Raw genomic sequence first — 57671 nt, 5'->3', positions numbered from 1 at the left:
GTTTCTCCTACACGACGATGCCATGCTGAAGGGCAAGACTTAACGCTGCATGAAGGACTTGGCGCGTTTTTCAGGAGACCGCAATGCGCAGCAAAAAAGGGGGGAGTCCACCGGCCCTGCCGGCAAACTCCCCCCCTTGGTAAGCGCCCGATCAGATGTGATCAGTCACTTTTCGCTCACACCTTGAACGGAAACAGCTGCTGCTTGATGAAGCCCTGCGGCACGTAGTTGCCCACTACGCCGTATTTCTCCGGGAACTGCTTTTCCGAATCGACCGCGGTACCGAACAGGTAGTCGATGAAGGAGAAATGCGCCGCGTAGTTACGGTCGATGGCTTCATCGTCCGAGGAGTGATGCCAGTGGTGGAAATCCGGCGTGACGAAGATGTAGCGGATCGGGCCCCAGTTCAGGTGCACGTTGGCGTGGTTGAACACCGCCTGGAAGCCCACGACGATGATGTACGCGTCCAGCACCGCCTTCTCGAAGCCCATCACGTACAGCGCACCCAGGATCAGCACGCGGGTCACGATGATCTCCATGAAATGCAGGCGCGAACCGGCCAGCCAGTCCATGACCTCGGAACTATGGTGCACCGAGTGGAATTTCCAGAGGAAAGGCACCTCGTGGTACGAGCGGTGGGTCCAGTACTCGACAAAGTCCGCCACGAACACACACAACAGCAGTTGCGGGACGAACCAGATGCTCTGGATGAAGGCCTGCAGCTCGTTGTGGATCATCCAGCCAAACACCTTGTGGATGGCGAAGTTGACCACCAGCAGCATGAAACCGATCAGGAGATGGTTGAAGCCGAAGTGGATCAGGTCGTTCTGCCAGGCCTTGCGGAACAGCGTCTGGCCCTTGTAGAGCGGGAACAGCTTCTCCAGCACCACGAAGATCAGCGTCGAGCCCAGCAGGTCGAGGATGAACCAATCGAGCCCCAGGTAAGGCGTGTTGTCCGGGAAGTCCCCCACCGGCACGCGCGACCCGCCCAGCAGGATGGTGGCCAGCACCAGCACAAAGGCAGCCATGTTGATATTGCGGGCGCGGTTGAGGATCACATTGCACAGCGACCAGACCCCGGACACCAGCAAGGCCGCGAACATGATCTGGCGGATCACGCCTACATCGTACTTGTGGCGAAGCTCCGGCGTAGTCAGGTACTGCGGGAAATGGAAGGCCAGTACGCCCAGAAAGCACAGCAGGGCCAGGCCCAGCGCGAATACGCCGCTGGCGACGCCGTAGCCGGTCTTGATCTCGCCGCTCTTGTTCATGAGCGCGGCCGTCTCGCCCACCACCTCGGTCGCTACCTTCAGCGGTGCGTTGACCGCCATCTCACCAGCCTCGATCACCGGCGCGCTGACGCGATCCGCCAGGTGCTTGAAGTTGCCTATCGTCTTGGATTTCATGATCCCGCTCCCACCACAGTGATTCTGTTTATTTGTGGGCCGGAGTATACCTAAGCGTCATGCGACGTTCGCACGGTGGGCAGCCAGGGTGAATATTGCCGTACCGCCGGTAGCGATGGACGCTACGTCGACACCCCGATCGCAAACGGCGATGATGCGGCACCACGAACTCCCTGCCGCACACGGCACACCATCATGGCTAGCGACTACTGGGCACTGACCATTGCCATCGACCCCTCGCTCACCCCGCCGCAGGCAGGATCAATCGACGACATCGCCCCGCTCTTTGCCGACGACCGCCCGTACTGCGTGGCGAGTTCATCCCGCACACCGGACCTGATCCGCCTGTTGGGCGGGTTTGCCGACTACGTACAAGGGGACGCGCTGGCTTACCTGCGCCAGTTTGGCGCGGTGCTGGATACGGTACAGGCCGGGAAGGCGGCAACAGCCCTGGCTGCCGCGCTGCGAGGCATTGCCAAAGAACCAACTGATTTCTTTGTCGCGATGGAAGAAAGGCACTGGCACGAAGACGACATCCTGCAGGCGCTACAGCAACCGGTCCTTGCCAGCCCACCGGCCGAGGACCATGGCGCCAGCCTGCCCTATGTATTGCGCTACCTGAATGCCCACCTGCAGGTACTGCAGGCCGCCGAGGCAGCGGGGCTATCTGTCGTGCATGGCCTGACCACGCACTAGCGTGTTAGCGCGGCGTCCGCCGCAAGCGCGAGGCATCGACCACCTGCACCGCCCTTGCCCGCAACTGGCCGCAGCCACCGTCGATATCCTGACCAGCGGAATTACGCACCTTGGTCAGCACGCCACGGTCATGCAGATAGCGGGTCATGTAATGGATGCGCTCGGCATCGGGCCGCTGGAATTCGTCCGATTCCAGGCTGTTGTAGGGGATCAGGTTCAGTACCGCGAACTTGCCTTTGAACAGCCGCAGGATGGCGTCCATTTCTTCCTGGCTGTCGTTGATATCGCGCAGCAGGGTCCACTGGTACTGGATGGGGTAGCCGACGCGGCGGGCGTATTCCTCGCCCAGTTCCATCAGGTCGACCGGGTCGATTCTTGGTGCACGTGGCAAGAGCTGCTGGCGCAGATCCGCCCGGCTGGTGTGCAGCGACAAGGCCAGCGCGGGCTTGACCCGTTGCTGTGGCAGGCGCTCGAACACCCGCATGTCGCCCACGGTCGAGAACACCAGATTCTTGTGGCCGATATTGCCCTCGAGGCCCAGCAGGTCGATGGCTTCCAGCACGTTGTCGAGGTTATGGGCCGGCTCGCCCATGCCCATGAACACCACTTTCTTGACCGCCCGGTAGCGCCGGGCCAGTGCGACCTGGGCGACGATCTCGGCGCTGCCAACCTGCCGCAGGAGGCCGCTCTTGCCGGTCTGGCAGAACACGCAGCCCACCGCGCAGCCCACCTGGGTGGACACACACAAACCGTCACGCGGCAGCAGTACGCTTTCCACCATCTGGCCATCTGCCAGCTCGACCAGCAGGCGGGCCGATCCATCGGCCGCCGGGTGTTCGGACTTCAAACGCACCAGGCCGTCGATCTGTTGTGCCAGGGCCGGCAGCCCTTCGCGCACCGACAAGGGCAGGTAGTCCTCGGTCTTGCGGTACTTGGTGCCGGTATCCAGCGGCTTGCCTTGCAGCCAGGCGCGGCTCACCCGGCCGATATGGCAAGGCTTGGCGCCCAGTTGGGCCAGGGACTGGTGGAAATCTTGAATACGCATGGGGCGCGCATCCTACCATCCACCGCCACCCGCTGCCGAGCCAGCCGCCCTGCGGCGGGTGCGGCAAGAAAGAAACGCCTCCTGCCCGGCCGGAGCGCAAATCATGGACTGCGGCGCAGGGAGCCCGCATAGTTCGGCCTGAGCAGACATGGGGAATGTGGTTTTGAAGGAAGGCATAGCAATCGTATCGACGCCCGGCGATCATGGCGACGAGCTCTCCACGTTCCATCGTAACGCCATGCTGGACGATGCCCCGCGCCGCCGATTTGCCGAGCCCCTGCACTGGGCCATCCTGGCCAGCCTGCTGCTGCACGGCCTGGTGATCGCCCTGCGCTTTGGCGCGCCTGGTGGCGGTACCGCGCCCGCGCTGCCCCTGCCGGAGCCGCTGAGCATCGTCATCAACGATGTCCCCACGCCGCCCGAACCGCTCCCCACCCCGCCCCCACCAGCACCCGATACCTCTACCGACGCGCCGGTGCTCGAGGCCCTGGCCACGCCGCTACCGAGCGGCGAGCTGACTGTCACCCTGTTGCATATGCCCGACCAGAAGGCGGTGGCCGACAAGCCGGCGTCCGACGCGACCTTCGAACGCAAGGCCGGCCGCACCCGTACCCGCAAGCCGGTGCTGACCGCCAAGCAGGGCCAATGGGCGACGGCCGATGCCGAACACCACGACAAGGCACCGGACGAGCTGGCCGATGCCCAGCTTGGCCGCACCAATATCGCCGTACCCAAGGACGAGCAGACCGTTGCCGATGCACAGCCCTCGCTCGGCGTGCCGGACAGCATGAACAACACCCCGCCGGTCGAGAAGGTCGACCTGCAACACGCGCAGGAAGCCGCCCGGGCTGCAGAACAGGCCGAGCAGGCCAGGCTGGCCGCCGAGGCCGCGCCACTCAAACAAGCAGAGGAAGCAGCCAAGGCGGAACAGACCCGGCAGGCCGCCGTGGCCCTGGCCAAGAAGCAGGCTGAAGACAGCGCCCGCCAGGAGCAGGCCCGCAAGGTGGCCGAGCAACAGGCAGCAGACAAGCAGAAGGCCGACGAGCTGGCTCGGCAGGAGCTGGCCAGGCTGGCGGCTGCGGAAGCTGCCGCCCGCAAGCAGGCCGAAGACACGGCCCGCGCCGAACAGGTACGCCGCGCTGCCGAAGCCCAGCTTGCCGCCGACAAGCAGATCGCGCTGGAGAAGCAGTTGGCGGCAGAGAAGCAACTCGCGGCCGAGAAGCAGTTGGCGCAAGAAAAGCAGCTCGCCGCAGAAAAACAGAAGGCCGAGGCACTGGCCAAGGCCGAACAAGCCCGGCAACTGGCCGAGGCCGCCGCCAGGAAAGTGGCGGAAGACACCGCCAGGGCGGAACAGCAACGCCGCCAGGCCGAACAGCAAGCTGCCGCCGAACGACAACGGGCCGAGGAAGTCGCCCGCGCCGAACAGGCGCGGCAGGCCAGCGAAGCGGCCGCCCGGAAACGTGCCGACGAGCTGGCCCGGGCCGACCAGGCCCGCAAGGCGGCCGAGGCTGCCGCCAATGCCGCGGCCAGCGCCGCAGCCGCCGGCACGGGTACCGGCAGCACCGGCCAGGGCGGTACCGGCACCGGTGGGTCCGGTACGGCATCCGGGGCTGGCATCACCATCCCTCTCTCGCCGCCCGCGGGCTTATCGCTGGCGGAGCGCGCACTACAGAACGCACGGCAGGCCGGGTTGATGTCCGACAAGACACCGGCACCGTCACGCGGCCGAACGGCCACTTTCTCGCAAGCCGCTGCTGCGGCCGAGCCAGAGCTGCGTTTCTATGCCGAAAGCTGGGGCATCAAGCTCGACCGCATCGGCGCCACCAACAAACCGCGCCTCTCGCCGGACCGGTTCTACCGTCCGGTCACGCTGACCATCGCCATCAATGGCGACGGCACCTTGGCCGGCATCTCGGTCCGCCATAGCAGTGGCGATCCGAAGCTCGACGACGCCGCCAAGCGTATCGTGCAATCCAGCGCGCCGTTTGCACCCTTCCCGCCCGGCATGCGCAACAAGTACGACCAGGTGGAAATCAACCGGACCTGGGACTTTGGCCTGGGGACCACCAGCTTAGGCAATTGAACCTTCCTCACCTCGTTCAATGTTGTAATGAACATGCCCAGAACGCCGGATCGGCGTGCGCCCATCCGGTGCATGCCTGGCCAGTGCCATCTGACCGTCTTCAAACGCGTAATGATCAACTTCCGTTCTGCAGCGAAACATCGACCACAACTTTCCCCTGCGCTTTGCCACTTTCAAATCGGGCATGCGCCTCTGCTGCGCGTTCAAGCGTAAAGCGCGCTGTATCCAGTCGTGGGCGGACGCGACCTGCATCTGCTAGCTGGGCAATCGAGGTAAGGATTTTGCCCTGCCCGGCCTTGTCATGACCGAACATGATCGGAATCAAGACCAGCACCGTGTGTAGATTGGCGCCGCGCAGATAGAGCGGTGCAAGATTGTGCGTGGCGGCACCGACGATGGTGACAACATCCCCTGCCGGCTTGATCATCTGGAACGCGGCATCGAGCGAAGCACCGCCTACGGTGTCAAAAATGACATCAAACCCTTGCCCCCCGGTATGCGCATCCATGAGCGCCTGCGGGCTTGTCTGCGTCAGATCGACGCAGGCGTTGGCACCGCACTGCTGGGCGTACGCGGCACTCTCGGCCGAGCGGGTTATCGCGACGACGTACGCGCCTGCCGCGCTCGCCAGTTGCACCGCGATGCTACCTACACCGCCAGCCGCCCCGATGATCAGGACCTTGCTGGTCGGCTGCACCCGCGTTTTTTCGAAGAGTGCCTTCCAGGCAGTCACTGCCACCAAAGGCAACGCTGCCGCCTCACGAAAGCTCAGCCGGGCCGGCTTTCTCGCTACCAGTGCGGCGTCTACCAGCGTGTACTCGGCCAGTGCGCCGGGCACATCGGATTGCGGCCCGCGGAAACCGCCCGAAAAGCCGAACACTTCATCGCCGACCAGAAAATCCGCTACGCCCGCGCCAAGAGCATCGACCGTGCCCGCAAAATCAGTTTGCAGCAGGGCCGGAAAATGCGTCGGCGTCATCGGCAGACGGACCTTGCGCACCTTGATATCAATCGGATTGATGCCGGTCGCCATAACCCGGACCCGCAGTTGCCCAGGGCCAGGCACAGGGATAGGCAACTCGCTGAGCGTCAGTACGTCCGGGCCACCTTGTTCAAGCGCAAGCATTGCTTTCATCGGGGAACCTCATTGCTAGTGTGTGGAAGCCGCAGTTTGTTATGATTTCCCAGGTCAATAAATCCAAAGAGAAAGAATAGACTTTTTCCCCCGGGAGAATAATGTGCGCCTGACACAAAAGGTGGCCGGCCTTGAGGAGTTCATCCGGGTCGCAGAAACGCTGAGCTTTACCCGCGCCGCAGAGTCGCTTGGGCTGGCAAACTCGGCCATCTCTAAAGCGATACGCGAGCTGGAGTCCCGACTGGGAACCCGGTTGTTTTATCGCACTACGCGTAGCGTGAGCCTGACGGAAGAAGGCTCTCAGCTCTATGCCCGGGCAACGCGCTGGATGGGCGATCTGGAGGAAATGCAGAGCCTGAATACCGCAGGAAGACTCGTCGGACAGGTTCGTATCGACATGCCGGTCAGCATCGGGCGTTCGGTTGTCATGCCGCACCTCGCCCGCTTTCTGGCACAGCACCCGGGCATCAGCGTAGACGTACGCACCAATGATCAACACATCGACCTGGTGGCCGAGGGGGTCGATCTGGCCCTGCGGATTGGCGATCTCGAAGCATCCGATCTCATTGTGAAGCCGCTGGGGCGCCTGCGCCTGGGGACTTACCTATGTCCGCAATGCCTTGAACGTTACGGCGCTCCGCTCAAACCATCGGATCTCTCAATGCACCGCCTGATTGCCTTCGTACTGCCGTCGGGCCGCTGCAAACCCATGTTTTATCGACGGGACGGCGAAGAGATCAGCATCGACACGAGTCGCCCCGTGGCCAGCTTCAACAACGGTGAAGCCATGAGAGACGCAACCATACATGGCATGGGGATCGCGCAATTCCCCGCGGTTCACGCAGCCGAGGCAGTCCGCCAGGGATTGCTGGTACCGATACTCCAGGGGCAGGACGCCCCCGGCCCCGCCATTCAATTGGTCTACCCGTCAAGGCAATACCAGCCCCGGCGGATACGCGTACTCATCGATTTTCTCGCCGAAGTATTAGATGAAGCACTGCACGACGAGGTCGTCAGCTAAGCAGTGACACCGTATGCATACCATCAAGCACCTGAACCCGGTTTTCAGATCAGCCCGCACAAAAACAAACACCCCCGCGTTCGGCGGGGGTGTTTGCTTCAATCAAGGCGGCACAAACGGCTACCTGATCATCCAGCTTACTGCACGGCGCCGGGCGCGGCAGGCGCGATCTGCTGTTGCAGTGCCTTGGCCTGGGCCTTCTGCTTGTAGGCTTCGTACTGCGGGATGGCGATCGCGGCCAGGATACCGCCCAGGAACACAAACACCGGCACGGTGCAGGCCAGCACGATGACACCGGTGGTGTTGGCGACCGGCTCGGGGCCAAAGCGGTTTCCGCCCTTGGTACCGGGGAAGAACAGCATGTAGATGGCCAGGCCCAGGTTGGCCAGCGGGATCAGGTTGAGCAGCAGCCACCAGCCGCTAGCGTCCAGATCGTTCAGGCGACGGCGACCAAAGCCGAGCTGGACGACGATCATGGGGATGTACAGCACCAACATGCCAATCCCCATCAGGATGGGGCTGCTCGCTACCGTACCGATGATGGCCACCAGCATGATCGCGGCGATGGAAATCAGGCTCAGCGCGCAGCAATAAGCCAGGTAGCGCACCCGGCCGATACGACCGGAAAAGGACAGGAAGGTCGGTTGGTAGGTTTCGTTATCGATCAGCGCCTGGTTGGAGGTCGCGGAACTGGCGTAGACATTGCCGTTAGGTACAGTACTGGTCATCTTGTTTTCTCCCTTGTTGGCCCGTGCAGGCACGGACTTGTTGGACTGGCTCGCACCGGGGCATGGATATCGCGGCGAGAAACCTAGTCCGTCTTATACAGCGCAAGGGAGCATGCCACTCTTGCCGGGGGCATGACAAATGGGCAGGCCGTTATTCCGCCTGCCTGTGATCAATTCCGTCACAGGCAGCAGGGATAGGACGCAATGACGAGGGCTTTAACCCACCTGCCCTCGCCAGTGTGCCTGTTCCCATCGGCCCTGCCAGCACGGGCCGGGCCGGTGAGGCCAGGCTCAGTGCACGCCAAGGATTGCACGGGGCTCCATATAGGCCTCCAGCCCCGCCCGGCCATATTCGCGGCCGATGCCAGACTGCTTGAAGCCACCGAACGGCGCCGCCGGCTCATGGGCCAGGGTATTGATCAGCACCCGGCCGGCCTCGATCCGATCCGCCACCGCGCGGGCCCTGGCTGGATCGGCGGAGAGCACATAGGCCTGCAGGCCATAGGGCGTATCGTTAGCAATCGCGATCGCGTCTTCGGTATCGCGGTAGGGAATGATGGCCAGTACCGGGCCAAAGATCTCCTCCCGGGCGATGGTCATGTCGTTGCGCACGCCGCTGAACACCGTCGGCCGCACAAACCAGCCCTCGGCCAGCTCGGCCGGCAGGTCTGCTGGCCGCCCCTCGCCACCGGCGATCAGCCGTGCGCCCTCCGACTTACCCACCTCGACATAGCGCTGCACCCGCGCCCATTGTTTGCGACTGACCATGGGCCCGATGGCCGTCGTCGGGTCGCGTGGATCACCGGCCGGCGTGCGGGCCACCTCGGCCGAGACCAGGGCCTCGAACGCGGCCAGATGTTGTTCCGGCACCAGGATGCGGGTACCGGCGATGCAAGCCTGCCCGCTGTTCATGAACCCCGCTTGCACCGCCAGGCTCGCGGCCTGCGCAAGATCGGCATCTGCCAGCACCAGCACCGGTGACTTGCCGCCCAGCTCCAGCGTCACGCGCTTCAGGGTCTCCGCCCCGGCCCGCAGGATGGCCTTGCCCACGGCGGTCGAGCCGGTAAAGGAAATCTTGGCGATATCCGCATGCGCGCTGATCTCTGCCCCCACCACCTCACCCCGGCCGGTGACGATATTGAATACGCCAGCGGGCAGGCCTGCCTCGTGCAGGGCCTCGGTCACAATGCGGGTCTGGATCGCACTCATCTCGCTGGGCTTGATCACCGCCGTGCAACCGGCCGCCAGCGCCGTCGCCAGTTTGGCGGTGATAAATCCCGCATTGCTATTCCAGGGGGTGATCAGACCCACCACGCCCATGGGCTGCATCACCACATCGGCCGAGCCTGCCTGCTGGCTGAAGTCGTAATCGGCCAGTACCTTGGCGACCTCGGCAATCACGTTGGCCGCGTGCTTGGCCATCCAGTGCGCGCGGGAGACCGGCGCACCGTATTCCTCGACAATCGCCTCGAACAAGGCTTGTTCGCGCGCCTCGATCGCCGCGTGCATGCGCTGCAGCAGCACCAGCCGCTCAGCCTTGCTGGTCAACGAATAGCTTGCGAAGGCACGCTTGGCAGCGGCAATGGCACGGCGTGCATCCTCCGCATCCGCCAGCCTTACCTTGCCGATGACCTGTGCCTTGGCCGGGTTGTACAGATCGAACCATTCCACGCCATGCGGCGTGACGAATTGACCGTCGATATAGACCTGCTCGATAGATTGCATGGGATGTCCTTTTCACATGTCGCTGGGGTAGCGACAAGATAGGCCCTCCCCATTGGCCCGACTAGCCATACAATTGTGGATGTATCGTTGAGAAATTCAGGACAATGAAAACCACCGGCCTATCCGAATTCGAAGCCGTGCTCGCTGTCGCCCGCCACCGCAGCTTTCGCGCAGCGGCGACCGAGCTGGGTGTTTCCACCTCTGCGCTCAGCCACAGCATCGCCGCGCTGGAGGCACGCATCGGCGTGCGGCTGTTCAACCGCTCCACCCGCAGCGTGTCGCTATCCGAGGCGGGCAGCCAGTTTGTCGACAACATCGCCCCGGCCCTTTCCACCATCAAGTCCGCCATGGACCAGGCCGGCAATTTTCGCGACACGCCGGCCGGTACCCTGCGTATCAACACCTCTGTCGGCGCTGCCCGGCAGATCATGCCGCTCTTTATCGCCTTCCTGCAGCGCCACCCGGACATGAAGCTCGATATCGTCACCGAAGGCCGCTTGATCGATATCGTGGTCGATGGCTTCGACGCCGGCATACGCCTGGCAGAATCCGTACCGCAGGACATGATCGCCGTCCCGTTCGGGCGGCCGCAGCGCTTCTGCGTGGTGGGTAGCCCCGGCTACTTCGCCCACCACCCCAAGCCCACTACCCCGCTGGACCTGCTGCAGCACCAATGCATCCGCACCCGCATGCCCAGCGGCGCGCTCTACCGCTGGGAGTTCGTCCGCAATGGCGAGGCCGTGGAAATCGACATCAAGGGCGCCATCACCCTGGACGAATCCGACCTGATGCTGACCGCCGCCCGCAACGGCCTGGGCCTGAGTTATCTCACCGAATGGAATGTGGCCCGCGACTTGGCCAATGGCACGCTGGTAGAAGTCCTGTCCGACTGGACCCCTACCCTCGACAGTCTCTGCCTCTACTACCCCAGCCGGCGCCACAGCTCAGCCGGCCTACGGGCACTGGTGGAGATGATCCGCGAGCAGGCCGGGTAGGTACACCTAAGGTGGCGCGGACCCGCCGCCACCTTTGAAACCCAGCGCACCTCACGCCGCCAACAGCTCACGCGCATAACGCGCTGGCGGCACCCCTACATGCCGGGCGAAGGCGACGCTGAAGGCACTGGCGGAGCGATAGCCAACACGTTCAGCCACCTCCGCAACGCCGCCTTCTTTGCGCCTTAGCAGGTCCTTGGCCAAGGCCATGCGCCAAGCGAGCAGATAGGTCATGGGCGCCATGCCGACTGCGCGGTTGAATCGCTCAAAGAAGGTCGAGCGGGACAAGGCCGCCTCCTTGGCCAGTTGCGCCACCGTCCAGGGTTGGGTGGGGTCTTCATGCATGTGCCGTATCGCAATGGCGAGGCGTTCGTCGCCCAGCCCGCGCAGGAGGCCTGGCGAAGCTGCCGTGCCTGCCGCCGAGCGAAGTGCTTCGATCAGCAGTACCTCCAGCAGACGCGCCAGGATGACATCGCGCGCGAGCCGTCGCTCAAGGGATTCCTCCGTAACAAGCTGCACCAGCGTGGATAGCCGCGTCTCGCCACGGACATGCACCAGCTGCGGGAGCAGGGAGACCAGCAAGTCTGCATCCGGTGAGCCAAAGACGCAGTAGCCCACCAGGTATCGCACATCGGGCGAGCCGCTTTGCTCGCCCAGCCTGAATTCGCCCTGGGCCAACTGGACCGGCAGGGAATCGATGTCATCCGACGGCGCGGGAGCAAGGCTGGACATCGTAAAGCGATGGGCAGCGGGAACCAGCACAAAGTCACCGGCCAGCAATGTCAGCGGAGCGTGCCCATCCACCGTCAGGCAGCAGGTTCCGTCCAGGATCACGGCGTAGAAGGGCCGCCCGGCCTCTGTACGGCTCACCCGCCAGGCGCCCGCAGCGCTGACGACCTTGGAGAAAGCGGCTCCCGGTTGGAGCAGCGTAACGACCTCTGCAAGCGGATCGATCATGACCGGACTCTTGAACATGAAATGCGGATTTCTGATTGTAGTTAGTCCGACCATGGCGCGCTATCGTCCCGGTACCGTAAAACCCACTGAGGAACCCTGCCATGAAAACCGTCCTGATCACCGGCTGCTCGTCTGGATTCGGCCTTGAGACCGCCCGCTATTTCCTGGCGCGCGACTGGCAGGTCATCGCCACCATGCGTACGCCAAGCGAAGCGATCCTGCCCGCATCCGAGCATCTGCGGCTACTCCAGCTGGATGTCACCGACCCCGCCAGCATCCGCCAGGCTGTGGAGGCGGCTGGCCTCATCGACGTGCTGGTCAACAATGCCGGTATCGGGGTACTGGGTGCCCTGGAAGGCACCAGCATGGCGACCGTGCGCGATGTCTACGAGACCAATACCCTCGGGACGATTGCCATGACTCAGGCCGTGCTGCCCCAGTTCAGACAGCGCCAGGCTGGCGTCATTGTGAATGTCACCTCGAGCGTCACCTTGAAACCCTTGCCACTGCTGGCCGCGTATACCGCCAGCAAGGCTGCCGTGAATGCATTTACCGAATCCCTGGCACTGGAGCTTGAACCCTTCAATGTGCAGACCCGCCTGGTACTGCCGGGGAGAGCGCCTGAGACGCGCTTTGGCGAGAATGCCCAGCCCCGCATGCAGGGCGGCATCCCCGAGGCCTACGCCGATCTGGCGCAACGGGTTTTCGCCGGATGGGCGCAATCCACGGAAGTAACGCGGGCACAGGAGGTAGCGGAAGCCGTATGGCGTGCGGCGACCGACCCATCCTGCCCGGCTCGCCTCGCTGCCGGCGCGGACGCCGTCGCCCTGCTAGCGCCTTGCTAAGGCCGGAGACCCAACCGCCCCAGGCGGGGGCCGGGTCTTGCGATCATCTGCTGGATCGCAGGGCTTGGCCCCGTCCTTTCACCGCGCCCGGCAAGGTGAACTCGGTGACACGGTAGGTAACAGTCGCGATATCAGTCCGCTACCGGGGTCAGCGTATGGGCATCGCGCGCCATCAACCAACGACCGTCAGCTTGCTTGCGGTAGACGGTGATCCGATACCCCGCCAATGCCGAGGCCTCGCCGCCGGCGCGCGGCACCAGGGACAGAGAATCCCGTGCGCGGGTATAGGCAACCGTACCGACGACCACGACCTCCTCCAGCTCGCTGGTACAGCGCAGCAGAAACTCCTGATGGGCCGCCAGGAAACCGGTGGGGAATCCATCCCGGCCGAACGGCGCCTGGCCAGGGCCCAGGAACACGACATCGTCCGCCATCATCGTGAGCAGGCGGGCAAGATCGCCAGCGTTTACGGCATTGATAAAGCGGGTATGTACCTCATGTACGGCGCGTTCATCTGGTTCCATTGGCTATCTCCTTTCTATTGCGTTGCACGCAAAAACGTCCGTGACTACTGCTGACCGAGGTGAGTCAGTTGTACCGGCAGGTATGGATGGCAGCATAGGTGCCCGCTGCCGTGAGAACCAGCGGTGTAGGTGATATGGCCACACAGCGTGGCGGTCTGCTGTCGTGGGGTGTCCGGAAGGATAGGAAGACCATCGGGAGCCTGGTAACAATCCGCCCCGATTTCCTGGCAGGTACAGCGCCAGACAGCAGCAACTCATCCTCCCGGCTTGCCCGAAACTCACCACAAACAATTCAGCATTTCAGAAGTACGAATTCAGCATTTGACCGATGGCGCTCGACCTGCGTCGTCCCTACAGTAAATAGACTGGGGGCGGCCCCATGGTTACAGGGAGACGTTGGATGAAAACCCACGATACCGACACCAACAAGCGGCAACGCCAGCCAATCGCCTCGCCCGATGAGAAGAAACGCGCGCGTGCAGCGCGTGCCGTCACGCCGGCTCAGGACACAGGACGGCAGTCAGCCGTCGATCAGTCACCACGCATGCTGGCTCAGCGGCGGGCCATGCAGGCAACATTTGGCGACGCGTTCCAGCGTCCAGCCGATGGCCCCGAGATCGACGGGCCAGCGCAGGCGAAATCGGCACCTGCCCGCCTGCAGACCCAGAATGACGAGGCGACTGGCTTACCACTACAGCGGCAATTGATGACTCCCGCCCCTTCGGCAGAGGCCAGCGACGCACCGGTCAACGATACGGGCATGCCGGACCAACTGAAGACGGGGATCGAGGCTCTCTCCGGCATGGATATGTCAGGCGTTCGTGTGCATCGCAACTCTCCGGAACCGGCGCAGTTGAATGCCTGGGCTTATGCGCAGGGCAACAACATCCACCTCGGACCGGGACAGGAACATCACCTGCCACATGAGGCTTGGCACCTGGTACAGCAGCGCCAAGGACGTGTAAGGCCGACCATGCAGATGGCCGGGGTGAGCGTGAACGATGACGCGACGCTGGAACGGGAAGCGGATGTCATGGGTGGGAAGGCTACAAAAGGGACCGCACAACTGACGGCGGACAAAAAGCAAGCACTGGCCCCTGGTCCGCTCAGGGTATCCGCAATGCCGGTGCAGCTGGGACGCCGGGAGTTTGGGTACTACAGCCGCGACGGGAAGAAGAAGAACCAGAGAGTGGTCGCGATGGAAGAGTTCGGCGACCAAAACCGGATACACAAGGTCGACCCCAACAAAATACGGGAGACGCTGCCCGGCGAAGACCTGCCCGGCATGCAAATCGAGTCCGGTGACATCGATAAAAAGCTCGGCATCTGGCGGCCTTCCAAGGAAGAAGGTACCGCCCGCCCCGAAGACCCACCTATCTACCAGCCCTTCCGGAAAGCATTCCATGAGGCGCACAACATCAAACTCGCGCTCGAAAGAGACATGAAAGGCTTTCGAAAACTCGACGATCAGCAGGGCTTCACAGCCGATCTGTTCAAGCTCGCCTCGACCGTAAAAAACATCTCAATCTCCTACAAGGCGAGCGTTCGGAATTTCAAAGAACAAAAGGAGGTAACTACGCTGAAAGAAGCGTACTTCCTCCAGTTGAAAGAGGTGACCGCCCAGGTAGAAGAGCTAACGGCACGGATGGTCAAAGTCTCTGCGCAGGAGGACGGATTCGGCGCCGAGATGCTACCGCAGTTCCAGGCAGTCAAGAGCCGGGCTGGCGAGCAAATCTGGCGGGATAGGTGGTGGGCAGCGGTACAGGAGATCAACAGCCGCCTCTTGGGGCTCTGGACCGAATACGAACGCAATATCAAGGAATGGGTCTTAAAGAAAAGAAAAGAGGGACTTTCGTACATGGACCCGGAAAAGGTACGCAGCCTGGACTACATCGGCAGCCTCGCGAAGGGGTACAAGAGCGCACCCAAGCAGTACATCCGCTTTATGCCGGAGAAGTTCGATGTCGATGCCAACCTCGATGCCCCCCCGCTCGCCGTGTACGCGATGAGCAAGGGCGCGAAGGTGGACCGGGGCAGCGTCAAGAGTCAGGGGATCGAACCGCTCCAGGACTTCGAGAAGGCGGTGAACAATGCGCTGTTCGGCTTCGGATCAAAACTGGAACAGCAGTCCGCCCAGGGGCCGGTGCCGGGTTTGGACAAAGACGACCCCTTCGAGGTATTCATTCGAGCGACCAACGTCAGCGACATCATGTTTGGCAGCCACGAACATGTAAACGCAGCGCATACGGAGGTCGCTTTCGGCGCGCGACTTCAGACCATCCAGGACCAGATCTGGTGGCTACGAGGCAGGAACAACCTGTTGTCGCAGGAGCTCGGCATGCGCTTGGGCGAAAAGGGATTCGTCACCGACAGGGGCACGATCAAGGAGCATGTGCGAGAGGGCGAAGCAAAGGATGACTCGAAGCGGACCTATCTCGACAAGGACCTGACCTGGCTGGAAATGCTCCTGCTGGGCTTCGAAACCAGGGCAACACAGGCCGAGAAGGAAGCACAGCGAGAGTCCTCGGACTCGTCCTCGGACGAAGACGAAAAACCAAAGCGCAAAAAGAAGAAGGAACCCAAAAGGGAAAAGAAAGAGAAGAAGATAAAGAAGCAAGCGCCAGAAAAGAAGGAAAAGAAACAGAAGCCTGAGAAGAAGGAAAAGAAAGCGCCAAGGAAGGAAAAACGAAAAAGGGGGAGCTTGCCGGTGGAGAATTCGGAAGAGCTGCTGCGCCAGCAAGTCCCGATATCACTTTCATCGACACTTCAAGGCACATCACAATCCACCGATGACCTGTAGGACGCGAGGTGAACCATGAATGTCGTTACACACTCCCGGCACCTGGCCGGATTCACGACGCTCGACGCACTCCGGGTCTGGTCACCATCGGTTCGCGCCGAGCTGGTCGACCAACTCATGAATGCACCGCCGTCCGAGGCAGCATGGGGAGCCTTCCTCGAACTCCTGTTCCACTGGCCGGCGGAGGAATCCATCGAGCCCATCGTGAAGCGGGCCGCGGCGTCCCTGCGCGGGTGGGACTGGCGTATCCGACAGTTGGAACACATTGACCCCGTACTAAGCCGGGATGGCGGTATCGCCATGACCCTGGTCGGGCAACTGGCGATGCGAGATGTCGAAGACCTGCACGGGCTCAAAATTCTCGCCCTGTGCGCTCATCCTGGCATTGATGGCCTGCAGGGACTTCGGCTCCACAAGATCGAAACTTTCCCCGAGCATGTCGGGGCTATCACACGCTGCGATGCACTCAGCGGGCTCGTATCCCTTGAGCTCTCCAAGGTTCACCTCTCCGGCGGCATCGACACGGTGTTCGGGGCCTCCCAGTTGACCAGGCTGACCACCCTGAGGCTGAGTTCAGCCGATCTGGTACGAGCCGATCTGGAAGCGCTGGTTCGCGCACCCGCCAGCAGCGTAGTCGAGCAGCTAAACCTGTCTGGCAACCTCTTCAACGCCGACGATCTTGGCATCCTCCTCGCCGCCGACACCTACCCACGGCTCAAGGTTCTCGATGTCAGCGACACATGGTTGGACAGCGACGACTTTGAAGTGATCGTCGCTCGCCGACGCCTGCCTGCCCTCAAGAAGATCATCCTGCATGGCACGACAGCCGCGGAGCGCTTCGGCAATGAGATGCTCTTGTAGCAGGGCGGGATCACTGGCCGGGGCCTTGACCCACCAGGGGGTTACTTAACGCAAAATGCCAGACCTGAACTCGATGCCTTTAGGCGGAAAACTCAGTACGGAGCCCCTCTAGCTCCCTGACATGAACAGAACGTGCAAGACCTTCGCCACCAGCAGTGGCGGCGCTCGCACACCAACTGGCACGATCAATGGCGACATCCAGTGCGATAAGGCGCAACGCATCCGAACGGAAGCGAGGTAAGGCGTGCTGTATAAGAAGCGCCGTGAAATCTCTATCAAACAACCATTCGAGCTTGTTCGCTTCCGGTTCTAGCGCCACGAATTGCGACCGCAATTCTTCTGGGCTTGTGGCCTTGGTGACTTGCTCGATCAGCAGCTCAATTTGAATAGTGTCGTAGCCTGCACGTTGCAGCGCTAAACGGTGGTAGGCGAGAGTCGCCATGAACGAGCCCCTTATGTGTTTTACAGATCCAGCTCCCAGGTCTCATTGACCAGGTCCTTGCCAAAGGCGTGCGCCGGCTCCTCTGCCACCAGCACATAGCCTTTGCTAGCGTAGATATGGCGCGCTTCCTTGAGCTGGTCCGTGGTCCACAGGCGCATCTTGCGATAGCCCGCAGCGCGGGCGAAGTTGTGGCATTCGTCTACCAGGCGCGAGCCGAGGCCGTAGCCGCGCGCTTCTTCCTCCACCAGTAGCAGGCGCAACTTGCCCACGCCTTCCTCGCCACTGCGGGCCAGCGCGATGGAGCCGACCGGCTGCCCTGCCATCTCGGCGATCCAGCAGTGTTCCAGCGCCGGATCAAAATTTCGTTCGAAGTCTGCACAGATCTGGGCCACCAGGCCTTCGAAGCTGCTGTCCCAGCCCTGCCGCATATACAGCACAGCGTGGCGATGCGTGATCCAGGCCATGTCGCCGGCGCGGTGGGGGCGCAGGACGAAGGGTTGGGCGTATTTCATGCCGGCCTGCTTGTCGAGCAGCTCGCGGATGGTGTGCATGGCATCGAGCATGCGCAATTGGTCCAGCTCGGCCAGGCGCGACAGCATGTCGCCCACTTCTTCACGCGAGCGGCGGTCCAGCGGCTCGTAGACGGCACGGCCTTGTTCGGTCATGTGCAGGAGTTTGGCGCGGCCATCGGTGGCCGACGGCACCTTGCTCACCAGCCCGGCGCTTTCGAACTTGGCGACGATGCGGCTCAGGTAGCCACGGTCCAGGCCCAGATCACGGCACAACGCGGCCGATGGCTGGTCGCCATGGTGCGCCAGTTCGTACAGCACGCGCATTTCTGTCAGCGTGAATTCGCTATGCAGCAGGCCTTCCCGCAGCACGCCGATCTGGCGGGTGAAGAATCGGTTGAAGGACCGGACCGCTGCAACGCGGTCACTGAAAACAGGGGTAGGCATGGCAAGGCTCGGCAATCTTGGATTGCCGAAAGCTTGCGACATATTGTTGACTCAGTCAACATTTCTCAAGACGCTAATTAGCTGCCTCTTTTGCTTCTGCGCATGCCGCCAGAACGACCACTCGACGCAAAATACAAGACCGGCCGCCAGCACGTGAGCCTCACGGGTAATGTTCCGCCTCGGCCGGCACCACCACCCACTCATGCTTCCGTTCCTCGTAAACCGACACACCCGGCGCCGGAAAGCCAGGATCGGCAAACGCGCCGACCGGGATGATCAGAAACTCCGCCATTCCTAGCGGTTCGTAATAGACCGTGGTGCCACAGGTGGGGCAGAAGTGGAACCTGGCACCCGGGCCCTCGTCCCCTACGCGAATGTATTGGGTGGAGGTCCCGGCGGTGGTGACGTCCTTGCGGTAGTAGCGCGCTTGTTCGGCAAAGGGGCCGCCGGTGCGGCGCTGGCAGGCCAGGCAATGGCAGATGGAGATGCGCACCGGGTCGCCGGTGACTTGGGCGGTGAGTTGGCCGCAGCTACAGGCGGCAAGGCGGTTGGTCATGTGGATTCCGCTCCTGGCGCCGGGTGTTGGATATAGCCGGGCCGCCGTTGTGCAGTGATGACGCCCAAAGCGTAGGCGCGTCGGGTTTGCCTTGCAATCACCCTGCACGTTGCAGTCAGAACAACTGCTCGATGCAAAATTCAAACCCAGACCCCAGCACGTGCGAACCCGCGTGCCAGCTGGCAAGTCCCCTACCCCGTTGCTATGCTGGCTTCGCGATCAGCGCACACCGGGGCGCTGCAGACCGTCACCCGGCAAGGAGTAGGGCAATGGCAGTACGACCCCTTATGGCAATGTGCCTGGCTGCGCTGGTCATGACCAGCCCGGGCCAGGCTGCGCCCGTTGAAACCGCCGGCCGCGTCACCGGTGTAGGCGGTATCTTCTTCAAGGCCAAGGACCCGAAGGCGTTGGCGGCGTGGTACCGCGATGTCATGGGGATTACGCTGGAAAAATGGGGCGGCGCCGCACTGCGCTACGATGCACCCAACCACCCGCCCGCGCTGATCTGGGGCACCTTTCCGGCCAGCACCACCTACTTCGCCCCGTCCACTGCAGAGTTCATGATCAACTATGCCGTTGACGACATGGACGCCTTTATCGCGCGGTTGCGTGCCAAGGATGTCACCATCCTCAAGCGCGACGATAGTGACGGGAATGGGCGCTTTGCCTGGATACTTGACCCGGAAGGCAACAAGATCGAGTTGTGGGAGCCGAAGCGGACTGCGCCACCGTGATGGTGGAGAGGTGGGTACCGCACCTTCAAGAGAAGGCCTTGGTTAACCGCCTCCTCTGCCCTCACTGCGAACGCGATCTCTTGGTGCAAAATACAAGGCCCGACCCCGATACGCCCCGGTAGCCAATGCACAAAGCGATCAGCATCGATCCGAAAAACGGCCACGTGATCTTTGGCTCGCTTGAGATCACTCCAGAGACCACCGTCTCAGACCTCGGCACTGATTTCTCTGTTAGCGAGGAACGGCTGGTTTCTGTGTACGGGAAGGACGTTCCTTGCCGGTTCGCCAATGCAAGCGGGCAGACAGAAGGCCTGGCTTACGAGCTTGGCTTGCGGTTTGAACACTCAGTCCTAGTCAGCCTCAGCATTGGCCTGACTGATCCGTCCCTGCGCATAGAGACGGAAGCGGACTTCTATAACGCGCTCGAGCCGACAAGACGTCATCACGAGCGCTGGCTGAAAAAGCAACTGGGCGATGTTTCAGCAAGTTATGCGAAGCTTGAATGGGGGGTGGTGGGCGTTGCGCAGGACAAGAGCGACAACATCTACATCTACCTGCACAACTGCAACAACACGTGGGCATCGCGTTAAACCCATTCATATCGCCAGGGAATGCTCAACAAGCCAGCCCAGCCAGCCTCATCAGCAACAACGGCCATTTCTACTCGGCCACACTAAAGACGATGGGGTAGATTGCTCTTACTGTTCGCCCAGTGGCCTTGCACTGCAGCATCCCCGCCGCCAGTAACGCGACCTGGCCCAGCTCCTCATCCGCTGCATCCAGCACCTTTACCTGGTTCACAAATCCCGCCGCCGAAACAACCAGTTCCAGCCTCATCTTCGCGCCTTTGAAAGGCTCCTTGCGCTTGTTGACGGCTCGCACGAACTCCGCCGCCAGCGCCTTCCCAACCTCGTTCGTATTAGAACATAGCCCCTTGATACTTGTTTCTGCAGGCAGTGCAGGTACCGGCGCTTCAGCCACGGAGGGTGCATCCACCTCCGCGGCAGCAGCCCATGCACAAAGCAGGAAGATAAGACTCAAACATCCAAGGCTTCTCGAAACACCATTTCGCATCATTACCCTCGCAACAAGCATCAATCAAAAGACCAATAGAGAAACAGGATCAAATCAACGCATCAATAAACAGGCCTTGTATGTTCACCGTACCCGCAGGTCATAGCAAACCACTCAACGCCGCTTGTACTTATTGGACTGCGGGCATAGTGTTCCGCCAGCTGCTGTCACTCAAAGCCTGCATAGCCACCACGCCTGGCCCGCCTCGATGCCCGCGGCACCGGCATTCGTAGGAGGAACTTGATGGGTGGGACGTTTTATATTTCCGATGCCGGACCTGAGATAAATAGACTCAGCGAGGTCGCTGCACCGGATTAACTATCAGGGCACAACCGGGTAAGGGTAGCGCAATCGACTCAAGGGTAAGCTCAGCTTGGGTGCGACTGATATCCGCTTTAATCGCATCTGCGAGTTCTGTGGGAGAAGCATTCGGGAGAGCAAGTCGATGCTTAAGGAAGTGCCCCCAGTCGGACCAGGTGGCTTCTGAACTAGCATTGATGGTTTCCGGCATGAATGCCGAATACCGGGCCAAATTTATGAGTACGATTCGGTCTACTCCAGCCGTCTTAATACCCGCCCGCTTGGTAAGCTCTCCCACACCAAATCGTGCAAGCCACGCATGCACATCGACTACCCACTCATTGCACTGCTTCAGAAAATTCCTCCCATTGCTACGTCGAACTGTCTCATCGCCCATGGCCGGTTGCTGCCATTTCAACTGAAAGAGAGCCAATTGCTTTGTGATGCTGTCATATGCCAAAAAATCAACATCGGTTGCGACCGTTCCATCGGCATTTTTTAGTTTCCTTCCGTTTGAACAGGACCAGCGTGAACCTGGGAAAAGTTGCACCAACTCGGCAACCCACCGCTCTTCACGACGATTAGCCACGGTAAACCAGTCATCTTTATGCCTTACTCTTAACTCCCTTAAGAGAAAAGAAAAAGGGTTGATATCCATGCCAAATGATGGAAGGACACATGCAATCTGGCTAGTTCGAATTACTGGCGCCCATGCTGGCGTTCCGATATCAAAATGATGCACGAAATTATGCTTCGAGAGTATAAGGTGCTGTAGCAAGTACTCAATCTCATGAGATTCGGCATCCAGAAAGGACGTCACACCTTCTATAAGATCCTCCAGGCTCACTACCTGGCTCAACAGAGATCTAATACTTACGTCCGGCCGCCGCGAGTATGCTAACCGTGCGTAGCAGATACGCATTTGGCAGAGAGTAGAAATTGCTGTCAGTACATCAACATAACGGCCATAAGAGCAACAACCAATGACATCATTCAGCCCTAGTAGGTCTTGGTAGGGCATCCGTTTGAGGTAAAGCTGCGCCCACTCACGGAAATAACCATCCAAGCCATCGAAAATCTCCCCGAATTCGCCACCAAATCTGTCGAATTGCCGTTCAAGACTAGGCATGAGCTCGAGATGCATCTGCTCCAACTCTGCTTCCAGGCCCTGGTCGCGCTTCATCGTTTCCGCACTAAGCCACTCCATTCCCGTAAGTCCAATAGCCTCCCAGTAGGTAGAACTATCCTGTGCATCAAGGACAAGAATGCGATTCTCAGCATCACTCCTGGGATCGATATATCCACTAAGTAACCCTTGTGACAGTAGGATCCGCTGACGCTTTGCCATCGCGAGGACGCCTGCATCAAACAAAAATCCATCTACCTGATCGTGAACCTTTGTGCTGGCTACAAACCGTTCAGGAGAGTGTCTCGCCAAAGATTTAGGCAAAACCCGGCGCAATGCCTCATTCACACCGGCTTGCATAATCAAGCGTTCTGCAGATGTCCGCTCCGAGGCATTTCTTAACTCTGGAATAAACTCTTCGAAGAGCACGCAGTCAAGTGCTCTGACCGTTTCAATAGTTAGCGCCTCAGATTCTTTCTCATACCCCTGCATCATGGCTTGTTGTGCAACTATCGATTCGTCCAAGCACTCGAGCAAATCACTAGAATTAAATTTCATATCAATATTCAATCTCTAATATTTTATACAATTTTAAAGGACCTTTTACTCTTGAAGTATTTTAGCCTTACCTCCTACTTTTTAATTCAGAATTACCACCCTAATTATGCAAACAATCCGATAACCACCTTACGCTCACAGATATCTTGTGCTACGAAATTTCCGATCTACGATACCTGCAAGAACTGCTAATCGGACATTCATGACACTTAGGCTTGCTCGGACGACATATCAATGCCGCCAAATCAAGCATCGCCCAATTCAAAATAACGGCATCACCAGAAACCAAGACTGCATAGGCAGTGTCATGAAGTAGCTCATCATCCCGTATGTCTACTCGAACCTGAGGAAGGCCAAAATAACGACGTAGCAACCTGGCCATACTCGCGTCCATCAAAGGCTCTCGCTGCCTATGAACAAACAGAAGTACAGCATTGGCAACGTATTGTCCTACAGCAGGCAACGATTCCAGCTTGGCTCGCTCACCTGGCCACGTGTAAGCCATCGCGACCAAAGAGCGCGCAAGGCCTCTCAGCGATACCCCCCTCCTCCGCCACAAGCCCAGAGGCCGCAGCACTACAGCGAGTTCATCCTCACTTGCTTCAGCGATCTCCCGCCACCCTGGGTAGCTGTGTAGAAAATTCGGCAGGAATCGGGCCACGGTCTCAGCTCGCGTTCTCTGTAGTAAAACTTCTACAACGACCTTTTCGTAGAGCCCAGCATCACTTTGTCGCCATGGGAACTCACGTCCACAGAGCTCAAACCAAGCCAGCAAACGAGTTTGGAACCGACGCACTCGCGCATGAGAGGGTCTCCCTTCAAATCGGCGTATGCTCATCGCTGATACCTCTTCGGCTCGCCCTGGTAATGTGAGAAAATTTTGCCCAAAATTCGTCACACTGAGCTAGTGCAAGGACCGCATAAGAATGACAACAGCAAAGCCCCTACGTTTCATCGACGTGTTCGCGGGCTGTGGAGGACTTTCTCTAGGCCTACTCGAGGCCGGATGTGAGGGCATCTTTGCCGTAGAAAAAAGCCCCCTCGCATTCGAGACGCTGCGATTTAACCTAGTCGACGGGGAGCGACATAAGTTCCAATGGCCAGCTTGGCTACCCAAGCAAGCGATGACTTGCGAGCAACTGCTAGAAAAATTCCCGGAACACGTTGCCTCTCTCCGAGGAAGCGTAGATCTTATCGTCGGAGGGCCACCTTGCCAGGGCTTCTCAACTGCGGGTCGACGTGATCCAGCAGACCCTCGAAACAAAATGACAGAGCAGTACTTGTCATTAGTAGGTCTAGTCCAGCCTCGCTTCTTGGTCATAGAAAATGTAGCGGGCTTCAATATGCGCTTCGAAAGCAATGCTTCACTAGATGAACTAATAGTAAACTCGAAGAAGATTTCATACGCCCAGTACGTTACAGGTCGATTGATAAAGCTTGGATATACCGTTTGGCAAGGTTTGGTCAATTGCGCAGATTTTGGTGTACCACAAACCAGACAGCGGCATATCATCATCTGCGAACAAGAAAGACAAGGGGAAGACTCAGTTGACCTCTTGAGTTACCTGAGAAATAGCAGCACAGAATTTAGACTATCAAAAGGCCTTCCTGCGGACAGGCAGATCACCACGCGCGAGGCCATTTCTGACCTAGAAACAAAGGGGCGAGAATATTGTCAAAGTGATGACTCTGACGCTAAAGGTTTTTTTGAAGCAACCTATTCAAAAAATGCCTCCCTCTCAAGTTATCAAAAAATAATGAGGGGGGATTTCTCTTCGAAACCTAACAGCCTACGACTCGCTCGCCATAAGCCGGAAACTGTAGCATATTTCGAAAATATACAAAGAATTTGCCGCCCAGGGAAATGTTTATCCCAAGCAGAACGACAACTCGTCGGCACAAAAAAACACACCATTACCGTACTCGACCCACAAGGTCCCGCACCTACAATTACAACGCTTCCGGATGACATATTGCACTATGACGAGCCACGAATTTTAACAGCTCGCGAAAACGCCAGGCTCCAATCTTTTCCAGACTGGTTTTCATTCCAAGGAAAGTACACCACCGGCGGGAAGCAACGAAAATTAGAATGTCCTAGATATACACAAATTGGCAACGCTGTACCGCCTTTAGTTGGGGAAGCGATTGGCAGGATGCTGAGGAATATCTGGTCACAAGCCGTTCTTAATCCTCGAGATAGGAAAAATTCTTCTTGGCACCAGAAAATTCAGAATACATAAAAACGAATGCCTATCAAAAGTCATTCGAGGATTAATATTAATTCAAAGAGGAGCCCCTTATGAGCGAAGCACCTTTAGTCCAAGGAAAAAAAGAAGCTCAAGAAATAGAATCTCGGAAATTTGTTGCGGACATACTTATAAAATTAAAAAAAGGAGAAACCTCCGAGACAGAGCTATCGACTGATGAAAAAGTTCTAGCAAGAGTAACAGATGGTATATACAGGCAACCGTCTTCTGCTGTTCGCGAATTAATATCCAATGCATATGATGCTGACGCCACGAATGTAACCATAGAAACCGACGCACCAAGATTTGAAAATATAACCATTAGAGATGATGGTAACGGAATGTCCGTCGAGGCCATAACTAATCTAATTCATCATATCGGCGGAAGCGCCAAAAGAGACTCGACCAGACCTAACTTGGGCATCACTGACACATCAGACCCATCACTCAGCCCCAAAAAGAAACGGAAATTAATTGGAAAGATAGGCATTGGACTTTTCAGTGTCGCTCAACTTACCAGAGAATTCTCCATTATCACCAAAACAGTCGGCTGCGATTATTATATAGCAGCACACATCACTCTGAATAATTATTCAGAAGAACAGCTAGCGGAGCATGAGAAGAGAGGGCAAAGCTTCAAAACTGGCTCGGTAAAAATTAGTACTATCCCAACTGAAAACCTTGATGCCCATGGCACAGATATAATATTAAAAAATATCAAAAAAAGTGCACGCGACCAGCTAAAAAGCGTAGGTACTTGGCTTCAAGAATCAAACAACAGCAGTTCCGGCGACGAAGGTTACGCAAGTGCTCCCGTTGAAACCCCTGAATTCCATATTGGCTGCACCTTTCGGAACAATGATCATTTAATTGAAAAGCAGCCGTCACTGCCGTGGCAACACTCGGACGAACCTGATGAAAAGTTCAAAAAACTACATCAGGCAATGCTCAATCTGGCAGCTATTACCGTCAGCCCAAAGCTAGAGCTAGATTTAGATAACTATCTAAATATGCTTTGGACTCTTGGCCTCTCCGTTCCTGTCCGCTATCTTGATGAACATCCATTTTCATTATCTGGACAAGACTTCCCCCAAATTTACAGAATAAGCAACGCTCCCAAGGGAAAGGCTGAAGCTCTTTCGTTACCAGTCGACTCAACCATAAAAGAGCTATTATCCTTAAAGACAAATACCACACCGTCAGACTTTAATGTAGTCATAGACGGCGTGCAAATATTTCGCCCTATTAGTTTTAACAATCTCCCATCCACCAGCGCCGCAGTTAAAAAGCCAATACTATTCATTGGCGGCGCAAAGCCCGATACCAGCCGTATTGACTCGACCGTATCCGGCGGCAGCTTAGAATTTGAAGCATATATACTATGGTGCCCTAAAGTTATCCCCAAGGAACACAATGGCGTAATTTTAAGAATACATAACTCAACCGGGGTTTTATTTGACCCCACCTTCATGAAATATCAAATAGCTGAGCACGTTATTAAAGGCCAACTTACAATTGAGATTTTTGTAAGTAGCGGACTAGATTCAGCATTAAACATTGACAGAGAATCCTTTAATATAGCCCACCCTCACTATCAAATAATAATGCGGTGGCTACACGAGGCGATTCGACAAGTTGTAGCGAAATACAAAGAAATAAAGCGGGAAAAGCTGCACATCAAAAAATCCGAGCGCGGTCATAGTTTTCTTCAAACACTTAACGCCGAAGTTGAGGAAATCGCCCGAGGTCAAGGCAAGGATCCCGACGAAATTAGGGACATCATTATTAATGACAAGAGCCCTGGCGAATCCAATAATTCTGCCACCGAAGTTGGCTCATATAAAATATCAAAACTAGAGCTTGACGACTGGATCGGAAAAGCCAAAACAGAATTTTCTACAGTATTAGAAGAGCGCGCCAAGGCCATCATTAAAGTACTGGATTCATTTGACTTAGTAGACAGTCTACCTCAAAACAGACAAAAGGAATTATTTCGCGCAATCGTTAAAATCTTGAGCGTGGAGGGCCAATAAAATGGCAAATCTTTTTGGCGAATTTCCTGTCTCTGAAGAAGATTTCGGGACCACCACAAATGATGGCAATCAGAAGAAAGAGAAAACATTCCTGCCTTGGCACAAACCAAGAAAGCAATGGGTTCGTGAAAAGCAATGGTGGGCCCAGATCCGTGAGCACATAATAGAACCTGCTCAAGAAGCAGCTGACACAGGAGCAATAAAATACCTTGGCTTACCCGGCGAAGATTTATTGGATGTTAGATTCTTTCAAAAACAATTAAACCCAATTTCCAAAGAATTACACTTTCTAGGATTCCTCAACAGCCAAGAAGCCTGGGGACGAGCGCAGGACCAGCTAAGTCAGCTTCTAGACAGTCAAGGAATAAGTAAGAAGTCCAAGATAGAAATGCACGACTTCGACCAAATGGAACACGATAATCCACTGATTCTGTCTAAAGTCAGAAAAGATGGGCCATTTGACATTATTAACTTAGACTTTTGCGACAATCTAATATCGCCCGCTCTACAAAAGAGAAGGCTTACTGCACTTCGTAACATGCTAAGCTACCAACTACAGTTAAAGCCAAAATGGTTGCTATTCGTAACAACGCGCTCCTCGAAGGCAACTTCCTGTGAGCTGGCATTTGAAGAATTACTGAATTGCGTAAAAAGCAATCTCGGCAATCACGAATTTTTTGAGAAATTTAAAGCAGAATTCTCCGGCATAACTCTTAATCAAGGAAATGACTCTTCAGAAAATCCACCAACTCTTAAAAATGAAGAACATATTCTTATATATGTAATTGGACTCTTAAAGTGGATATTCTCCTTTGCAGTGAATGAAAAATCCACAGCAAAACTAACGAGCGTAGTTCGCTACAGCATTGATGGAGAGGAGTCCGACAACGATATGATCTCGATGTGCATATATTTCAAAAGAGAACTCACTCCCCCGAGAGACAAGTTTAATCTTACGAGGCCATCCAATGGCACAGCATTGCCTACGGAACCAACCCTCGCAGCAAGGGCCCTCGAAAAGATTGCGCACATGAAAAGCGTTGACTCGATTTTAGAGGAGGATCAGAGCACCTATACCGCAATGACAAGATCAAAGATAGGGCTGTTAAAAGATGCGGGAAGAGATGTGACCACATATGTCGACGAAATGTGCTCAGGAGATCTTTTATCCATGGGAATAGATAAGGAAATTTTTTCCGCGACGGTGCTGCCCAATTAGGTTAAATGAGACATACACCACGACGTCCTTTAGTCTCTTAGACTATTTTGCTGAATCTCACCTACGAAAAAGCCGCCCTTCCAGGCGGCTTTTTTCACATCATAGCAATCAATCCCAGCTCAAAGCCCCACCGCTCTGATACTCAATCACGCGGGTCTCGAAGAAGTTCTTTTCCTTCTTCAGGTCGATCATCTCGCTCATCCACGGGAAGGGGTTGGTCGCCCCCGGGAACATGGGTTCCAGGCCGATCTGCTGCATGCGGCGGTTACAGATGAAGCGCAGGTAATCCTTGAACATGGAGGCGTTCAGGCCCAGCACGCCGCGTGGCATGGTGTCTTCGGCGTAGGCGTATTCCAGGTCCACGGCTTTCTGGAACAGGCCGGTCAGGTCGGCCTTGAAGGCTTCGGTCCAGAGTTGCGGGTTTTCCAGCTTGATGGTGTTGATCAGGTCGATGCCGAAGTTACAGTGCATCGATTCATCGCGCAGGATGTACTGGTACTGCTCGGCGGCGCCGGTCATCTTGTTCTGGCGGCCCAGGGCGAGGATCTGCACGAAGCCCACATAGAAGAACATGCCTTCCATGATGCAGGCGAAGACGATCAGCGACTTCAGGAGTTGCTGGTCGGCTTCGAGCGTGCCGGTCTTGAAGTTGGGGTTGGTCAGCGCGTCGATAAACGGGATCAGGAAGTTGTCCTTGTCGCGGATGGACTTCACTTCGTGATAGGCATTGAAGATTTCGGCTTCGTCCAGGCCCAGGCTTTCCACGATGTACTGGTAGGCGTGGGTGTGGATGGCTTCTTCAAAGGCCTGGCGCAGCAGGAACTGGCGGCATTCCGGGGCGGTGATGTGGCGGTAGGTGCCCAGCACGATGTTGTTGGCGGCCAGGCTGTCGGCCGTGACAAAGAAGCCCAGGTTGCGCTTGACCAGGCGGCGTTCGTCTTCGCTCAGGCCATTGGGGTTCTTCCACAGCTCGATATCGCGCTGCATGTTGATTTCCTGCGGCATCCAGTGGTTGGCGCAGGTGGCCAGGTATTTCTCCCAGGCCCATTTGTATTTGAAGGGGACCAACTGGTTGACGTCGGTACCACCGTTGATGATGCGCTTGTCCACGGCGCTGACGCGGCCGGCGGTGTGCGCCTGCACGCTGGCGGTGTTGTAGTCGGCGACGGCCGGTGCGGATTCGAACGAGTACTGCGGCTGGGCCGGGGCTTGGGGAGCGGCGGGCTTGGCGGCAGGTTGTGCGGGGGTTTCATCCCAAGACAGCATATTCTTAATTCCTTTCAAATCAGCCGGTTGGACAGTTTGAAGCGCTTGTTCGTTCAACGTTGCTTGTTCAACTAATCAGGAGAGACAAACCGCGCTCGGCTGATTGGGTGCTTGCCTGTGCCTGCGGGTTCGCGGTGGCACAGCGGGTGTTGCGGTATGACTATTGGGCGGCGGCCCAGGGCACGAAGGGGACGGCAGTGGCCCTCCCCTTCGGCTTTCAACAACAACCGTCAGGTTGCTACCAGATTTACTGGCAGGCCTCGCATTCGGCAAAGCCTGGATCACCTGGACGCATCATGCAGACCGCGCCTTCGGCTTCCGGCATCACCGGGGCTGCGGCAACCGCAGCGGCCGGGGCAGCAGCGGCCATCTGGCCACCACCGACCGGTACCGAGTTCAGTTCACCACCACGGCCGGTCGACTTCTCGGCGCTCGATGCCGACAGGGTACGGAGGTAGTAGGTGGTCTTGAGGCCACGGACCCAGGCGAGCTTGTACAGGTCGTCCATCTTCTTGCCCGATGCGCCGGCCATGTAGATGTTCAGGCTCTGGGCCTGGTCGATCCACTTCTGGCGACGCGAGGCACATTCGACCAGCCATTGGGCTTCGACTTCAAACGCGGTGGCGTAGATGTCCTTCAGGTCTTGCGGCACGCGGTCGATGCGATGCAGCGAGCCATCGAAGTACTTGATGTCGCCGATCATGACGTCGTCCCACAGGCCGCGTTCCTTCAGATCGTGCACCAGGTGCTCGTTGATCACCGTGAACTCGCCCGACAGGTTGGACTTCACGAAGATGTTCTGGAAGTTCGGCTCGATCGAGGCGGATACGCCGACGATGTTGGCGATGGTCGCGGTCGGGGCGATGGCCAGGCAGTTGGAGTTACGCATGCCGTAGGTGGCGATGCGCTGGCGCAGTTCGCTCCAGTCGAGCTGGGCGGAACGGTCCATTTCCAGGTAGCCGCCGCGGGCTTCGGCCAGGAGGTCGATGCTGTCCTGCGGCAGGATGCCACGGCTCCAGAGGCTGCCGGCGTAGCTGGGGTACTTGCCGCGTTCTTCGGCCAGTTCGGTCGAGGCGTAGTAGGCGTGGTAGGCCACGACTTCCATGGAACGATCGGCGAACTCGATGGCGGCGTCCGATGCGTACGGGGTACGCAGCATGTGCAGGCAATCCTGGAAGCCCATGATGCCCATGCCGACCGGACGGTGACGCAGGTTGGAGTTGCGGGCCTTCTTGACCGGGTAGAAGTTGATGTCCACCACGTTGTCCAGCATGCGCATGGCGGTCTTGACCGTACGCTTGATCTTGTCGCCATCGAGCGAGAACTGGCCGTCGGCACCCTTGATCATGTGGTTCACCAAGTTGACGGAGCCGAGGTTACAGACGGCGATCTCGTTGTCGTTGGTGTTGAGGGTGATCTCGGTACACAGGTTGGACGAGTGCACCACGCCGACGTGCTGCTGCGGGCTGCGGATGTTGCAAGGGTCCTTGAAGGTGAACCAGGGGTGGCCGGTTTCGAACAGCATGGTGAGCATCTTGCGCCACAGCTGCAGGGCCGGGATCTTCTTGTGCACGCGCATTTCGCCGCGCTCGGCCTTGGCTTCGTAGCGGGTATAGGCTTCGGCGAATGCCTTGCCATACAGGTCGTGCAGGTCGGGGACTTCGGACGGGCTGAACAGGGTCCAGTCGGCGCCTTCCATCACGCGTTGCATGAACAGGTCGGGGATCCAGTTGGCGGTGTTCATGTCGTGGGTACGACGACGATCATCACCGGTGTTCTTGCGCAGCTCGAGGAATTCCTCGATGTCGGCGTGCCAGGTTTCCAGGTAGGCGCAGACGGCGCCCTTGCGCTTGCCACCCTGGTTGACGGCGACGGCGGTGTCGTTGACGACCTTGAGGAAGGGAACGATACCTTGCGACTTGCCGTTGGTGCCCTTGATATGGGAGCCGAGGGCACGGACGGGGGTCCAGTCGTTACCCAGGCCGCCGGCGAACTTGGACAGCAGGGCGTTTTCCTTCAGGCCTTCGTAGATGCCGTCGAGGTCATCGGCGATGGTGGTGAGGTAGCAGCTGGAGAGCTGGCTGCGCAGGGTGCCGGAGTTGAACAGCGTGGGGGTCGACGACATGAAGTCGAAGGTCGACAGCACGTTGTAGAACTCGATGGCGCGGGCTTCACGGTCGATCTCGCGCAGGGCCAGGCCCATGGCGACGCGCATGAAGAAGGCCTGCGGCAGTTCGATGCGATGGCCGTGGATGTGCAGGAAGTAGCGGTCGAACAGGGTCTGCAGGCCGAGGTAGTCGAACTGGTAGTCGCGTTCGAACTTCATGGCGGCGCCGAGACGGGCCATGTCGAACTGGGCGAGTTCCGGGTCCAGCAGTTCGGCTTCGATACCTTGCTTGATGAACTTGGGGAAATATTCGGCGTAGCGGGTCGCCATTTCCTCGTGCATGACTTCTTCTTCCAGGACTTCGCGGCGCAGGCTGTGCATCAGCAGGCGGGCGGTAACCTTGGAATAGGCGGGTTCTTTTTCGATCAGCTGGCGGGAGGAGAGGATGGCGGACTTGCGCACTTCCTCGGCCGGGACACCGTCGTACAGGTTCTTGAGGGTTTCGGTGACGATGTGTTCGGCATCGGTCACGGATTCGAAACCGGAGCAGGCCGATTGCACCAGGGCACGCAGTCTGGCGACGTCCAGCGGCTTCATCACGCCTTCGTCGTTGATGTTGATGCTGGAGGCCGGGGCGTGTTCGGTTTCGCCCTTGGAGACGCGCTCCTGATGGCGACGCTCGCGGTACAGCACGTAGGAACGGGCTACGTCATGTTCGCCCGAGCGCATCAGGGCGAGTTCGACCTGGTCCTGGATGTCTTCGATATGGATGGCGCCGCCTTCGGGCTTGCGACGCATCAGGGCGTTCACCACCAGGTCGGTCACCTTCTGCACGGCTTCACGCACCGATGCCGACTGCGCTGCTGCGCCGCCATGCACGGCCAGGAAGGCCTTGGTCACGGCGACCGAGATTTTCATCGGCTCGAACGGTACAACCGCGCCATTACGGCGGATGGTCTTGTACTCGGCAACAGGCTGCGCGCTACCGGACGCCACGCTGTCATTCCCTTGCGGATAGGGGGCGCGTGTGGTGCCGGCGGTTTCGGTGGTGGTGTACATGTCAGGACTTCCCCTTTTGCTGTTGGTTTGCCAGCGCGCGAACCACTGGATAGCGGTGCACGCGCCTTGGGTATTTGAGCTCGTCCAGGTGGTCGAAGGTGGCGTCACTCTAACGCCGCCCCACAGCCAAACCCCTGAACACACACGGAAAATTAGCGTCCCGGCAGGCCCGGAACGACGTGTGTATAAATCTGTGCAGAAAATGTGGAAAACACAATATCTAGTGTTTTTGTACTGCTCTGACCACTAAGTCTAGTAGCGAGACCACGCGCTTGCAACTGGTGTTTTCACTCGCCGCGTCAGTGCTGGCTCTTGTAAATGTCAAGCCCCCAAACAACGCGTCCGGACGGCCTGGAAGCGTCGATTCGAGCGCCTGCTTGGTGATGCAACATCGCAACAGGGCCTGTGGATAACCTTGGGTAAGGACCCTAAGCGCGGGCATATTAGAGATCGCTTAATACAGGCCGATGACGCGGTTTTTTCGACCCGAAATTTGCCCCTGCCGGGGTGATGGACGATGATGATTTTTCATCATCTGAAGGGACACGTTCCATGATGCGGTATCCCCTACCCCTGCTGCTCCTGGCCACTTGCCTGGGTTGTGCCTTGCCGGCAGTCGGCGCCGAGCCCAAAGACAGTACCCAGGAAGCGCTGACGACCTTGCGCCAGACCATCGGCAAGGCCAGTTGCCAGACCGACAGCCAGTGCCGCACCGTGGCGGCCGGTGCCAAGTCCTGCGGTGGCCCGGCTTTCTATCTGCCCTGGTCCACCCAGGATGGCGATGAGCAGAAGATCCTTGCGCAGGCGCAGCAGTACAGCCAGTTGCGTGCGGCGCAGGCCAAGCGGGTGGGCGAGATGTCGACCTGCCAGTTGGTCAGCGACCCTGGTGCGGTCTGCCAGGCCAATGTCTGCGTGCTGCGTCCCCGTTCGGACGCGATGGGCGGCAAGGACCCGACCTAGGCGTCGGTATCTCGCTCGTCGCTCTCTCGCGATGCAGTACCCATATATGTAGAAAGGCCGCGAACCCGAAGGTTCGCGGCCTTTTGTCTTACCAGGCGGCTACTTGCGTGGCCGCCGGGCTATCGATCAGATACGCGGATCGACTGAACCATTGCGGCTGGTCGCGCTGCTGAGTGGCAGCGGATCGTTGGTTTCCACCAGCAGGACGGTGCTGCCCTGGGCAACGTTCTCGGCCACGTAACGCACGGCACCGAGGTAACGCTTGCCTGCGGCCAGACCCTTCCAGCTCATGGCGGCCGATGCGGTACCACCGACATAGGCCTTGGCCGGCAGCAGGACCTTGAAGTCACCGCCGGTATCGCCGTTGTTCACCACGTAGGACGACAGGGTGTAGCCGGTGCTGCCACCTTGCGGTGCGTAGCCAACCACGCAGGCCTTGTAGGTACCGGCCGGCAGGTTGAGCAATTGCACCGATTCATCCGAGGTGCTGGAACCGCTGCTACCTACGACGGCACCTGCGCTGTTGACGACGATGAGGTCGAGGTCGTCAGCGGCGCCATGGGTGGTTTCGGCGTTGTACAGATCCACGCGAGTCACCAGGTTGCCGGCAGGTACGACCAGTTGGTGCGCCTTGACGCCACCGGTCGGATCACCAGCGACGCAGGAGGCAACGCCACCATCGGCATCGTTCGACTTGTTGACCACGCCGTCGAAGGTGACTGCTTCCTTCAGGCCGCCCTTGAGTGCGGTGAGGGCACCGTTGAAGCCAGTACCGACGGTGACGACCTTGCTACCGGACGCTGCTTCGCTGTTCAGCTGGGCAGTGGCGGACAACAGGGAGGCACGAGCGGTGATGGGGCTACGGACGGTGTGCGTGCCATCGCTCCAGACCAGCGAACCGTACTGCCAGACCGATTGGGTGGCGGTGGTACGCGACAGCAGGACGCTGAAGCTCTTCTTCTCGCCCGGGTTGAGGGTGAGGGTGGAAGGCGTGACGGTGGCGGCAAAGCCGGGGATGGAAGCCGTGGCCGTGTAGGTCGCTGGCGTGGCGCCCACGTTGGTGACCGAACGGGTGATCGTGAGCTGGCCGAGTACGTTGGCAGCGGTGATCGACGGCAGGTTGAGGTTGTAAGGCTGGATGGTGCCGTAGATGGAGCAGGTTGCTGGCGACAGCACGTTGATGCCACACATGTAGCGGACATAGTCCAGTGCGTTGGCGTCGTACACCAGGCCAGGATCGGCAGCGGCATTGGGGTTCACATGACCGGCACCCTGGGCCCATGGCAGACGGCCATTGGCGAGGCCAGGCTGGCCGTCATTGAAGGTGCCATAGCCGGTGGTCATCAAGGCGGACTTGATGGCAGCCGGGGACCAGGTCGGGTGTTGCTGGCGCAGCAGCGCGGCGAGGCCGGCCACGTGCGGGCTGGACATCGAGGTGCCTTGCAGGAAGTCCCAGGCGGCAGGCGGCACGACCGAACCGTTGTCCACGGCATCGTGCTGGGCCTGGTCAAGGTTGGGGATGTAGCCGGCGAGGATGTCGACGCCAGGCGCTGTCAGGTCCGGCTTCAGGGTGTTGAGGTCACCCTTGTTCGGGCCGCGCGAGGAGAAGTCTGCCATGACCGGCGCGGTGATCACGCCGGACTTGAGCACACCCTTGCTGATGGTGGCGGTACCACCACCGAGCGCGACGTAGGCCTTGATGGCAGCACCGGTCACGTTGTCCACATGCAGGGTCGGGATGGTGTGCAGGTCGGCATTGAGGGTCTGAGCGGCCGTCGTGTTGGTCTGGATCATACCCACGCCGCCAGCGGCCTTGACCGCAGCGCTCTTGTCGACGCGTGCGACGGTACCGCGATCACACACCACGACCTTGCCGGCGACCTTGATCGGGTCCAGCACGCCAGTGTTCCAGCACTCGCGCACTTGCTGTGCGACGGCACCGGCGACACCGACGTTCTGGGCCAGCACCACGTCGGTCGCGCCGAGCGGGTTCTGGTTGAGGCTCACACCGGTATAGGTGCTGCCATTGCCCAGGGTGCTGGTGCCTTCGTAGTAGCGATCATGCGTCGAGGCGGCAACGGTGGTGAGCCACGGGCTGATGTGGGCGACCTGGTTGGCCGGGCCGCTGTTGCCGGCCGAGGCTGCCACGAACACACCTGCGTTGGCTGCGCCGAAGAAGGCTTGCTCGACCGGATCGGTCACGCTGGTCTGGCTGCCGCTGATGGAGAAGTTGATGACGTCCACGCCATCCGCCACGGCCTTGTCGATGGCCTTGACGCTATCGCCATTGAAGCAGGAGTTCTTGGGCAGCGCAGGGTTGGCCGGGTCCTGATAGCTCCAGCAAACTTTGTACACCGCAACGCGGGCACGCGGTGCGATACCGGAGGCGGAACCGAGCGCAACGCCGCCGACATTGGTGGCTACGTTGAAGTTACCGCCCGAGGTGCTGGCGGTGTGGGTACCGTGGCCGCCGTTGTCGCGGGGCGAGTTGTAGTCGCTCCAGTGCGGGGTGTAGAGGCCTTGTGCGATCAGGCTGTCGTAAGTGTCGCGGAATACCTGCGCACCGATCAGCTTGTTGTTACAGGACGGGAAGCTGGCGCTGGTCTGGCAGGTACCGGACCAACCGGCAGGGGCCGCACCGTAGACCTGCTGGGCAGCAGGGTCGAAGCTCGGGTTGCCTTGGGCATCGAGACGATCGGCGAAGGCGGGGTTCTCCGGCCAGACGCCACTATCGACCACGCCGATGACCACACCCTCGCCCGACAGCGACGGGCCGCCCAGTTGCGCCCACAGGCCGGTACCCGGCTTGTCGAGGCCCAGGAACTTGGGGGTGTAGTTGGTGAGCAGTTCGCGCGGTTCGTCCGGGCTGATGGACGATACGCCGGCGTTTTTCTTCAGGGCGCGGACTTCGGCATCGGTCAGCAGGACCGAGAAGCCGTTGAAGACGAGCTTGAAGTCGTAGATCACCGGGGCATTGCCCACGGTGGCCAGGACGCTGCGTTGCTTGCTGTCGAGGTAGCCGATGTAGGCCTGGACGTCGGCGCTCTGGACATTGAGGCGCTGGCCGGAGGCAGGCTGGGTGGCATTGAGGCCGTTGACGCCACCGGTGTAGGAGGCGACGGGCTTATCGGCAAGCTGGACGATATAGGGGCGCCGAGCATCCTGGGCGGCTGCGGTAGCAGCCAGCCCGGAAACAAGCGCGATGGCGGCCCATTGTGCGGGTCTGCTGATCATGATTGGTTTTCCATTGAGGAGTGAAGGGGCAAGATCAGAACTGCTGCTTGCGCCGGTAGAACGCAGCCAGGGCCAAGAGGCTCAGGCCCAGCAACATCCAGCTAGCGGGTTCCGGCACCACGCTCACGTTATCGAGCGCGAACTGGGCCTGGTTCTGACCATCGGCTACGCACTGGCCGTTTGCGTTGGTCAGGCAGGCAAGGAAGGTGACGTCCCGGAACCAGGCGTCCGGTGCATCGAACAGGAAGCTGCTGAAGTGCCAGTAGCCGTCGGCCTCCTGACCGGGCAGCTCGAAGCTGGTCCAGTACTCGTTGTTCGACATGTCGTGGCCAAAAACCACGATGCGGGCAACCGAGAACGGCAGGTTGAGGATGACCGGGGCGACAAAGCTGGCATCGAAGCTCAGCAGGCGGAAGCCGGTACCGGCCGCGAAACTGATCTTGAGACCACCGTCGTTGAGGCCAAGGAAGTACTGGCTACTGTTGCCGATCGGGCAATCGAGCACGACACAGCTATCGGCGTTGGAAACGACGGCGCCGTTAAGCCCGCCGGCAATACCACCAATCGGGGGGACGACATCGAGGTTATATCCGGCCTCGGTAAAACTCTCGCCACTGCCGTAAATATTGGGCGCGGCTGGGTCAAAGGTTATCTGGCCTGCCAATACTGCCGGCAAAGCCATAGTGGCGGCTAAAGCCAACAAGGCTTTCTTGATGAAGTTATTCATGACGCTCCTTGGATTCTGAGAGGGCTGACCTTGAATCACTTGCAAGGCAAAAGGACGCACGCGGGGTGCGGTTAGCACCCCGATACCTGCCTGCAAGAAACGCTTGGATTTCCAAGGAACCTCTGGACAAGACTTCACCCTGGCCCGCGCCATAAGGTATTGATATACATAGAACTACCCATCTCGCCGGATGGTTAAAGAAGACTTGTTCAGAGGTTCCCTGGACCGATGAACAGCGCTGGGAATCCTACTCCTGAGCGGGCATCAATCTGCAACTGCGATAGACAACTTTTACTTTCAGTACCAATAAAACAACAACCAGAAAAACCCCCGAACAACGCAGTTAGTGACAAATCCCAATAAATTCAAGCAGCAGATTAATAGTATTAAATTAGATTATTAACTTTCCCTTATTTTAAATAGAATGAGTCCCTAATAAACAAGGGGAATCGCTTACACTTCCGCTGCCTCGACCCCTTTCGGCCACCAGCAATATAGGCATTTAATTAATTAGGAATTACCGATTCCCATGAAACTGGCTCGCTACGCTGGCTTTACCCTGCTTGAACTCCTGGTCGTCGTTGCCATCATCGGTTTGCTCGCCGCCTACGTGGGGCCGCGCTATTTCTCACAGATCGGCAAGTCGGAACAGACTGTCGCCCGCGCACAGGTGGAGGCGTTCTCGAAAGCGCTGGATGCGTACCGGGTGGATGTTGGCAGCTACCCCGCCACCGAGCAGGGCCTAGGCGCGCTGGTGACTCGCCCCGCCGAACTGAGCAAGTGGAATGGCCCCTACATGCCCAAGACGATTCCGCTCGACCCCTGGGGCCACGCCTATCTGTACCGCGCGCTCTCGCCGACCGAGTACGACTTGCTGTCCTACGGCAAGGATGGTACGCCCGGCGGCAGCGGCGACGACGCCGACATTGCCAGCCGCTGAGCCATACCCGCCGCCATGCAGTTCCTCCTGCAAGCCCTGTCCGCGCAGAATCTGGTCGAGACGCTGGCTATCGATGCCAGCGACGAGGCCGATGCGCGCCGCCAGGCCGAATCCCGGCAGCTGACTGTCTTGTCGGTGCAGCTGGCGGGCGAGCGGCAGCGGCTGGGCAAGGCGGGACGGTTCTCGCTGGTGTTGTTCAGCCAGGAGCTGCTGGCCTTGCTGGAGGCAGGGCTGAGCCTGGTGGAAAGCATCGAGGCATTGCTCGACAAGGAATCCAGCCCCAATGCCTGCGCCGTGCTGAACGGCCTGCTGCAGCGGCTGCGCGAAGGCGAGCGTTTTTCCAGCGCCCTCGCCCACCAGCCGCAGGTGTTCCCGCCGCTGTATGTCGGCATCGTGCAGGCGGCCGAGGGGACCAGCGAGCTGCCGCAGGCCTTGTCGCGTTATCTCGACTACCAGATCCGGCTTGATGAAGTACGCAGCCGGCTGATCAGCGCGGCGATCTATCCCACCATCCTGGTGACGGTCGGGGGTGGCGTTGCGCTATTCTTGCTGGGCTTCGTGGTGCCGCGCTTCGCCGCGGTCTACCAGGGAACCGGCCGGCCCATGCCCATGCTGTCGCAACTCTTGCTCGACTGGGGGCAGATGGTCAGCCAGAACGGCTGGACGGTGGCACTGGCGGTGCTGTCGTTGCTGGCCCTGGCGGGTTGGCAGTTGCGCCGGCTGATCGCCAGCGGTGCCTGGCAGAACGCGCTCGCACGCTTGCCCAGCATCGGCGAGCGGCTGCATATCCTGGAGCTGTCGCGGCTCTATCTCACCCTGGGTATGCTGCTGGAAGGCGGCATTCCCATCAGCACCGCCATGGGCATGGTGGCGAGCGTTGCCTCGCCGCAGGCCCGCGAGCGGCTGGCGGCTGCCACGGTGGCGATCCGCGAGGGCGGCATGCTGTCCGACGCGTTTGAACGCCATGCCCTGAGTACACCAATCTCGCTGCGCATGCTGCGGGTGGGGGAACGATCCGGCCAGATGGGCGCCATGCTCACCCGATCGGCGAATTTCTACGAGGCGGAGACCACCCGCTGGATAGAGCGTTTCACCAAGACTTTCGAACCCTTGCTGATGACCCTTATCGGCCTGGTGATCGGCGGTATCGTGATCCTGCTCTACATGCCCATTTTCGATCTGGCAGGTAGCCTGTGAACGCACCACAACTCGACCCGGCCCTTATTGATGCTGCCCGGCTGGCCGCCGGCCGCAATGGTGGCTCGGTGCTGGATGCGCTGAGCGAATCACTGCAACTGGACCCGCGCCAGGCCGTGCGTGCGCTGGGCCGATGGCTGCACCTGCCGACAATGGAAACGACCGATATGCAGGCGCTGCAGTCGGCTTTCGATCTCCTGCCACTGGCACAGGCGCAACGGCGCGGCTGCGTGCTGCTGCGGGACAGTCAGGCCAGCAGTGCAGTCTTGCATGCGGTGATCGGCGATCCGTTCGATGCCGATCTGCCAGTCTGGCTGGAAAACCTGTGCCGCCTGCCCGTGCAGTACCACCTGGCCTTGCCAGCGGATATCCATGCCTATCTTGCCCGCCAGGAGGAGTCGGTCCGGGCCGTGGACCAGTTGCTGTGGGGTGAGGGCGAGCAGCGGCAGAACGAGCGCGCGGCCGAGAAGCTGAGCTTTCTGACTACCAGCGATGGCGGCAGCCCGGCGGTCAAGCTGGTCAATTCCACGTTGTACGATGCGCTCAAGGCTGCTGCCAGCGATATCCACCTCGAATCCCTGCCCGGCGGGCTGGCGGTGAAGTACCGGATCGACGGCGTGCTCGATGCCATCACCCAGGTCAGCGGCCGGCTGCTGGCGGAACAGGTGATCTCCCGTCTCAAGGTGCTGGCCGAGCTGGATATCGCCGAACGGCGGGTGCCGCAGGACGGCAGTTTCCGGGTGGAAGCCGGCGGGCGCGAGATCGACCTGCGGGTGTCCATCATGCCGAGCATCCATGGCGAGGATGCGGTGATCCGTATCCTCGACAAGCAGGCCATGGTGGCCGAGCACGGCGCCCTGACGCTGGAGGCGCTGGGCTTCGAGGCGGCCTCGCTGACGACCTTGCGGCGACTGGTGAACCAGCCCTACGGCATGCTGCTGGTGACGGGGCCGACCGGCTCGGGCAAGACCACCACGCTGTATGGTGCGATCTCCGAGATCAACAACGGCCGCGACAAGATCATCACCATCGAGGACCCGGTGGAATACCAGTTGCCGGGCATCCTGCAGATACCGGTCAACGAGAAGAAGGGCCTGACCTTTGCCCGAGGGCTGCGCTCCATCCTGCGGCACGACCCGGACAAGATCATGGTCGGCGAGATACGGGATACCGAGACCGCCGAGATCGCGGTGCAGTCGGCCCTGACCGGCCACCTGGTACTGACCACGGTCCACGCCAACAATGTGTTCGACGTGTTCGGGCGCTTCACCCATATGGGTATCGATCCCTACGCGTTTGTCTCCGCCCTCAATGGCATCTGGGCACAGCGGCTGATCCGCCTCAACTGCCCGCATTGCAGCGTGCCGGTGCCCGCCGATGCCGACCTGCTGCACGCCATGGCGCTGACCGAGGCATCGGTCGCCGGTTACCAGTTGCGGCAAGGCCAGGGGTGTGGCGATTGTCGCGGCACCGGCTACAAGGGCCGGCGCGCCATCGCCGAATTCCTGACCCTGACCGACGAGTTGCGCGAACTGATCGTGGACAAACGCCCTATCCGCCAGATCAAGAACGTCGCCCGTCGCAACGGGACCGAGACCTTGTTCGAGGCTGCCATGCAGCAGGTCGCCGCCGGCCATACCACACTGGAGGAGATACGCCGTGTCACGCTCATGGGTTGATCGCTACGCGCTCGGCATCGCCGACGATGGTGTCGCCCTGCTGGACGGGCAGGGCCAGACCACGCTGCTCTCGGCCAGCTCCGCTGACGACGGCTTGCTGCAACTATCCCGGCAGTTGCAATCGTCGAAGCAGGCCCCAGCACCACGACGCGGCTTGTGGCGCCCTCGCCTGCAGGCCAGCGTGGCCGATAGCCTGGCGCGCTACTGGCTGGTACAGCCGCCGGCCAACGCCAGCAGCCTGACGACCTTGCGTGCGGTGGCGCAGGCACGCTTTGAACAGCTGTTCGGCACAAGCGCCGGCCAGTGGCGTATCACTGCCGACTGGGCAGCCGACCGTCCCTTTCTTGCCACCGCCCTGCCCGCCACGCTGTGCGATGCGGTAGTGCAACTGGCCGATGTACAAGGCTGGCGCTTGCAGCAGTTGCAACCGGCCCTGGTCCGCAACTGGAACCGCCATGCCGGCCAGTTGCCGACGGCCAGCTGGTTCTGCCTCGCGCAGGAGCACAGCCTGACCTATGCCGTGGTCAGCCAGGATCGCTGGTTGGCGGTGCGGCAACTGAATTTTGCCAGCCCGCCCACGGCCAGCGCGCTGCTGGACCTGCTGACGGGCGAGGCGCGCAGGTTGTCGGTACAGCACCCCGCCCTGCCCACCGAGATGTGCTGGCTGGGCATCGCCAGCTGGCTGCCCCGGGAGCAGCAGTTTGGCGATTGGCATTCACGCCTGCTACTCAGCGCAGACAGTACCAACGTACCGGCCACGCTCGCGGCCAGGCTGGCCCTGCAAGGTGGTGCGGCATGAAGCGCCTGGCGATCGATTTTTCCCCCGCTTCGCCACTCGGGCTGGGCGGCGGCTTGGGCCAGCGCTCCCCCTGGCTGGTACTGCTCTGGCTGGCTGCCCTGCTGGCGTTGCTGGTGGCGGGTTGGCGGCATGCCGACATCCGTCAACGCACTGCAGCGATCGACCGGATTGTGCAAGCACGAGTGCAGCAGGCCTTCCTGCAAAGCCCGCGCGCCAGTGCCCCGCCGTCGAGCATTCCACCGCAGCAGCGCCAGGCACTGAACGATGCCACCCATCAGCTCAACCTGCCCTGGGCCGCCTGGTTCGCCGCCTTCGAGAGTGCGGCCAGCCCCAAGGTGACGCTGCTGGCGATCACGCCCAACCCGCAGAGTGGCACGGTCGCCATTTCGGCCGAATGCGACAACCCGCAGACCATGCTGGCCTATCTGGCCGCGCTACGGCAGACCGGTTTTTTCCGCGATGTGGTCCTGCGCAAGCATCGCAGCGACGAGACCGTCACCGGTGGCAGCGTGCGCTTTGACCTGATCGCCTATGTGCCCACGCCGGGGGGCAAACCATGACCGACCTGCGGCAGCAACTGGGCAAGCTGGGCCTGAGGGCACAGCTCTATCTGCACCGGCATGGCGGGCAAGGCCTGCTGGGCGGCCTGCTAGTGGCAGGCGCCGTCCTGGCCTGGGCGACGCTGCCGCTGGCGGAGCAATCCCTGGTCCGGCGGCAAGCTGCACTGGCCAGCACCAGTGCCCTGCTACCCACCGCCAGCCCGCACCCCGGCACCGGGCAGGGCCAGTACGATGCCCTGTACCAGGTGCTGGACCAGGGCCGTGACCGGCAGCAGGATCTGCAGCAGTTGTTCGACATGGCCGAGCAGGAAGGCTGGGACCTGGCCGAGGCCGACTACAGCCTCAACACCCAGGGCAAGGCCGGCCTGCAGCGCTTGCAGATCCAGCTACCGCTGACCGGCAGTTATGCGGATATCCGCGACCTGGCCAAGACCCTGCTGCGCGGCAAGGCCAACCTGTCGCTGGACGATCTCAGCTTCAAGCGAGAATCCGCCGAGCAGAGCAACCTGAACGCCACGCTCAAGCTCAGCCTCTGGTCGCGCATCGCGATCTCCGCACCCGAACCGGCCGCCACGGAGCGCAAGCGATGAAACGGCGCCATTGGCTACTGCTGGGTGGCTTCCTGCTGGCGGGCTACCTCGCCATCTGGGGCAATGAACCGCCGCCGGTGGCGCAGGCCGGCACGCTGCCCAAGCCAGCCGCCCAGTCGGCAAGTGCCCGGCCTGCACCGGCAATCGTCCCAGCCAGCACCATCGCACTGATCCCTCGCGAGCAACTGATGCAGGAGCCAGCCAAACAGGCGGGGGGTAATCCCTTTGCAGCCCGGCAACTACCGGCCCCTGCGGTGACGGCGCCTCCGCCCGTCGCCACCGTCGCGCCCGTGCCGACGGCACCGCCGCTACCTTTCCAGTTCCTGGGCAAGAAGCTTGAGGACGGCGTCTGGGAGGTCTACCTCGATGCCGCAAACCAGACGTTGATCGTGCACAGCGGCGACAAACTGCTGGGCAACTACCGGGTGGATGAAATCCGCCCACCGAACATGATGCTGACCTACCTGCCGCTCGATATGCGGCAGACCTTAGTGATCGGACAAGGCGAAGAATGAGGTTATATCGTTTGCATACCCTGGCCGCACCGCGGGCCGGCAAGTTGCTGGGCATCGGGCTGGCCTGCCTGTTGGCAGGCTGCGCAGCCCAGACGGCCTACCGCGACGGCCAGGCACACCTGGCCCAGGGCAATTTCGGCCAGGGACTGGCCAAGCTCAAGGAGGCCAGCACGCTGGCGCCGGATTCCGCCGAGTACCGGATCGCCTACCTGAGCACCCGCGACCGGCTGCTGGGGCAGCAGTTGCAGCAGGCCGACCAAGCCTTTGCGGCGCGCAACCTGGCCGAGGCCGAACAGGGCTATCTGCAGGTACTGGCCCAGGACCCCAACTACGCCCGCGCCCGCAGCGGCTTGCAGAACGTCATGACCGAGCGCCGCCGCGACGTAATGTATGCCGATGCCGAGCAGGCCTGGGCCAAGCAGGACGCCGATACGGCACAGAGCCGCCTGCGCAGCATCCTGGCGGAGCGGCCGGACCATGCCAGGGCACTGATCCTGCAGCGGCAGATCGACGAAGCCCAGCGGCAGCGCAGCAATGACACCGGCCTCGCCGCCAGTTACCGCAAGCCGATCACGCTGCAGTACAAGGACGCACCGCTGAAGTCGGTATTCGACATCCTGGCGCGGACCTCGGGACTCAACTTCCTGTTCGACAAGGATGTGCGCAGCGATCAGAAGACCTCGATCTACCTGCGTAACAGCACGGTGGAATCGGCCATCAACCTGATCCTGCTGACCAACCAGCTGGAACAGCGCGTGCTCGATGCGAACACCGTGCTGATCTACCCGGATACCGCCGCCAAGCGCAAGGACTACCAGCCCATGGTGGTCAGGACCTTCTACCTCGCCAATGCCGAGGCGAAGGCGGTGGCCGCCACCATGAAGACCATCATCAAGGCGCGCGACCTGGTGGTGGACGACAAGCTCAACATGATCATCCTGCGCGACAGTCCGGATGTGATACGGCAGGCCGAGAAACTGGTGGCCCTGCATGACCTGCCGGAACCGGAAGTCATGCTGGAGGTGGAAGTACTGGAAGTGAAGCGCACCCGGCTGATGGAGCTGGGCGTGCAATGGCCGGAGCAGCTCTCGCTCACGCCGCTGCAGTCGGCCTACGGTACCGGTCTGACGCTCAACGACCTGCGCCATCTGAACAGCCGCACCATCGGCGCCACCGTCAGCCCCATGGTCATCAATGCCAAGGATCAGGATACCGACGCCAACCTGCTGGCCAACCCGCGCATCCGTACCCACAACCGCGAGAAGGCCAAGATCCTGATCGGCAGCCGGGTACCGGTGATCACCTCGACCCTGACTTCGACCGGCTTCTCGTCTGAATCGGTGGCCTATGTGGACGTCGGGCTCAAGCTTGAAGTCGAGCCGACGATCTACCCGGACGATGAAGTCTCGATCAAGACCGGCCTGGAGGTGAGCAATATCCTGAAGACGGTGGAGACCAAGGGCACCCGCGCCTACGAGATCGGCACCCGGACCGCCTCGACCGTGCTGCGCCTGCGCGATGGCGAGAACCAGGTGCTGGCCGGCCTGATCAACAGCGAGGACCGCCGCACCGCCAACCAGGTGCCGCTGCTGGGTGATGTGCCGCTGCTGGGCCGGCTGTTCGGCAGTCATCTGAACGACAACGCCAAGACCGAGATCGTGCTGTCGATCACCCCACGGCTGATCCGCAATATCCGCCGGCCGGATGCCGAGATACTGGAGTTCGATTCCGGCACCGACAGCAACTTCCGCCGCACCCGGCTTGAGTCGGCGACCGGCAAGGCGGCATCCAGCACCAGCGGTGGTGGCGTCATGCAGCAGTCCGGCGGGAACGCGCCGGCCCCCGTACCGACACCAGCCACGTCGGCGCCTGCCACCAGCGCGGAGCCCAGCCCGGCTGCCGCCGAAGTACGGTCTACCGCCACGGCGATCGACGGCATCCTGCGCTGGGACGGCCCCAAGCAGGCCAAGGTGGGCGATACGGTAGAGCTGCGCCTGTACTACCAGTCCGAGCTGGCGGTGAACGGCATGCCGCTGGTCCTGGCCTACGACCCGCAGGTGCTCGAGATCATCAAGGTCAACGAGGGGGATTACCTGAAGGCGGTCGGCAGTACGGCCTTCAACGCCCAGATCGATGCCGGCCAGGTCATGATCAACAGCGTGTTGTCGAGCGCCACCGGCGCCAAGGGTGCCGGCGTGCTGGCGACGGTGACGGCCAAGGTGCTGAGTACCGATGCGAGCCAGGCCCAGTTGTCGCTGTTGAGCGCGGCGCCACAGGCCATCGACGGGCGCACCTTGTCGCCGGCCTTGCCGGTCCATGTCCTGCGGCTGGACCACTGAGATGCGCAGCGCCGGGGCTGTTCGCCACCATCGCGGTTTTACGCTGATCGAGCTGATGGTGACGCTGGCCATCCTCGCGGTGCTGGCCATGTTGGTGGTGCCGTCGGCCCAGGTCGCGATACAGCGGGTGAAGGAGCAGGACCTGAAGCTGGCCCTGCGTGAGATCCGTGGCGCGCTGGATGCCTACAAGCGCGCGTTCGACTCGGGCCGCATCCAGCGTGACCAGGGCGCCAGCGGCTATCCAGCCTCGCTGATGGTGCTGGTGGACGGTGTGCCGGACCAGCTGGACCCCAAGGGCGGCAAGCTCTATTTCCTGCGTCGCATCCCGACCGATCCCTGGTGTGCCGCCAGCGAGCAGCAAGGACTCGATCAGTGCTGGGGCAAGCGCAGCTACGCCAGCACGGCTGATGAACCGCAAGAGGGCGTGGATGTGTACGACGTGTATTCCAGGGCAGAAGGAGTGGGGCTCAATGGCCTACCCTACCGCCGCTGGTAAGGGCTTTACCCTGATCGAACTGCTGGTGGTACTGGCCATTGTGTCGGTCCTGCTGACCCTGGCCGTGCCGCGCTATTTCCATAGCCTCGACAATGCCAAGGTCGCGGTCCTGCAGGACAACCTGCAGACGGTGCGCGGGGCGATCGACAAATTCTTTGGCGATACCGGCCACTATCCGGCGACGCTCGACGAGCTGGTCGACAAGCATTACCTGCGCAGCCTGCCGATGGACCCGATCCTGGAGAGCTCCAGCCACTGGACCCTGATCGCAGTCGAGCCCGAGCGGGGCAGCGGCATCTATGACCTGAAAAGCGGTGCCGAGGGCACAACCGCGGACGGACGGCCTTATTCATCACTATGAGCTACGCGCCCCCCATCCGGCATAGGCAGGCAGGCTTCAGCTATATCGCGCTGCTGATCTTCATCGCCAGCCTGGGGGTAGCCGCCAGCGCCAGCGTGCTGCTGGGTAGCGTGGTGCAACGGCGACAGGCCGAGCAGGAGCTGTTGTTTGTCGGCGCCGCCTACCGCGACGCACTGTCGAGCTACTACCTTGCCAAGCCGGTGGGGCTGCGGCGCTACCCGCAAAGCCTGCAGGAACTGCTGCATGACGCCCGCTTCACCACCCTGAAGCGTCACCTGCGCACGCTGTACCCCGACCCCATCACCGGCCAGAACGACTGGCGGCTGATACGCCACCCGGATGGCGGCATCATGGCTATCGCCAGCAGCTCGCCGGCCGCACCGATCAAGATCGACCTGTTCGAGCCTGACGACGCCGCTTTCCGTGGCCAGCGGCATTACTCGGACTGGGTATTCGTGGCCCGTAGCCAGGAACCCACCCCCACCAATTAAGCCGCGCCGAAGACGCGCTCGCGCAGCTTGTGCAACTGGTCTCGCAGCTCGGCCGCCTTTTCGAACTCCAGGTTCTTGGCCGCCTCCATCATCGCCTTCTCGATGGCCTTGAGCTGCTTGGCCAGGGTCTTCTCGTCCATGTCCTCCAGCAGCATCTGCTGCTTGCGCTCCAACCGGTCGGCGCGGGCGGCATCCTCGTCGTAGACCCCGTCGATGATGTCCTTGATGCGCTTGACCACGCCGCGCGGCGTGATGCCATTGTCGGTGTTGAACTGGATCTGCTTGGCACGACGACGCTCGGTCTCGTCGATGGCCTTGCGCATCGACTCGGTGATCCGGTCGCCATAGAGGATGGCGGTGCCGTTGAGGTTACGGGCAGCCCGACCGATGGTCTGGATCAGTGAGCGCTCGCTGCGCAGGAAGCCTTCCTTGTCGGCGTCGAGGATCGCGACCAGCGACACCTCCGGGATGTCCAGGCCTTCCCGCAGCAGGTTGATGCCCACCAGCACGTCGAATTCGCCCAGCCGCAGGTCGCGCAGGATCTCCACCCGCTCGACGGTGTCGATGTCCGAATGCAGGTAGCGCACCTTGATACCGTGCTCGGTGAAATAGTCGGTCAGCTGCTCCGCCATGCGCTTGGTCAAGGTGGTGACCAGCACCCGCTCTTCGACGGCGGTGCGCTTCTTGATCTCGCTCATCAGGTCGTCGACCTGGGTACCGACCGGCCGTACCTCGATGATCGGGTCGACCAGGCCGGTAGGCCGTACCAGTTGCTCCACCACCTTGCCCTGGTGTTCGGCTTCATAGGCGGCCGGGGTGGCCGAGACGAACACCGTCTGCGGCATCATGCCCTCGAACTCCTGGAACTTCAGCGGCCGGTTGTCCAGCGCGCTGGGCAGGCGGAAGCCATAGTCGACCAGGTTCTCCTTGCGCGAGCGGTCGCCTTTGTACATAGCGCCGATCTGGCCGATCATCACGTGCGACTCGTCCAGGAACATCAGGCTGCCCTTGGGCATGTAGTCGATCAGCGTCGGCGGTGGCGAGCCGGCCGGTTTGCCGGAAAAGTGCCGCGAGTAGTTCTCGATGCCCTTGCAGAAGCCCATCTCCTGCAGCATCTCCAGGTCGAATTTGGTGCGCTGATCCAGGCGCTGCGCCTCCACCAGCTTGTGCTCGCGATGGTAGAACTCCAGCCGGTCGCGCAGCTCGGTCTTGATGGTCTCCATCGCCCGCAGCACGGTGCCGCGCGGGGTCACGTAATGGCTGGAGGGGAACACCGTGAACCGCCCCACCCGCTGCTTGATGTGACCGGTCAGCGGGTCGAACAGCTGGATCTGTTCGATCTCGTCGTCGAACATGCCGATACGCACGGCCAGGTCGGCGTTTTCCGCCGGGAAGACGTCGACCACGTCGCCGCGCACGCGGAAGGTACCGCGGCTGAAGTCGATCTCGTTACGCTCGTACTGCATCTGCACCAGCCGGGTCACCAGCTCGGCCTGGGGCATCTTCTCGCCCTCGCGCACATGCAGGATCATCTTGTGGTACTCGGACGGGTCGCCGATACCGTAGATCGCACTGACGGTCGCCACCACGATGCAATCCGGCCGCTCGAGGATGGCCTTGGTCGCACTCAGCCGCATCTGCTCGATATGCTCGTTGATCTGCGAATCCTTCTCGATGAACAGGTCGCGGCTCGGTACGTAGGCTTCGGGCTGGTAATAGTCGTAGTAGGAGACGAAGTACTCGACCGCGTTCTCCGGAAAGAACTCGCGGAACTCGGCATACAGCTGTGCCGCCAGGGTCTTGTTCGGCGCCATCACGATGGCCGGCCGCCCGGTGCGGGCGATCACGTTGGCCATGGTGTAGGTCTTGCCGGAACCGGTCACCCCCAGCAATGTCTGGAAGCGCAATCCATCCTCCAGCCCTTCCACCAACTGGTCGATTGCCACGGGCTGGTCGCCCGCAGGGGGGAACGGCTGGTGCAGGCGATATGGACTATTCGGATAGGTAACGATCATGGATGCCCCTCGGTGAGCCGATGATTGTAGCGCCCGTTCGTCCCCGGCACATTGCCAAAAGGACGCTGGTGCAAGAATCAGCTAAAGTGATTGGGACAAATCATAAGAGCCCGCTCTCGATGCTGGTCGACTCGAACGCCCAACTCCTGCTGGATGCACTATTACGCAATGCCGACGACCCGGTACTGGTGTTCGACGAAGCATTGCTGTGTCGGTTCGTGAACGATGCAACCTGCATGTACGGGGCCACCGAACGCCGCAACCTGCTGGGCTACCACGCGAGCAACGTCTTTGACGCCGTCGGCTTCGAGAGCACCATACAGCCCGCCCTGAGCAAGGCCCTGGGTGGCGCCAGCGCGCATTTCCGCGCCTGGCGGCCAACCCGCGCCAAGGGCGACCGCTGCTTTGATGTCCGGATCGAACCCATGAGCGAGGCCAGCGGCCGCATCGTGGGCGTCATCGTCTTTGCCCAGGACGTGACCGACCAGGTCACGACCGAAGAGCGTGCCCGGCTGGCGATGATGATGTTCGAGCACACCACCGAGGGGCTGATGGTCCTGGGTGCCGACCAGCGCATACGGCTGGTGAACCCCGCCTTCACCGATCTGACCGGCTTCGATGCCGACGAGATCATCAATGAATTCCCGCAGACCCTGCTGTCCGCCGGCCCCGATAGCCACAACCCTTATCAGGACATCTGGCACGCGCTGGAGTACGACAACACCTGGCAAGGCGAGGTCGTCTACCGCTGCCGTAACGGCCGGCTGCTCACTACCTGGCAGACCGTGGTCCGGGTGCGCGATCCCAAGAACGAGATCGAGCACTATCTCGCCATCTTTACCGACCTGACCGAGCGGCAACGCTTCGAGCAGCAGCTGGAACGGCTGGTCTACTACGATGCGCTGACCAGCCTGCCCAATCGAGCCTTGCTGGCAGACCGGATCGCCCAGGCCATGTCGCGGGCGGAGCGGGTCGGCAATCGCATGGCCCTGCTGTTTGTCGACCTCGACCGTTTCAAGGCCATCAACGACACCCTCGGCAATACGCAGGGTGACCAGTTGCTGCGCACGATGGCGCAACGCCTGCGCGAGCATACCGCCGCCGACATGACCGTCAGCCGCTACGGTGCCGACCAGTTCGTGTTGCTGATCCCGGAGATCGACACCCCGGACCAGGCCGCTGCCTTGTCCGGCCGGCTGCTGAAGACGCTGGCGCAGCCCCATCGCATCAGCGACCAGGACCTGACCACCACAGCCAGTCTCGGCATCGCCGTCTACCCGGACGATGGCAATGAGCGCGAGACCCTGATCCAGCATGCCGAGACGGCCATGCAGGCGGCCAAGAAGGCCGGTCGCAACACCTTCCGCTTCTTCACCCAGGACATGAACCAGCGCAGTGCGGAGTTCCTGCTGCTGGACAACCATCTGCGCCAGGCCCTGGCTAACGGTGACCTGCTGCTCTACTACCAGCCGCAGATCGATCTCAAGACCCGTACCGTCATCGGCATGGAAGCGCTGATGCGCTGGCGCCATGTGGACCTGGGCCTGGTGCCGCCGAACCGCTTCATCCCGGCTGCCGAGGAATCCGGCCTGATCGTGCCCATGGGGCAATGGGCCATGAAGGAAGCCTGCCGGCAGAACAAGGCCTGGCAGGAAGCCGGCATCCTGCACGCCCCGGTCGCGGTCAACGTCTCGGCGCGGCAGTTTGCCGAGCAACTGGAACTCGTCGCGGCGGAGGCGCTCTCCAGCGCCGGCCTGGACGCCCAGTGGCTGGAACTGGAAGTGACCGAGAGCACGCTGATGGACGATGTGAACGAAGCCATCCTGACCCTCAACGCGCTCAAGCGCATGGGCGTCAGGCTCGCGATCGACGACTTTGGCACCGGCTATTCCTCGCTGTCCTACCTGAAGCGCTTTCCGCTCGACAAGCTCAAGGTCGACCGCTCCTTCGTCATCGATATTCTCAATGACCCGGACGATGCCGCCATCGCCGGTGCCGTGGTGAGCCTGGCAAAGAACCTCCGGCTCAAGGTGATCGCCGAGGGCGTGGAAACCAGCGGCCAGCTCGACTTCCTCGAACAGATGGGCTGCGACGAGATGCAGGGCTTCCTGGTTGCGCCGCCCTTGCCAGCGGAGAAGATTCCGGAATTTCTCACCCAGTGGCAGCAACGCCCCGCCTGATCGGCTCGTTTTGCCGAGTTGGATGCCAAAGACAATCGGCCCGGTCAGACCGGGCCGATTGTCTTTGGCAGCAGGTACCGTCAACCTTGCACCATGATCCCCCTGCCCTGCATTTCACGAACGGCAGGCTTGCCATGCACCTGAATCTCGCCGGGACCGCTGGTATGGGCTCGCAAGGTCGCCATCACACCGGCGGTGATATCACCGGAACCCGAGGTTTGCAGGTCGGCATCCTGCGCCACCAGACCGGACAATACCGCATTACCCGGACCGGACACTTCCACCGCCAGTTGCTTGGTCTTGCCGGATGCCGCCAGATCGCCGGAGCCGGACAGATGCGCATTGAAGCGTTCCGCCTGCACGCTGCCCAGCGTGACATCCCCAGGGCCGCTCAAGATCACGTCCACATCGGTCACGCTCAGGCCGCTGGCGTCGAGGCTGCCACTGCCACTGAGCGCCACTTTCAGGCCACTAGCCTTGCCGCTCAGTTCGACGTCGCCAGGACCATGGCCTTCGATTCCCACCGTCCCACCGTCCAGGCCCTGCACCGCAATACCGCCGCTACCACCAAGCCATGCCTGCAAGCTGGTGATCTTGCCGACCAGTGTCGCCGTGCCGGGGCCATCCAGGCGCATATTGGCTGCCCCGCTGAGGCCAGACAGCTGCAGATCCCCGGAGCCCGACAGGCGCGCATCCAGATCGGCGATATGGCCATCGATGGAGACATCGCCGGGGCCTGACAGGCGCAACTTCAACTGCCCGACCTCGACACCCTCTAGGGAGATGTCGCTGGAACCGGAATTGGCCAGTTGCAGCTGCTTGACCTTGCCCTTGAGCGTGACATCGCCGGGGCCGCTGGCATCGAGCTCGAAGCGCTCGGCATCCAGCCCGCGTACCGTCATGTCGCCCGAGCCCTGGTTGCTGACGCGCGCCAGCGTCGGCAGCGTGAGGATCGCCCTGACATGCTGGTCGGTGGAGAAGGCGCCCTTGGTGCGTATCACCAGCTTGTCGCCCTCCTGCACGGTGCTGATCTTGGATAGCAGGTTCTCGTCCGCCTCCACCTGCAGGGTCGGCGTACTGCCGGGTACCAGCTCGACCATCACGTCGACGACCGAGTCCGACTCCACGACACGCAGCGCGGTGATGGGTCGTGCCTCCGAGGCCAGTTTGCCATTGCCCTTGATGCCACCAAAGCCGCCGATCGAGATATGCAGTTTGCCGCTATCCGGCTCCTTGCCCTCGCTATCGACATACACACTACAGGCCGCCAGGGGCAGGCACAGGGCCAACAGGGTTGCGGAGCGCATGGGACTCACCTTTTCGAATAAACATTCTTACTGGTATGTTATATACAAAAAGAAAAGGATGGCAAGCCGATTCCGACCAGCTGTTGTTTGCAGGCACAAAAAAGCCGGCTTACGCCGGCGTATCTGATCTGACTAGCCCGTCCCGAAATAAATGGCGGGCTGAACAATACAAGCGCCCGAACCCGTCATCGCGCCAAACGACAAAAAGCCCCGGTTGGAAAACCAACCGAGGCTCTGAGATCGTGGCGGAAAGGGGGGGATTCGAACCCCCGATAGGCTATTAACCTATACACGCTTTCCAGGCGTGCGACTTAAACCGCTCATCCACCTTTCCGCGAAGCCGCGCATTATGCCGTAACTCATTTGGCAGTGCAATCGACTTTGATTGGGACTCTATCGAACGGGGAGACTGCTGACCTTGGCGTGCAGGCCGCACTCCTTGCTATCCGGGTTCTCCCACCACCAGCGGCCGGCGCGAACGTCCTCTCCAACGGCGATGGCCCGGGTGCAGGGGGCGCAGCCAATGCTGGGATAGTGCTTGTCGTGCAGGGCGTTGTAGGGCACGTCATAGGCCTTGATGTAGGCCCAGACTTCCTTTTCGGTCCAGTCCAGCAAGGGATTGAACTTGGTCAGGCCGTTGCCGGCATCCCACTCCTGCTCGGCCATATCGGTACGGGTTGTCGATTGCTCGCGGCGCAGGCCGGTCACCCAGGCGGTCTTGCCGGCGAGGGCGCGGGCCAGTGGTTCCAGCTTGCGGATGCGGCAGCATTCCTTGCGGGCCTCGATCGAGCCATAGAAGGCGTTGATACCTTGCTCGTTGACGTAAGCCTCGACCGATTCGGCCTTGGGAAAATAGACCTTGATCGGCAGCACGGGATAGCGCGTTGTCGTTTCCTGCATCAGCTCATAGGTTTCGGCCGGCAGGCGGCCGGTATCCAGGCTGAAGATGCCGATATCGATCTGGTGGCGACCGATCAGGTCGGTCAGCACCATGTCTTCGGCGCCGAGCGAGTTGGCGAATACGGCGGGGCTGTGTTCCTGGGCGATGCGCCGGAGCAACAGCAGGGTATGGTCGAGCTTGGCCTGTAATTCGGGCGCAAGTGGTGCGGTCATGGTTCGGGCTCCATGTGGGGAGACGACGGTTTGCGCTTATGTTGCGCAAATCCGGTCGGCGTAGAAAGGCCAGCCTTTGATCGTAGCGCTAAGAGCAAATAATCATAAAAGACTGTTGTGTTAAGATTTTATAAAGCTCAGTTATTTCAAATAGATCGCCAGGGTGGGTCATGAAGCTGCAACAACTGCGTTATCTCGTCGAAGTCGCCAAGCAGGGCCTCAATGTTTCCGATGCGGCCGAAGCGCTGCATACCTCGCAACCCGGCATCTCCAAGCAGATCCGCCTGCTGGAAGATGAACTGGGGGTACAGGTGTTCGTGCGCAATGGCAAGCGGGTGGTTGATGTCACCGCGCCAGGCAAGGAAATACTGAAGATCTCCGAACGTATCCTGCGCGAGGCGAAGAACCTCAAGCGCGTGGCGGAGGAGTTCGTCAATGAGCAGGAGGGCAGCCTAGTGGTGGCAACCACGCATACCCAGGCCCGCTATGCCCTGCCGAACACGATCCACGACTTCATGCAGCGCTACCCCGGGGTGAAGCTGTCGATCAAGCAGGGCAGCCCTATGCAGATTTGCGAGTTTGTCATGGATGGCTCGGCCGATATCGCCATTGCGACCGAGGGTATCGACCAGTTCCCCGAGCTGGCCATGCTCGACTGCTATAGCTGGAACCGCAGCATCATCGTGCCGGACAACCATCCGCTGCTCGATATCAAGGGCAATGTGAAGATCGAGGACGTCGCCAAGTATCCGATCATCACCTATGACTTCGCCTTTACCGGCCGCTCCAAGATCAACCGTGCCTTCGAGGTGGCGGGCCTGACGCCGAACGTGGTGCTGACCGCTATCGATACCGACGTGATCAAGACCTATGTGGGCCTGGGGCTGGGTATTGGCATCGTTGCCAGCATGGCATTCGATGTAAAGCGCGATATCGGCTTGTTCTCGATCGATGCCTCGCACCTGTTCGAACCCTCGACCACCCATATCGGCATCCGGCGTGATGCCTATCTGCGAGGCTACACCTACGCCTTCATCGAACGCTTTGCGCCGCATCTCACCCATGCCGTCGTCGATGCCGGCCTGAACAATCGCGGTGACGATTGAGCGTGCAATTCCGGCCCGCTGGATATAACATACCAATAAGAATGTTTACTTAACGAGGAAATAGGCGATGAAAACAGCTTGGTTACTAGCGTGCTGCCTACCGTTGGCCGCGTGTACTGTCAGCGTGGATAACGACGACAAGAGCGGTGATGTGAAGAACATCCATGTCTCCATCGGCAGCATCGGCGGGGTGCAGGGCAATGGCAAGATGGCCTCCGAAACACGTCCGCTCAAGGCCTTCACGGTGCTGGATTCCTCCGGCGCGATCGATGTGGAAGCCCGTATCGGCGACACCCCCAGCCTGACGGTCGAGGGTGACGAGAACCTGCTGCAGTACATCCAGACGGCGCAGGTCGGTGACAAGCTGGTGATCAGTACCAAGCGCTCGTTCTCCTCCAAGCAGACCGTCAAGGTGATCGTGGTGACGCCATCCCTGCGCGAACTGAAGCACACAGGTTCGGGCGATGTGCAGCTGGCGGGGCTCAATGGTGGCGATCTGCAGGTGGAGTCCACCGGTTCCGGCGAGACGCAGCTGAGTGGCAAGCTCGGCGCCCTGACGTTGCGCATGGTCGGCTCGGGTGACTTCGTGGGTGAGCAGCTCTCCCCGGCCTCGGTCAAGGTTGATGTCCTGGGTTCCGGTGATGTACGGCTGGGCAAGGTGGAGGTCGATAGTTTCGAAGCGACCGTCAAGGGCTCCGGCAGCATCGCGGCCGAGGGCAAGACCAAGAGCCTCAAAGGTAGCGTCATGGGCTCCGGTGACCTGAAGTTCGAGGAACTGCGGTCGCAGACTGCGGAGCTTGAGCTGATGGGCTCGGGCGACATCACGGCCTATGCGAGCGAATCGGTCAGTGCCAATGCGCGAGGCTCGGGCGATATCGTGGTGCATGGCAAGCCTGCCAAGCAGGACTTCACCGGCAAGCATGTCAGCCTCGCCTCCTGAGCTCATCAGGAACGCGCACCAAGCCGGCGCCGTCCGGGTCACGACCAAGCAAAAAGCCCCAACGTTGGTTGGGGCTTTTTGTATTTTGCCGCACCGTATTGCCACCAGTAGGCGTCAACTGGCCAGCTTCACACCGAAGGCAATGAACAAGAGGCCCACCGTGCTGTTCAGGAAGGCGGACAGCCGCTTGCGCCCGGCAAAGGCCTGGGCCAGCCTGGCACCACCGAATACGATGGCACTCAGGTAGAGCAGGCTGATCACCTGGACGATGGTACCCAGCGCCAGGAAGGTCAGTGCCGGGTAGGCATAGTGCGTGTCGACGAACTGCACGAAGAAGGACAGGAAGAACAGGATCGCTTTGGGATTGAGCAGGCTGATGACGTAAGCCTTGCGGGCGATCGCTATGGCGCTGTGTTCGGCGATCAGGGCGGTCTCCGCCACGCGGCGCACGGCTTCTGCGGCACCGCCCTCCCGGACTTCTCGCAAGGCGCGCCAGGCAGCCAGGAGCAGGCGTAAGCCCAGGTAGGCCAGGTAGGCGGCGCCAACCAGGCGCACACCGGCAAACAGCAGCGGATAGGCATGCAGCACGGAGGCGGCGCCCAGTGCGGTAAGCAGCATCAGCGTGGTATCGCCAAAGAACACCCCCAGCGCGCCCGCGTAGCCCGCACGTATGCCATTGCGGGCGGCAACCGTGAGTACATAGAGCGAGTTGGGGCCCGGCAGCAGCACGATGGCGATGGTGCCGGCGACAAACAATCCAAGATCAGTGATTCCGAACACGATGGCAGCCCTCCTTGAAGAGATCAGCATAGCGCCATGCGGGTGGGATGCGCCATGCTGGAAAACAGTCACGCCACACCCGGCGATCAACAAGCAAAAGCCCCGTCATCGACGGGGCTTTGTGTCGCACGCACGCTCACCTGGCGGCAAGCCGCTGTCAGCGACGCTCAGTGATGATGGCCGTGCTCACCGTGTACATGCTGGTGTTCGATTTCTTCAGCGGTGGCCTCACGTACGGCGACGACCGTCAGCGCGAAACGCAGCGTCTTGCCACACAGGGGATGGTTGCCATCGAGCAATACCGTCGGCCCCTTGATCTTGGTAACAAAGTAGTAGCGCGGTTCACCCTCTGGGCCCCTGCGCTGGATCTGTCCACCGACTTTGACACCTGCCGGGAATTCCGCCTTGGGCATGGTGGTGACCAGCGCTTCGTCACGCTCGCCGAACGTGTCTTCGGCTGCCAGCTCAAGTGCGGTCTGGAAGCCGGCCTCCTGCCCCTCCAGCGCTTCCTCAAGCTTGGGAAACAGGTTGTCGTAGTCGCCGTGCAGGTAGGCAACCGGCTGCTTGCCTTCGTCGTAGACCAGACCCTGGGTATCGGTAACCTTCATCCGCACGGTAACAGCGGCATTCTTTGTAATCTTCATGGGGAGTACATGCTTTCCGGAGGTAAGAGATTCGCCGTGCTCCACGGCGGCGTCAGCGTGACGGTGCAGGTCTGCACATTGCCGCGCATTTTACTGCGTATCCGCCGGGAACGGTCAGGGCGTCTGTCTTTGCACCTACCGCCCGCACAAAGCAAAACACCCCGATCATCACTGATCGAGGTGTCTTAAGGGGAGCCT

General features: G+C 60.4%; 49 protein-coding genes and 1 tRNA gene. 27 read left to right on the top strand and 23 right to left on the bottom strand.

What is annotated here, in order from left to right:
* Positions 1–176: 176 nt before the first annotated feature.
* Positions 177–1406 (bottom strand): sterol desaturase family protein, encoded by a 1230-nt coding sequence (locus ACYVHK_RS02540; RefSeq protein WP_460527271.1) that lies wholly within the window; start codon positions 1404–1406, stop codon positions 177–179.
* Positions 1407–1601: 195 nt separating this feature from the next.
* Here ACYVHK_RS02540 and ACYVHK_RS02535 point away from each other — a divergent pair, with 195 nt between their 5' ends.
* Entirely contained in the window at positions 1602–2102 is a 501-nt protein-coding gene (locus ACYVHK_RS02535) for a hypothetical protein (protein ID WP_460527269.1), read from the top strand.
* Between the two features lie 4 nt (positions 2103–2106).
* On the opposite strand, the gene ACYVHK_RS02530 is transcribed toward ACYVHK_RS02535, so the two are convergent.
* Positions 2107–3147, bottom strand: coding sequence for an RlmN family RNA methyltransferase (locus ACYVHK_RS02530; protein WP_460527267.1), 1041 nt, complete (start codon positions 3145–3147; stop codon positions 2107–2109).
* 163 nt (positions 3148–3310) lie between these two features.
* Between ACYVHK_RS02530 and ACYVHK_RS02525 the strand changes: the two genes are divergently transcribed.
* Complete coding sequence (locus ACYVHK_RS02525) at positions 3311–5230, top strand: energy transducer TonB family protein (RefSeq protein ID WP_460527265.1); 1920 nt, start codon at positions 3311–3313, stop codon at positions 5228–5230.
* Positions 5231–5345: 115 nt separating this feature from the next.
* On the opposite strand, the gene ACYVHK_RS02520 is transcribed toward ACYVHK_RS02525, so the two are convergent.
* Complete coding sequence (locus ACYVHK_RS02520; RefSeq protein ID WP_460527263.1) at positions 5346–6365, bottom strand: zinc-dependent alcohol dehydrogenase family protein; 1020 nt, start codon at positions 6363–6365, stop codon at positions 5346–5348.
* A gap of 103 nt (positions 6366–6468) precedes the next feature.
* Between ACYVHK_RS02520 and ACYVHK_RS02515 the strand changes: the two genes are divergently transcribed.
* Positions 6469–7386, top strand: coding sequence for a LysR family transcriptional regulator (locus ACYVHK_RS02515; RefSeq protein ID WP_460527261.1), 918 nt, complete (start codon positions 6469–6471; stop codon positions 7384–7386).
* Positions 7387–7523: 137 nt separating this feature from the next.
* On the opposite strand, the gene ACYVHK_RS02510 is transcribed toward ACYVHK_RS02515, so the two are convergent.
* The gene (locus tag ACYVHK_RS02510; protein ID WP_460527259.1) at positions 7524–8114 is read right to left on the bottom strand and encodes a DUF805 domain-containing protein; all 591 of its coding nucleotides are present in this window, start codon (positions 8112–8114) and stop codon (positions 7524–7526) included.
* A 291-nt stretch (positions 8115–8405) separates the two neighbouring features.
* Positions 8406–9839, bottom strand: a complete 1434-nt coding sequence (locus tag ACYVHK_RS02505) for an aldehyde dehydrogenase family protein (protein ID WP_460527256.1) — start codon at positions 9837–9839, stop codon at positions 8406–8408.
* Positions 9840–9943: 104 nt separating this feature from the next.
* Here ACYVHK_RS02505 and ACYVHK_RS02500 point away from each other — a divergent pair, with 104 nt between their 5' ends.
* Positions 9944–10834 (top strand): LysR family transcriptional regulator, encoded by an 891-nt coding sequence (locus ACYVHK_RS02500; RefSeq protein ID WP_460527254.1) that lies wholly within the window; start codon positions 9944–9946, stop codon positions 10832–10834.
* 51 nt (positions 10835–10885) lie between these two features.
* On the opposite strand, the gene ACYVHK_RS02495 is transcribed toward ACYVHK_RS02500, so the two are convergent.
* Positions 10886–11791, bottom strand: a complete 906-nt coding sequence (locus ACYVHK_RS02495) for an AraC family transcriptional regulator (protein WP_460527252.1) — start codon at positions 11789–11791, stop codon at positions 10886–10888.
* A 101-nt stretch (positions 11792–11892) separates the two neighbouring features.
* Between ACYVHK_RS02495 and ACYVHK_RS02490 the strand changes: the two genes are divergently transcribed.
* On the top strand, positions 11893–12636 hold the full coding sequence (locus ACYVHK_RS02490) for an SDR family oxidoreductase (protein WP_460527250.1): 744 nt from the start codon (positions 11893–11895) through the stop codon (positions 12634–12636).
* Positions 12637–12767: 131 nt separating this feature from the next.
* Here the strand turns inward: ACYVHK_RS02490 and ACYVHK_RS02485 are convergent, their stop codons facing one another.
* Positions 12768–13160 carry a YybH family protein gene (locus ACYVHK_RS02485; protein WP_460527248.1) on the bottom strand — a complete coding sequence of 131 codons (393 nt, stop codon included), beginning with the start codon at positions 13158–13160 and terminating at the stop codon, positions 12768–12770.
* Between the two features lie 400 nt (positions 13161–13560).
* Here ACYVHK_RS02485 and ACYVHK_RS02480 point away from each other — a divergent pair, with 400 nt between their 5' ends.
* Positions 13561–15960 (top strand): eCIS core domain-containing protein, encoded by a 2400-nt coding sequence (locus ACYVHK_RS02480; RefSeq protein WP_460527246.1) that lies wholly within the window; start codon positions 13561–13563, stop codon positions 15958–15960.
* Between the two features lie 15 nt (positions 15961–15975).
* On the top strand, positions 15976–16821 hold the full coding sequence (locus ACYVHK_RS02475; protein ID WP_460527244.1) for a hypothetical protein: 846 nt from the start codon (positions 15976–15978) through the stop codon (positions 16819–16821).
* 79 nt (positions 16822–16900) lie between these two features.
* Here ACYVHK_RS02475 and ACYVHK_RS02470 read toward each other — a convergent pair whose 3' ends face one another.
* From ACYVHK_RS02470 to ACYVHK_RS02460, 3 genes are all read right to left on the bottom strand, one after another.
* On the bottom strand, positions 16901–17263 hold the full coding sequence (locus ACYVHK_RS02470; protein WP_460527242.1) for a hypothetical protein: 363 nt from the start codon (positions 17261–17263) through the stop codon (positions 16901–16903).
* Between the two features lie 20 nt (positions 17264–17283).
* Positions 17284–18219 (bottom strand): bifunctional helix-turn-helix transcriptional regulator/GNAT family N-acetyltransferase, encoded by a 936-nt coding sequence (locus ACYVHK_RS02465; RefSeq protein ID WP_460527240.1) that lies wholly within the window; start codon positions 18217–18219, stop codon positions 17284–17286.
* 160 nt (positions 18220–18379) lie between these two features.
* On the bottom strand, positions 18380–18775 hold the full coding sequence (locus ACYVHK_RS02460; protein ID WP_460527238.1) for a GFA family protein: 396 nt from the start codon (positions 18773–18775) through the stop codon (positions 18380–18382).
* 269 nt (positions 18776–19044) lie between these two features.
* On the opposite strand from ACYVHK_RS02460, the gene ACYVHK_RS02455 reads away from it, so the two are divergent.
* Positions 19045–19509, top strand: a complete 465-nt coding sequence (locus ACYVHK_RS02455; protein ID WP_460527236.1) for a VOC family protein — start codon at positions 19045–19047, stop codon at positions 19507–19509.
* Positions 19510–19634: 125 nt separating this feature from the next.
* Positions 19635–20099, top strand: coding sequence for a hypothetical protein (locus ACYVHK_RS02450; protein WP_460527234.1), 465 nt, complete (start codon positions 19635–19637; stop codon positions 20097–20099).
* A 70-nt stretch (positions 20100–20169) separates the two neighbouring features.
* On the opposite strand, the gene ACYVHK_RS02445 is transcribed toward ACYVHK_RS02450, so the two are convergent.
* The 3 genes from ACYVHK_RS02445 to ACYVHK_RS02435 all read right to left on the bottom strand — a co-directional run bounded on the left by ACYVHK_RS02445 (position 20170) and on the right by ACYVHK_RS02435 (position 23405).
* The gene (locus ACYVHK_RS02445; protein WP_460527233.1) at positions 20170–20490 is read right to left on the bottom strand and encodes a hypothetical protein; all 321 of its coding nucleotides are present in this window, start codon (positions 20488–20490) and stop codon (positions 20170–20172) included.
* Positions 20491–20875: 385 nt separating this feature from the next.
* Positions 20876–22567, bottom strand: a complete 1692-nt coding sequence (locus ACYVHK_RS02440; RefSeq protein ID WP_460527231.1) for a hypothetical protein — start codon at positions 22565–22567, stop codon at positions 20876–20878.
* A gap of 151 nt (positions 22568–22718) precedes the next feature.
* Positions 22719–23405 carry an HhH-GPD family protein gene (locus tag ACYVHK_RS02435; RefSeq protein WP_460527229.1) on the bottom strand — a complete coding sequence of 229 codons (687 nt, stop codon included), beginning with the start codon at positions 23403–23405 and terminating at the stop codon, positions 22719–22721.
* A gap of 88 nt (positions 23406–23493) precedes the next feature.
* Between ACYVHK_RS02435 and ACYVHK_RS02430 the strand changes: the two genes are divergently transcribed.
* From ACYVHK_RS02430 to ACYVHK_RS02420, 3 genes are read left to right on the top strand one after another with little or no spacing between them, the layout of a single operon-like run.
* On the top strand, positions 23494–24810 hold the full coding sequence (locus ACYVHK_RS02430; protein ID WP_460527227.1) for a DNA cytosine methyltransferase: 1317 nt from the start codon (positions 23494–23496) through the stop codon (positions 24808–24810).
* Between the two features lie 59 nt (positions 24811–24869).
* A complete protein-coding gene (locus ACYVHK_RS02425; RefSeq protein ID WP_460527225.1) occupies positions 24870–26849 on the top strand; it encodes an ATP-binding protein in 1980 nt (659 codons plus the stop codon).
* A 1-nt stretch (position 26850) separates the two neighbouring features.
* The gene (locus ACYVHK_RS02420; protein WP_460527223.1) at positions 26851–28068 is read left to right on the top strand and encodes a PP_RS20740 family protein; all 1218 of its coding nucleotides are present in this window, start codon (positions 26851–26853) and stop codon (positions 28066–28068) included.
* A 108-nt stretch (positions 28069–28176) separates the two neighbouring features.
* Here ACYVHK_RS02420 and ACYVHK_RS02415 read toward each other — a convergent pair whose 3' ends face one another.
* Both ACYVHK_RS02415 and ACYVHK_RS02410 read right to left on the bottom strand, forming a co-directional pair.
* Positions 28177–29334 carry a ribonucleotide-diphosphate reductase subunit beta gene (locus ACYVHK_RS02415; protein WP_460527221.1) on the bottom strand — a complete coding sequence of 386 codons (1158 nt, stop codon included), beginning with the start codon at positions 29332–29334 and terminating at the stop codon, positions 28177–28179.
* Between the two features lie 247 nt (positions 29335–29581).
* On the bottom strand, positions 29582–32500 hold the full coding sequence (locus tag ACYVHK_RS02410) for a ribonucleoside-diphosphate reductase subunit alpha (protein ID WP_460527219.1): 2919 nt from the start codon (positions 32498–32500) through the stop codon (positions 29582–29584).
* Positions 32501–33052: 552 nt separating this feature from the next.
* On the opposite strand from ACYVHK_RS02410, the gene ACYVHK_RS02405 reads away from it, so the two are divergent.
* Positions 33053–33460 (top strand): hypothetical protein, encoded by a 408-nt coding sequence (locus tag ACYVHK_RS02405; protein WP_460527217.1) that lies wholly within the window; start codon positions 33053–33055, stop codon positions 33458–33460.
* Positions 33461–33586: 126 nt separating this feature from the next.
* Here ACYVHK_RS02405 and ACYVHK_RS02400 read toward each other — a convergent pair whose 3' ends face one another.
* Positions 33587–36694, bottom strand: coding sequence for a S8 family peptidase (locus tag ACYVHK_RS02400; protein WP_460527216.1), 3108 nt, complete (start codon positions 36692–36694; stop codon positions 33587–33589).
* A gap of 34 nt (positions 36695–36728) precedes the next feature.
* The gene (locus ACYVHK_RS02395) at positions 36729–37421 is read right to left on the bottom strand and encodes an NF038120 family PEP-CTERM protein (RefSeq protein ID WP_460527215.1); all 693 of its coding nucleotides are present in this window, start codon (positions 37419–37421) and stop codon (positions 36729–36731) included.
* Between the two features lie 529 nt (positions 37422–37950).
* Between ACYVHK_RS02395 and gspG the strand changes: the two genes are divergently transcribed.
* From gspG to ACYVHK_RS02340, 11 genes are read left to right on the top strand one after another with little or no spacing between them, the layout of a single operon-like run.
* On the top strand, positions 37951–38361 hold the full coding sequence (gene gspG / locus ACYVHK_RS02390) for a type II secretion system major pseudopilin GspG (protein WP_460527214.1): 411 nt from the start codon (positions 37951–37953) through the stop codon (positions 38359–38361).
* A 15-nt stretch (positions 38362–38376) separates the two neighbouring features.
* A complete protein-coding gene (locus ACYVHK_RS02385; RefSeq protein WP_460527212.1) occupies positions 38377–39558 on the top strand; it encodes a type II secretion system F family protein in 1182 nt (393 codons plus the stop codon).
* Positions 39555–41237, top strand: coding sequence for a GspE/PulE family protein (locus ACYVHK_RS02380; protein ID WP_460527210.1), 1683 nt, complete (start codon positions 39555–39557; stop codon positions 41235–41237). The genes ACYVHK_RS02385 and ACYVHK_RS02380 overlap by 4 nt, the downstream gene beginning before the upstream one ends.
* Positions 41218–42036 carry a hypothetical protein gene (locus tag ACYVHK_RS02375; protein ID WP_460527208.1) on the top strand — a complete coding sequence of 273 codons (819 nt, stop codon included), beginning with the start codon at positions 41218–41220 and terminating at the stop codon, positions 42034–42036. The genes ACYVHK_RS02380 and ACYVHK_RS02375 overlap by 20 nt, the downstream gene beginning before the upstream one ends.
* Positions 42033–42596 carry a hypothetical protein gene (locus ACYVHK_RS02370; protein WP_460527206.1) on the top strand — a complete coding sequence of 188 codons (564 nt, stop codon included), beginning with the start codon at positions 42033–42035 and terminating at the stop codon, positions 42594–42596. The genes ACYVHK_RS02375 and ACYVHK_RS02370 overlap by 4 nt, the downstream gene beginning before the upstream one ends.
* Entirely contained in the window at positions 42593–43186 is a 594-nt protein-coding gene (locus tag ACYVHK_RS02365) for a hypothetical protein (protein ID WP_460527204.1), read from the top strand. The genes ACYVHK_RS02370 and ACYVHK_RS02365 overlap by 4 nt, the downstream gene beginning before the upstream one ends.
* Positions 43183–43701, top strand: a complete 519-nt coding sequence (locus tag ACYVHK_RS02360) for a hypothetical protein (RefSeq protein ID WP_460527202.1) — start codon at positions 43183–43185, stop codon at positions 43699–43701. The genes ACYVHK_RS02365 and ACYVHK_RS02360 overlap by 4 nt, the downstream gene beginning before the upstream one ends.
* Positions 43698–46040 carry a cohesin domain-containing protein gene (locus ACYVHK_RS02355; protein WP_460527200.1) on the top strand — a complete coding sequence of 781 codons (2343 nt, stop codon included), beginning with the start codon at positions 43698–43700 and terminating at the stop codon, positions 46038–46040. The genes ACYVHK_RS02360 and ACYVHK_RS02355 overlap by 4 nt, the downstream gene beginning before the upstream one ends.
* Position 46041: 1 nt before the next feature.
* Positions 46042–46536: a type II secretion system protein gene (locus ACYVHK_RS02350; protein WP_460527198.1), complete on the top strand. Its 495-nt coding sequence runs from the start codon at positions 46042–46044 to the stop codon at positions 46534–46536.
* Positions 46511–46897 carry a type II secretion system protein gene (locus ACYVHK_RS02345; protein ID WP_460527197.1) on the top strand — a complete coding sequence of 129 codons (387 nt, stop codon included), beginning with the start codon at positions 46511–46513 and terminating at the stop codon, positions 46895–46897. Before ACYVHK_RS02350 ends, ACYVHK_RS02345 begins: the two co-directional genes overlap by 26 nt.
* Complete coding sequence (locus ACYVHK_RS02340; protein ID WP_460527195.1) at positions 46894–47388, top strand: type II secretion system protein; 495 nt, start codon at positions 46894–46896, stop codon at positions 47386–47388. The genes ACYVHK_RS02345 and ACYVHK_RS02340 overlap by 4 nt, the downstream gene beginning before the upstream one ends.
* Here the strand turns inward: ACYVHK_RS02340 and uvrB are convergent.
* Positions 47385–49403 carry an excinuclease ABC subunit UvrB gene (gene uvrB, locus ACYVHK_RS02335; protein ID WP_460527193.1) on the bottom strand — a complete coding sequence of 673 codons (2019 nt, stop codon included), beginning with the start codon at positions 49401–49403 and terminating at the stop codon, positions 47385–47387. The genes ACYVHK_RS02340 and uvrB overlap by 4 nt on opposite strands.
* A gap of 119 nt (positions 49404–49522) precedes the next feature.
* Here uvrB and ACYVHK_RS02330 point away from each other — a divergent pair, with 119 nt between their 5' ends.
* The gene (locus tag ACYVHK_RS02330) at positions 49523–51583 is read left to right on the top strand and encodes a putative bifunctional diguanylate cyclase/phosphodiesterase (protein ID WP_460527191.1); all 2061 of its coding nucleotides are present in this window, start codon (positions 49523–49525) and stop codon (positions 51581–51583) included.
* 80 nt (positions 51584–51663) lie between these two features.
* Here ACYVHK_RS02330 and ACYVHK_RS02325 read toward each other — a convergent pair whose 3' ends face one another.
* The 3 genes from ACYVHK_RS02325 to ACYVHK_RS02315 all read right to left on the bottom strand — a co-directional run bounded on the left by ACYVHK_RS02325 (position 51664) and on the right by ACYVHK_RS02315 (position 54003).
* Positions 51664–52890 carry a head GIN domain-containing protein gene (locus ACYVHK_RS02325; protein WP_460527189.1) on the bottom strand — a complete coding sequence of 409 codons (1227 nt, stop codon included), beginning with the start codon at positions 52888–52890 and terminating at the stop codon, positions 51664–51666.
* A gap of 243 nt (positions 52891–53133) precedes the next feature.
* Positions 53134–53224 (bottom strand) — tRNA-Ser (locus tag ACYVHK_RS02320).
* Positions 53225–53283: 59 nt separating this feature from the next.
* Positions 53284–54003, bottom strand: coding sequence for an adenylyl/phosphoadenylyl-sulfate reductase (locus tag ACYVHK_RS02315; RefSeq protein WP_460527187.1), 720 nt, complete (start codon positions 54001–54003; stop codon positions 53284–53286).
* Positions 54004–54173: 170 nt separating this feature from the next.
* On the opposite strand from ACYVHK_RS02315, the gene cysB reads away from it, so the two are divergent.
* Together cysB and ACYVHK_RS02305 are read left to right on the top strand one after the other, a co-directional pair.
* A complete protein-coding gene (gene cysB / locus ACYVHK_RS02310) occupies positions 54174–55109 on the top strand; it encodes a CysB family HTH-type transcriptional regulator (RefSeq protein WP_460527184.1) in 936 nt (311 codons plus the stop codon).
* A 67-nt stretch (positions 55110–55176) separates the two neighbouring features.
* Positions 55177–56049: a head GIN domain-containing protein gene (locus tag ACYVHK_RS02305; protein WP_460527182.1), complete on the top strand. Its 873-nt coding sequence runs from the start codon at positions 55177–55179 to the stop codon at positions 56047–56049.
* Positions 56050–56163: 114 nt separating this feature from the next.
* Here ACYVHK_RS02305 and leuE read toward each other — a convergent pair whose 3' ends face one another.
* A complete protein-coding gene (gene leuE, locus ACYVHK_RS02300; protein WP_460527180.1) occupies positions 56164–56829 on the bottom strand; it encodes a LysE family translocator in 666 nt (221 codons plus the stop codon).
* A gap of 167 nt (positions 56830–56996) precedes the next feature.
* On the bottom strand, positions 56997–57473 hold the full coding sequence (locus tag ACYVHK_RS02295) for an FKBP-type peptidyl-prolyl cis-trans isomerase (protein ID WP_460527178.1): 477 nt from the start codon (positions 57471–57473) through the stop codon (positions 56997–56999).
* Positions 57474–57671 lie beyond the last annotated feature (198 nt).

It is taken from the genome of Chitinimonas naiadis (assembly GCF_054780835.1).
This window is presented reverse-complemented; position numbering and strand designations above follow the sequence as displayed.

Excerpts from the sequence above, each read along its gene's own strand:
- ACYVHK_RS02540 (WP_460527271.1), bottom strand. The coding sequence starts at position 1,406 with ATGAAATCCAAGACGATAGGCAACTTCAAGCACCTGGCGGATCGCGTC.
- ACYVHK_RS02535 (WP_460527269.1), top strand. The coding sequence starts at position 1,602 with ATGGCTAGCGACTACTGGGCACTGACCATTGCCATCGACCCCTCGCTC.
- ACYVHK_RS02530 (WP_460527267.1), bottom strand. The coding sequence starts at position 3,147 with ATGCGTATTCAAGATTTCCACCAGTCCCTGGCCCAACTGGGCGCCAAG.
- ACYVHK_RS02520 (WP_460527263.1), bottom strand. The coding sequence starts at position 6,365 with ATGAAAGCAATGCTTGCGCTTGAACAAGGTGGCCCGGACGTACTGACG.
- ACYVHK_RS02510 (WP_460527259.1), bottom strand. The coding sequence starts at position 8,114 with ATGACCAGTACTGTACCTAACGGCAATGTCTACGCCAGTTCCGCGACC.
- ACYVHK_RS02505 (WP_460527256.1), bottom strand. The coding sequence starts at position 9,839 with ATGCAATCTATCGAGCAGGTCTATATCGACGGTCAATTCGTCACGCCG.
- ACYVHK_RS02500 (WP_460527254.1), top strand. The coding sequence starts at position 9,944 with ATGAAAACCACCGGCCTATCCGAATTCGAAGCCGTGCTCGCTGTCGCC.
- ACYVHK_RS02495 (WP_460527252.1), bottom strand. The coding sequence starts at position 11,791 with ATGATCGATCCGCTTGCAGAGGTCGTTACGCTGCTCCAACCGGGAGCC.
- ACYVHK_RS02490 (WP_460527250.1), top strand. The coding sequence starts at position 11,893 with ATGAAAACCGTCCTGATCACCGGCTGCTCGTCTGGATTCGGCCTTGAG.
- ACYVHK_RS02485 (WP_460527248.1), bottom strand. The coding sequence starts at position 13,160 with ATGGAACCAGATGAACGCGCCGTACATGAGGTACATACCCGCTTTATC.
- ACYVHK_RS02480 (WP_460527246.1), top strand. The coding sequence starts at position 13,561 with ATGAAAACCCACGATACCGACACCAACAAGCGGCAACGCCAGCCAATC.
- ACYVHK_RS02475 (WP_460527244.1), top strand. The coding sequence starts at position 15,976 with ATGAATGTCGTTACACACTCCCGGCACCTGGCCGGATTCACGACGCTC.
- ACYVHK_RS02470 (WP_460527242.1), bottom strand. The coding sequence starts at position 17,263 with ATGGCGACTCTCGCCTACCACCGTTTAGCGCTGCAACGTGCAGGCTAC.
- ACYVHK_RS02465 (WP_460527240.1), bottom strand. The coding sequence starts at position 18,219 with ATGCCTACCCCTGTTTTCAGTGACCGCGTTGCAGCGGTCCGGTCCTTC.
- ACYVHK_RS02460 (WP_460527238.1), bottom strand. The coding sequence starts at position 18,775 with ATGACCAACCGCCTTGCCGCCTGTAGCTGCGGCCAACTCACCGCCCAA.
- ACYVHK_RS02455 (WP_460527236.1), top strand. The coding sequence starts at position 19,045 with ATGGCAGTACGACCCCTTATGGCAATGTGCCTGGCTGCGCTGGTCATG.
- ACYVHK_RS02450 (WP_460527234.1), top strand. The coding sequence starts at position 19,635 with ATGCACAAAGCGATCAGCATCGATCCGAAAAACGGCCACGTGATCTTT.
- ACYVHK_RS02440 (WP_460527231.1), bottom strand. The coding sequence starts at position 22,567 with ATGAAATTTAATTCTAGTGATTTGCTCGAGTGCTTGGACGAATCGATA.
- ACYVHK_RS02435 (WP_460527229.1), bottom strand. The coding sequence starts at position 23,405 with ATGAGCATACGCCGATTTGAAGGGAGACCCTCTCATGCGCGAGTGCGT.
- ACYVHK_RS02430 (WP_460527227.1), top strand. The coding sequence starts at position 23,494 with ATGACAACAGCAAAGCCCCTACGTTTCATCGACGTGTTCGCGGGCTGT.
- ACYVHK_RS02425 (WP_460527225.1), top strand. The coding sequence starts at position 24,870 with ATGAGCGAAGCACCTTTAGTCCAAGGAAAAAAAGAAGCTCAAGAAATA.
- ACYVHK_RS02420 (WP_460527223.1), top strand. The coding sequence starts at position 26,851 with ATGGCAAATCTTTTTGGCGAATTTCCTGTCTCTGAAGAAGATTTCGGG.
- ACYVHK_RS02415 (WP_460527221.1), bottom strand. The coding sequence starts at position 29,334 with ATGCTGTCTTGGGATGAAACCCCCGCACAACCTGCCGCCAAGCCCGCC.
- ACYVHK_RS02410 (WP_460527219.1), bottom strand. The coding sequence starts at position 32,500 with ATGTACACCACCACCGAAACCGCCGGCACCACACGCGCCCCCTATCCG.
- ACYVHK_RS02405 (WP_460527217.1), top strand. The coding sequence starts at position 33,053 with ATGATGCGGTATCCCCTACCCCTGCTGCTCCTGGCCACTTGCCTGGGT.
- ACYVHK_RS02400 (WP_460527216.1), bottom strand. The coding sequence starts at position 36,694 with ATGATCAGCAGACCCGCACAATGGGCCGCCATCGCGCTTGTTTCCGGG.
- ACYVHK_RS02395 (WP_460527215.1), bottom strand. The coding sequence starts at position 37,421 with ATGAATAACTTCATCAAGAAAGCCTTGTTGGCTTTAGCCGCCACTATG.
- gspG (WP_460527214.1), top strand. The coding sequence starts at position 37,951 with ATGAAACTGGCTCGCTACGCTGGCTTTACCCTGCTTGAACTCCTGGTC.
- ACYVHK_RS02385 (WP_460527212.1), top strand. The coding sequence starts at position 38,377 with ATGCAGTTCCTCCTGCAAGCCCTGTCCGCGCAGAATCTGGTCGAGACG.
- ACYVHK_RS02370 (WP_460527206.1), top strand. The coding sequence starts at position 42,033 with ATGAAGCGCCTGGCGATCGATTTTTCCCCCGCTTCGCCACTCGGGCTG.
- ACYVHK_RS02365 (WP_460527204.1), top strand. The coding sequence starts at position 42,593 with ATGACCGACCTGCGGCAGCAACTGGGCAAGCTGGGCCTGAGGGCACAG.
- ACYVHK_RS02360 (WP_460527202.1), top strand. The coding sequence starts at position 43,183 with ATGAAACGGCGCCATTGGCTACTGCTGGGTGGCTTCCTGCTGGCGGGC.
- ACYVHK_RS02355 (WP_460527200.1), top strand. The coding sequence starts at position 43,698 with ATGAGGTTATATCGTTTGCATACCCTGGCCGCACCGCGGGCCGGCAAG.
- ACYVHK_RS02350 (WP_460527198.1), top strand. The coding sequence starts at position 46,042 with ATGCGCAGCGCCGGGGCTGTTCGCCACCATCGCGGTTTTACGCTGATC.
- ACYVHK_RS02345 (WP_460527197.1), top strand. The coding sequence starts at position 46,511 with ATGGCCTACCCTACCGCCGCTGGTAAGGGCTTTACCCTGATCGAACTG.
- ACYVHK_RS02340 (WP_460527195.1), top strand. The coding sequence starts at position 46,894 with ATGAGCTACGCGCCCCCCATCCGGCATAGGCAGGCAGGCTTCAGCTAT.
- uvrB (WP_460527193.1), bottom strand. The coding sequence starts at position 49,403 with ATGATCGTTACCTATCCGAATAGTCCATATCGCCTGCACCAGCCGTTC.
- ACYVHK_RS02330 (WP_460527191.1), top strand. The coding sequence starts at position 49,523 with ATGCTGGTCGACTCGAACGCCCAACTCCTGCTGGATGCACTATTACGC.
- ACYVHK_RS02325 (WP_460527189.1), bottom strand. The coding sequence starts at position 52,890 with ATGCGCTCCGCAACCCTGTTGGCCCTGTGCCTGCCCCTGGCGGCCTGT.
- ACYVHK_RS02315 (WP_460527187.1), bottom strand. The coding sequence starts at position 54,003 with ATGACCGCACCACTTGCGCCCGAATTACAGGCCAAGCTCGACCATACC.
- cysB (WP_460527184.1), top strand. The coding sequence starts at position 54,174 with ATGAAGCTGCAACAACTGCGTTATCTCGTCGAAGTCGCCAAGCAGGGC.
- ACYVHK_RS02305 (WP_460527182.1), top strand. The coding sequence starts at position 55,177 with ATGAAAACAGCTTGGTTACTAGCGTGCTGCCTACCGTTGGCCGCGTGT.
- ACYVHK_RS02295 (WP_460527178.1), bottom strand. The coding sequence starts at position 57,473 with ATGAAGATTACAAAGAATGCCGCTGTTACCGTGCGGATGAAGGTTACC.